Source organism: Undibacterium sp. MH2W (assembly GCF_049340215.1).
Taxonomy (GTDB): domain Bacteria; phylum Pseudomonadota; class Gammaproteobacteria; order Burkholderiales; family Burkholderiaceae_D; genus Undibacterium.
The window spans coordinates 115344-173014 of the sequence record NZ_JBMPPA010000002.1; the positions used below are offsets into that span (position 1 = coordinate 115344).

The following is a 57671-nucleotide window of genomic DNA, read 5'->3' on the forward strand; positions in this document are numbered from 1 at the left end:
GAAAAACGCCTTCGACGGCGCTGCAGATGCGGAAGTAACAAGCGCTTTTGAATTGTCCGCAGCCCAGTTGAGCGACCTGGCAGTGACATTGGAGAAGAAATTTGGCCGCAAACTGCACCCAACAGTCAAAGTAGATCCTGCTTTGATCGGTGGTGTGCGCATCGTGGTTGGTGATCAGGTGCTTGACACGTCGGTTCGCGCTAAGCTGCAAAAAATGCACGTAGCCCTGACCGCGTAAGAACGTAATAAATATTAGGAGTTAGTATGCAACTCAACCCATCTGAAATCAGCGAGTTGATCAAGAGCCGGATTCAAGGCCTTGGCGACACAGCTGAGATTCGTAATCAAGGTACGGTTATCTCCGTTACCGACGGTATCTGCCGCATCCACGGTCTGTCTGACGCGATGCAAGGTGAGATGCTGGAATTCCCAGGCAATACATTCGGTCTGGCATTGAACTTGGAACGTGATTCCGTTGGCGCCGTTATTCTCGGTGACTACGAGCACATCTCCGAAGGCGATACAGTGAAATGTACTGGTCGTATTTTGGAAGTGCCTATCGGTCCTGAACTGCGCGGTCGTGTTGTTAATGCGCTGGGTCAGCCAATCGACGGCAAAGGTCCGATCAATGCAAAATTGACTGCACCAATCGAAAAAATCGCACCAGGCGTTATTGCTCGTCAATCCGTTTCTGAACCACTGCAAACAGGTATTAAGTCCATCGACGCGATGGTACCAGTTGGTCGTGGTCAGCGTGAATTGATCATTGGCGACCGTCAAACTGGTAAAACAGCGGTAGCGATTGACGCGGTGATCAGCCAAAAAGGCCAAAACGTGACATGTATCTATGTTGCGATCGGTCAAAAAGCATCTTCCGTTAAAAACGTTGTGCGTGCTCTCGAAGCCCACGGCGCTATGGAATACACGATCGTTGTTGCTGCAACTGCTGCTGAATCTGCAGCGATGCAATACGTATCCGCCTACTCCGGTTGCGCGATGGGTGAATACTTCCGTGACCGCGGCGAAGACGCATTGATCATCTATGATGATTTGTCTAAACAAGCTGTGGCTTACCGTCAGGTTTCCCTGTTGCTGCGCCGCCCACCAGGCCGTGAAGCTTACCCAGGTGACGTATTCTATTTGCACTCCCGTTTGCTGGAACGTGCAGCGCGCGTGAACCCAGACTACGTTGAAGCATTCACCAAAGGTGAAGTCAAAGGTAAAACAGGTTCTCTGACAGCATTGCCTATCATTGAAACACAAGCTGGTGACGTTTCCGCATTCGTTCCGACCAACGTTATTTCGATTACTGACGGTCAGATCTTCTTGGAAACATCCCTGTTCAACGCAGGTATCCGTCCAGCGATTAACGCTGGTATCTCGGTATCTCGTGTTGGTGGTGCAGCGCAGACTAAAGTCATCAAAAACTTGTCCGGTGGTATTCGTACCGACTTGGCGCAGTATCGTGAATTGGCAGCGTTTGCTCAGTTCGCATCTGACCTCGACGAAGCAACCCGCAAGCAGTTGGATCGTGGTGCCCGTGTAACTGAGTTGCTCAAGCAAGCACAGTACGCACCATTGCCAATCTCCTTGATGGCGGTCACATTGTTCTCCGTGAACAAAGGTTACCTGGATGATGTGCCTGTGAAGCAAGTCTTGTCGTTTGAAGCTGGCGTACACAACTTCATGAAAACAAGCCACGCTGCATTGTTGCAAAAGATCGAAGAAACCAAGCAACTGGACAAAGATGGTGAAGCTGCCATGGCTGCCGCAATTGCTGATTTCAAAAAATCCGGCGCCTATTAATTTACTGTAGCTAGAAGGAGTCAATACTCATGGCTGCAGGCAAAGAGATACGTGGCAAGATTAAAAGCGTAGAAAATACGAAGAAAATCACGAAAGCGATGGAAATGGTCGCTGCGTCCAAAATGCGTAAAGCGCAGGACCGGATGCGTGCGGCTCGTCCGTACAGTGAAAAGATTCGTAACATCGCTGCTAACTTGTCACAAGCCAACCCAGAGTACACGCATCCTTTCATGGTTCAACAAGATCACGCTAAAAAAGTTGGCGTGATCGTTGTGACAACAGACAAAGGTTTGTGCGGTGGCCTCAACACCAACGTGTTGCGTTTGGTCACCAACAAATTGCGTGAACTCGAAGGTAAGGGTTCAAAAGTAGAAGCGGTCGCAATTGGTAATAAAGGTTTAGGTTTCCTGAATCGCATCGGCGCCGAAGTTGTTTCCCACGCTGTTCAGCTGGGCGACGCTCCGCACCTCGATCGATTGATTGGCCCAGTTAAAGTATTGCTGGATGCCTATCAGGAAGGCAAACTCGACGCGGTTTACTTGAGTTATACCAAGTTTATTAACACCATGAAACAAGAACCGGTGATGGAGCAGTTGTTGCCTCTGACATCGGACCGTTTGGCCGTAGACAAGTCCTCCCATTCGTGGGATTACATCTATGAACCAGATGCGAACACGGTGATTGATGAATTGCTGATCCGTTATGTTGAAGCGCTGATCTATCAAGCAGTTGCAGAAAACATGGCGTCTGAACAGTCGGCCCGTATGGTGGCGATGAAATCAGCAAGTGATAACGCAGGTAACGTAATTGGTGAGTTGAAACTGGTTTATAACAAAACCCGTCAGGCTGCCATTACCAAAGAGCTCTCCGAGATCGTCGCCGGCGCGGCAGCGGTCTAAACTGAATTTAAATATTAAGAAGGAACGAACATGGCTAATGGCAAAATCGTTCAGTGTATCGGCGCTGTGGTGGACGTTGAATTCCCACGTGACGCGATGCCTAAGATTTACGATGCCTTGAAAATGGAAGGCTCCGAGTTGACTCTGGAAGTTCAGCAGCAGTTGGGTGACGGCATTGTCCGTACGATTGCGCTGGGTACTTCTGACGGTCTGCGTCGTGGCATGGTGATCAGCAACACAGGTCATCCAATCATGGTACCAACCGGCAAAGCTACGCTGGGTCGCATTATGGACGTACTGGGTAACCCAATCGATGAATGCGGTCCTGTCAGCCACGAGCAGACAGCATCGATTCACCGTAAGGCACCAGCTTACGACGAACTCTCACCATCCCAAGAATTGCTGGAAACTGGTATCAAGGTGATTGATCTGGTTTGCCCATTCGCTAAGGGTGGTAAAGTGGGTCTGTTCGGTGGTGCGGGTGTTGGTAAAACCGTGAACATGATGGAATTGATTAACAACATCGCTAAAGCACACAGCGGCTTGTCCGTGTTTGCTGGTGTTGGTGAGCGTACTCGTGAAGGTAATGACTTCTATCACGAAATGGCTGACGCAAAAGTGGTTGATCTGGAAAATCCAGAAAACTCCAAAGTTGCGATGGTGTACGGTCAGATGAATGAACCACCAGGTAACCGTCTGCGCGTTGCGTTGACTGGTTTGACAATCGCTGAAGGTTTCCGTGACGAAGGTAAAGACGTTCTGTTCTTCGTGGATAACATCTACCGTTACACACTGGCCGGTACTGAAGTTTCTGCGTTGTTGGGTCGTATGCCTTCCGCTGTGGGTTACCAACCGACACTGGCTGAAGAAATGGGCCGTCTGCAAGAGCGTATTACATCCACAAAAACTGGTTCGATCACATCGATCCAAGCCGTGTATGTTCCAGCCGATGACTTGACTGATCCATCTCCAGCGACAACATTCGCCCACTTGGATTCGACCGTTGTTCTGTCCCGTGATATCGCTTCTCTGGGTATCTACCCAGCGGTTGATCCACTGGATTCGACATCTCGTCAGCTGGATCCACAAGTGGTGGGTCAAGAGCACTATGAAACAGCACGCGCTGTTCAAGGTACGCTGCAGCGCTACAAAGAATTGCGTGACATTATCGCGATTCTGGGTATGGACGAATTGGCTCCTGAAGACAAATTGATCGTTGCACGTGCACGTAAAATGCAACGTTTCTTGTCTCAGCCTTTCCACGTTGCTGAAGTATTTACCGGCGCACCAGGTAAATACGTTTCGCTGAAAGACACGATCAAGGGCTTCAAAATGATCGCTTCCGGCGAACTCGATCACTTGCCAGAACAAGCGTTCTACATGGTAGGTACTATCGACGAAGCAATCGAAAAAGCGAAAAAACTGGCTGCTTAATTATTGAGCACTAGCGCTGCGGTGGAAACGCCGCAGCAAGAGCTTTTTCAAGCGAACACAAAGGGTCCAACATGGCACACACTATTCACGTTGACGTAGTTTCAGCAGAAGAATTGATTTTTTCTGGTGAAGCTGAATTCGTCGCGTTGCCGGGTGAGGCTGGTGAATTGGGTATTTATCCAAAACATACTCCATTGATTACCCGTATCAAACCGGGTGCAGTGCGCATTAAAGTAACTGGTCAAGCTGAAGACGTTTTCGTTTTCGTGGCTGGCGGTTTGCTTGAAGTGCAACCAGACGGAGTGACAGTTTTGGCCGATACCGCGATTCGTGGTCACGACCTGGACGAAGCTAAAGCAACAGAAGCTAAGAAATTGGCGGAACAAGCTTTGGCAAATCGCGATTCCAAGATCGACTACGCGCAAGCGCAAAGCGAATTGGCCTCTGCGATCGCCCAATTGGCAGCGATTAGCAAATTGCGTCAAAAGCGTTAATTCGTTCACGTCACTGACGCGACGAAAGCAGTACAATAAAAAGGCAGCTTTGGCTGCCTTTTTGTTTTCAAGGACAAATAACGATGCCTTCACCCGTTTTCACGCACCCCGCTGTGCCGCAAGACCCAATGAACTCAACAAACTCAACAAACACAACAAACACAACAGCATCACTAATGATGCAATTGCTGGGCGAATGCAAAACCATCGCTGTTGTGGGTCTTTCTCCTAAAACGCATCGCGCGAGTTATAGTGTGGCCGCCTATATGCAAAACGCAGGCTATCGCATTATCCCTGTCAACCCACGTGAGGTAGGCAAGACGCTCCTCGGAGAACATTGCTACGCCAGTCTCACAGAAGCGGCCGCCCATCACCGCATCGACATCGTCGACTGCTTTAGGAACGCAGAAGATATGCTCCCTATTGCGCAGGAGGCCGCCACCATTGCACCTCGCTGCCTGTGGATGCAATCGGGCATTATCAACACAGAAGCAGCGCGTATCGCCGCGGACGCTGGTATTGTTGTTGTGATGGATCGTTGCTTAAAAATTGAACACCAGCACTCTTTTGTTTCATGACGTCACCCTGAGGAAAGCCGCACACAATGACCATCGCTGAACAATTCCACCTGCCCACTCACTTTCAACTTCAAGAGGCTGACGCAGGACGTCGATTAATTGGCGCAAACAGTGGCAACCGCGCAGACGATAAACTCGCAGACAAAGCAAAAACAGCCGAGTTAGCGGAAAAAATCTCTGCATTGCAGGATGTCTTTGCTGCCAATCACGATCCAAAGTTGTTGGTTATTTTACAGGGAATGGATACCGCAGGAAAAGACGGCACCGTCAAAAGTGTGTTCGGACAATTACATCCGCTGGCGGCACGCACCGTCGCATTTAAGTCTCCAAGCCAAGCAGAGAAAGACCATGATTTTCTATGGCGCGTCCATCAACAGGTCCCAGCGAAGGGCGAGATTGTGATTTTTAATCGCAGTCACTACGAAGACGTTCTCATCAGTAAAGTCCACGGCTGGATCGATGACGCTGAATGTGAGCGTCGGTATGCCCATATCCGAGATTTTGAGCGTATGTTGGTCGAGACCGGGACGATCGTCTTGAAGTTCTTTTTGCATATTTCCAAGGATGAACAAAAAGAGCGCCTGGAAGAGCGCCTAGCTGATCCTGATAAACATTGGAAATTTGACATGCAAGACATCGCTGAGCGCGAACATTGGGACGCATACCAACGTGCTTACGAAAAAGCGCTCAGTGCCACCGATACCCCAAATGCACCGTGGTATGTCATTCCCGCCAATTCAAAAACACACCGCAACCTTGCCATTGCAAATATTGTGTACGAACGACTGGCGAGTCTAGATCTAAAATTTCCACCGGGCAATCTTGACTACGCCAAGCTTGTCGTGAAATAAATCACCCCATACCTGCTACCCGTGTCCGCCCAACGAGAGGTATCCCAAAAAGAGACGTATCGCTCGTTGGGAGCGGGTTTGGAGTCAAACTACGTGCAAAGAGGTGATCAGAGACGGCAGATGATTGCTGACATCTCAACGACATACTGAACTGCAAAATTTTTACTTATGCACATAGTGTCAAGTAGATTTTTCTTATGAAAAAAAGATTTTTTATTAATAGAAATATTAATATCTAATAAAATCAAGCGCTTAGGTGTTTACTCTACAGTGGAAATTTAAATTGAAGAGGTAAACCTCAAATTGAATAATTCTATCCACAAAGTTATCCACAGTTTTTTCAAAGAAATTTGCCATTGAAAAGACAACTTGCGCAAGATCAGATGCTGTTCGGCGTAGCTTAAGCGATAATGTCGGCTGTTCAGGACGAGCGATGATGTTGCGTTATCGCTCGTCTCATCCAGGATCCAAGTACGGCACGTTCACGCATCTCGCATCGCGGCAAGCAGGTATTGCCGTGAGACCATTTTTAACGGCCTTATTTCCGTTTTTTGAAAGCCACCATGAGCCATAATTTTTCGCCATTGAAGAACGACACGTTTATCAAAGCCTTGTTACGTGAAGAAACCGATTACACACCGCTGTGGCTCATGCGCCAAGCAGGGCGTTATTTGCCGGAATACCGTGCAACGCGTAAAGGTGCAGGCTCGTTCATGAGTTTGGCGAAAAATCCTGCTTTTGCGACAGAAGTAACCTTGCAACCCATTGATCGCTATGCGTTAGATGCCGCGATTTTATTCTCGGACATCCTGACCGTTCCGGATGCCATGGGATTGGGTCTGTACTTTGAAGAGGGTGAAGGTCCTAAGTTTGAGCGTCCTCTGAAAGAAGAAAAAGACATTCTTGCCTTAAAAGTCCCAGAAGCGGGCAGTCTTCAATATGTGTTTGATGCCGTGACCCAGATCCGTACCGCACTGGACGGTCGCGTTCCTTTGATCGGTTTTTCTGGCAGCCCTTGGACATTAGCCTGCTACATGGTCGAAGGACAAGGGTCAAAAGAGTTTCATAAAGTCAAAACCTTACTCTACAAGCGCCCAGACCTGATGCACCACATTTTGCGCGTCAATGCGGATGCGGTCGCAGACTATCTCAATGCGCAGATTGATGCCGGTGCGCAGGCGGTGATGATTTTTGACAGCTGGGGCGGTGCGTTGGCTGACGCGGCTTATCAAGAATTTTCTCTGTCTTATATGCAGGATATCGTTGCCAAACTCCAAAAAGAAAAAGACGGCAAGCGTATTCCTGCCATCGTTTTCACCAAAGGTGGTGGCTTGTGGCTAGAGAAAATCGCAGCAATTGGTGCGGACGCGGTTGGACTTGACTGGACTGTCAACCTCGGTCAGGCGCGCGCGCGAGTAGGCCATCAAGTTGCGCTCCAGGGCAACCTTGATCCCGCTATTTTGTTTGCCGAGCCAGATCAGATCCGTCAGCAAGTGATTCAGACGCTCGATGCCTACGGCACGCCAACGGCAGGGCATGGCCATGTATTTAACCTTGGGCATGGAATTTCCCAATTTACGCCACCTGAATCAGTGAGCGTGCTGGTTGATACCGTCCATGAGTATAGCCGCCGTCAGCGACAACAAGGATAACGCCGCCTGCCCCATATCGCTCGTCGGGGGAAGGCGCGCGATTTTGGGGCGTGTTGCGTGTTTCCGACGTACGTCAAAGTGCGTCGATGGCAAGAAAATTGCACAACAATTCTACTGATAAAACGACAATCAACGGAAAGCCGCGTCCCTCCATCATGTTGCTGTGCAAAAGCGAGTGTTTATGAGGCTTGGCAGGCTAAAATCAGTGGAGAATGAGGCCAGTAGTGGCTAAATTATTTATACTTCTGAACATCACTTCCCTACTTATGCACAAAATCAGGGCATGATCAAAAACCTAAAAAAATATATTTTTTCTTCGTTGCGTATATTTTTAAGTGATTGATTTTAAAGGAAAAAAAATTTAGCGCGTAAACCTTCAATCACCCTGAAACCCGCGTAAACAGTAGCGAAAACCAATGTCAATAGTGCCTTCTCCACAAAGTTATCCACAGAAGATGTGGAAAACCTAAAAACACCTTATAAAATCAATGCTTAGCCTTCTTTTGTTGGGAAAAAACTAGCCTGTGAACGAGCTATTCCTCCGCGTCGCTCTCGACACCCCGCTTGACACCTTGTTTGATTATCGCTTTGCGGATCAGACCGGCACCGTATCGCCCCAGCCGGGTCAATTAGTCGTGGTGCCTTTTGGGCGTCAGGAGTTAGTGGGGGTCGTGGTTGAGGTGTGCGATACCACGGCCGTTCCTGTGGATAAAATCAAAGATGTCATCGCGATCAGAAGCGAGTTATCCCCCTTATTGCCTGAGTGGATGGCCTTAGCGCAGTTTGCCGCCGAGTATTATCAACGACCGCTTGGTGAGGTGGCATTGCCTGCCTTACCTAAAAATCTGAAGGCGATCAAAACGATCTCCTTGCAGCGCGGCCTTAAAAAGCTCGACAAGCTGGGTGAACAAAAAGACGCGCAACCCACCGCCGAGCCGGTACTCAATCATGAGCAGCAAGCGGCAGTAGATGCCATCGTTTCTGGTCGCGGTTATGCCCCCCATCTTTTGTTTGGGGTTACCGGCAGTGGTAAAACCGAGGTCTATTTACAATCGGTGGCGCGCGTATTGGCGCAACAACCCGATGCGCAGGTATTGATTCTTGTCCCAGAAATCAACCTCACGCCGCAATTTGAAGCGCACATTCGCTCGCGCTTTCCGGGTCTCATGTTATCCACATTACATAGTGGCATGGCAGAAGGAGAGCGTCTATTGCACTGGTTAGCAGCCCATCAAGGGCGGGCGCGGATCATTCTCGGAACGCGTCTCGCCATGTTGGCATCGATACCATTTTTGCAATTAATTATCGTTGATGAAGAGCATGATCCTTCTTATAAGCAACAAGAAGGCTTGCGTTATTCTGCCCGCGATTTGGCTATTTGGCGCGCACGCCAACGTCAGATTCCGGTTGTTTTGGGCTCTGCAACCCCCTCACTCGAAAGCTGGCATGGCGCGCAAAGTGGGCGTTATCGGCTGTCGGTTTTACGTGAACGCGCGGTAAAAAACGCCGTGTTGCCGGTTGTTAAGATCATTAATCTGGAGCGTGAAAAACCCAGCGATGGACTTACGCCTAGACTCATTGCCGCAATCAAGCTACGTCTTGAGAAAGGTGAGCAATCACTTCTCTTTTTAAATCGTCGTGGATATGCCCCTGTACTGGCATGTGATGCGTGCGGTTGGATCAGTCAATGCACACGTTGCACCGCCAATCTCGTTTTACATAAAGGGGACCACCGACTTCGTTGCCATCATTGCGGTTTGGAACAACGCATCCCTCGTTCTTGCCCTACCTGCGGCAACATTGATCTGCAGCCTTTGGGTCGTGGCACCCAACGGATGGAAGAAAGTTTGGCCGCCATTTTCCCGGACGCCAAGGTGTTCCGCATCGATGCGGATTCCACGCGCTTGAAGGGAAGTGCCGCCGCTGCCTTTGAGCGGGTACATGAAGGGGATGTGGATATCTTAATCGGGACGCAGATGGTTGCCAAAGGGCATGATTTTAAACGCCTGACGTTAGTCGCTGCCCTGAACCCAGATGCGGCCCTGTTCTCGCAGGATTACCGTGCGAGCGAGCGTTTGTTTGCGCAACTGATGCAAGTCGCCGGTCGTGCTGGGCGGACCGCACAAAAAGAAGGGGGCAATATGTCAGAGGTCTTGATTCAGACCCGCTACCCAGATCACCCGCTGTACCACGCGCTGATGGCGCATCACTATGAAGCGTTTGCGCAAGATTTGTTGCTTGAAAGACAGCAAGCACAATTGCCGCCTTTTATGTATCAAGCATTACTGCGTGCCGAAGCCCGAGAATTGCAGCAAGCGATTGATTTTCTACACCAAGCGGCGGCATTGCCAACGCACGTCGGCATCACCATGAACGACCCGATTCCCATGACCATGACGCGGGTGGCGAATGTCGATCGCGCACAATTGCTGGTCGAGTCGGCATCTCGGCCGGCTTTGCAAGCATTTGTCAGAGAGTGGATCGCTCAGTTACGAGCGATGAAAAGCCGTGTGAAATGGTCGGTTGAAATCGACCCTGTGGATATCTAATGACCTATCCACACGCCACCACCACACCTGTCCCTTTATCGCGATAATAGTTCCATTATTCTCGAACTATGGTAAAGTAAACGAATGAACGATAACGACATCATCAAAGCACTGAGTGCCTTAGCCCATCCGGTTCGCTTGAAAGTATTCCGCTCTTTAGTGGTTGCGGGCGCTGCAGGTGTGACGCCAGGCGTGATGCAGGAAGCGTTGGACATTCCAGCCACAACCCTGTCATTTCATCTCAAAGAATTGACGAACGCAGGTCTGGTCAATATCGAGCGCTCTAGCCGCAACTTGGTCTATCGCGCGGCATACGATCAAATGAACGCGTTGATCACGCACTTAACAGACAATTGCTGCCAAGGCGCCTCGTGCGAGGTGTCCAGCAGTGCTGACACATGCCAATGCTGACCGCGATGTTACGGGATTTTTTGAACACACATCGTTTCGACACATCATCGGCCGACTGCGAGCGATTCAATGACAATTAACGTACTCATTCTCTGTACCCATAACTCCGCCCGCAGTGTTCTTGCGGAAGGGATGCTCAATCATCTCGCCCAACAACACCACAAAGACATCAAAGCCTTCAGCGCGGGCAGTACCCCAAGTGGACGCGTGAACCCATTCGCCCTCGAAGTCTTAGCGGAAGCCGGCGTTGATACCAGTACCATGTACAGTAAAAGCTGGGACGCATTTACCGTAGCTGGGGCTCCTTGCATGGATATCGTCATTACCGTTTGCGATAGTGCGGCATCCGAACAGTGCCCGTACTGGCCAGGAAGTCCCGTGAAAGTGCATTGGGGATATCCAGACCCCTCCAATGCGCCTCCTGCTGATAAAAAAGCGGCGTTTGAATTGACACGTCAGGCCATGGCTGATCAGATGTTGCAATTACTACATCTACCATTGGCCACCATGTCCCATGACGAGCGTCAGGCAGCGCTATTACGTCTAGTCAAGAGTGAGACATGACACCACTTCTTCTGAAAAAGTGCAGTGGGGAGTTGCTCGGTACGGCGATGCTGCTAGCGATCGTCATTGGTTCTGGCATCATGGGCGAAGGTTTGGCAGCCGGAAACGTTGCGGTTGCATTACTAGCCAATACCGCAGCAACAGTCTGTGGGCTTTATATCTTGATTGAGATCGTTGGTCCACTCAGCGGGGCGCACTTTAATCCGGTCGTTTCTGCGGTGATGGTGATCCGTGGTGCACTCGATAAACAAGATTTGCTCGCCTACATCTTTGCCCAGCTCGCTGGCGCCGTCCTCGGTGCGTGGCTTGCCCACGCCATGTTTGACATCAGCCTGTTTCAATTATCGACAAAAGTGCGTAGCGGCACGGGACAATGGATTGCTGAGGTGGTGGCTACAGCCGGATTATTACTGGTCATTCTCAGAGCACCTTCAGAGAAAGTGGCGGCGATGGTTGCCGCCTACATTGGCTGTGCCTATTGGTTTACCGCCTCCACTTCCTTCGCTAACCCCGCCGCAACGTTGGGTCGGATGTTGAGCGATACATTTGCTGGTATTGCCCCAGCAAGCGTGCCTGCGTTCGTCTTAGCCCAATGTGTTGGGGCTGCGGTCGGCTTATTGATCAGTCGCTTGTTTGATCGCTGTTCTGTATCAAATACCTGACGACTGTGTCACTCAGCGTGAGAGACTTCCTTTGTAATAGAGGTCTTTCACCACGGCACGGGGGTCTCCATGACACACCACTTTTTCGTCGCAGTCTTGACCTATCTCATCGCCACAGCGAGCCCCGGGCCTAGTGTGATGGCGCTGATGGCGGTTGCCATGCAACAAGGTCGGCGTGATGCATTGGCCGTCGCATGCGGCATCATTTCTGGATCAGTGTGGTGGGGTAGTTTGGCAATGCTTGGCTTTGCGGGCGTATTACAGACCTATGCGCAGCTTCTTGTTGTATTGAAATTTCTTGGTGCAGCGTATCTGTTTTGGCTGGCATTCAATGCCTTGCGCAAGGTCGTTATGCATCCATCGGGATCGAGGGCCTTGCCGGTGCAGTCGGGAAGCTTTGCTCGCCTTTATCTGCGCGGATTAAAGCTGCATCTCAGTAATCCCAAATCGATCTTTACGTGGCTGGCAATCGCTTCTTTGTCCGCCCAAAGTGCGCCCACGTGGCGTGATCAACTGCAACTACTTCTTACCTGTGCGGTGATCTGCTCCGGCGTATTCTTTACGTATGCGGTGGTTTTTTCGACCACATCAGCACAACGATACTATCTCCGCTGCGAACGCTTTCTGCACATGGCATTAACGATGACGTTTGGCGTTGCGGCAGTCAAGTTACTGACTGCCGATCACTAAGGCGCTGATGCTTGGTCAAACATGTTCAGTCGATAATGCGCATCTTAAACTGCCGTCCCTTGATATTGGTGCGGCTGAGTTTATCAACCGTTTGACGCGCGACTTGTCGGTCGATCGCGACATAGGTAGAGAACTCAGAGACGTTGATTTTGCCGACCTGCTCTTTGCGGAGACCGATATCTGCGGTTAATGCCCCAAGTAGATCACCGGGACGCAGTTTGTCTTTCTTTCCACCAAAGATGCAGACGGTCATCATCGGCGCTTCTAGGGTTTGTTCAGGGGCCGCTTCTAGGGCATTGATGTCGGCCCATGTCACATCTTCACCTTGGTATTCGGCAATCAGTTTGACCCATTTTTTTTCATTGGGCGTCGCCAGACTCAATGCCAGACCCTTTTCTCCAGCACGCCCGGTACGACCGATGCGGTGGATATGGACCTCCGTGTCTTTGGACACGTCGACGTTAATCACTGCTCCCAATGTCTGAATATCTAAACCCCGGGCGGCGACGTCCGTGGCGACCAGCACCGAACAGCTTTGGTTTGCAAAACGGATCAGCACTTCGTCGCGGTCGCGCTGTTCGAGATCACCGTGCAGTGCCAAAGCACTGATCCCTTGTGCTTGCAGTTCTTCGGTTAATTCGCGGCAATGGATTTTTGTATTGCAGAATGCAATCGTCGATACAGGCTGATAATGATGTAAGAGACGCGCAACGGCTTCGTTACGTTCCTCTGGTGTCACCAGATAAAACAATTGCTCAATGTGGTTGGCGGCATGCTGAGATTCGACCTTGATCTCGACTGGATCGCGTAATAGTTGTTCACTTGCCTTACGGATATTGTCCGGATACGTCGCCGAAAATAACAGTGTTTGGCGACGGGGTGAGCAGGCTTCGACAATGCTGTAAATATCATCGTAAAACCCCATGTCGACCATGCGATCGGCTTCATCAAGGACCAAGGTTTGCACGCTATTGAGCTTAATCGTGCCGCGACTAATATGGTCGATCAGACGCCCCGGCGTTCCGACCACAATATGTGCGCCGTGTTCGAGTGAGGCAATCTGCGGTCGCATGGCTGTTCCGCCGCACAGCGTCAGAATTTTGACATTTTCAATGGCCCGTGCAAGACGGCGGAGTTCATTGGCGACTTGGTCTGCTAATTCTCGGGTAGGGCAAATCACCAGTCCTTGAACCGCGAAGTAGGTCGGATTGAGTTTGGCCAAGATGCCCAATCCGAACGCAGCGGTCTTGCCACTCCCTGTTTTTGCTTGCGCAATCAGATCGCGTTGCTGAAGCACGACGGGAAGGCTTTCTGCCTGAATCGGTGTCATGGTCTTGTAGCCCAAGCTATCAAGATTAGCGAGGATCGCTGCAGACAAGGGGAGAGAATTAAAGGCAACGGCGTCGGACATGGGTGTCATTTCAAAATACGGATGGATAGGTGTGCTGTCGTGCTATGTGGCACCACGCAAAAAGGGGAGCTCGCATGGTGTTGGTGACTCTTTTGCTTTGCGATGCGTCGGTCGACCCACATAAAGTACGTAAAGAGCGTGGAAACCGGACAAAGGCGTCAGTTTTATCCTGCCATTGTAGGGCATGAAGTGGAAGCCCGTGAGAATTTACGTTAATTTACAGGAAATTGTTGATTAAAAGTAACTTGTAGGTGGTATTCTTGCGAGAAAGAAATGATGTTTTCGAGCAACGGGCAAGGTTGGGATAGCGCATTATTTGCGTTGCAGTAACATTTGATTACATGTTCATTTGGATAATATGCAGAACTCAGGAGAAACTTTGGCAAAATTGCATATGTCAGAAAAAAGCGACAACCACTCTTATACCAACTTGTTATTGAATTCGTGCAAACTCTGAGAAAAATCCTGCGTTTTTGGCTGCGGCAAGGCGTCTATCAACGGTTGTTCGTGCCCCTGTTTTTGCTCATCCTGGCGGCCGCAGGATTACGCTACCATTTACTCATTGACGCAGAGACAAGAGAAGCGCGCGAACGCCAGCAAAGTGCATTGCTCCAGGTAAAGCATTACCTGCAGAGTGACCTCACGGACTTGAACGTGCAAGGGGATGCAAGGAGCATCAGCCGCTTATTAGAACAAACACTGCGTGACTCTTCCGACGTTGCCCGTATTGTCTGGTCGACGTCTCAACAAAAAATTGAGCGTTCCCAACCGACCGTTGCATTAACCGCCCCCACTTGGCTGGGACGGAAATTGGCACTCAATGCAGAAAGCATGACGCTAGATATCCCGTTGGAAGACGGTGAGAACGCCCACGTCCAAATCGATGGCAACACGATACCGTCACTGAATCGGATTTGGCGCAAACTCTCTCAGCAATTGGTGATATCGATATTTTTGCTGACATGTATTTGTTTGCTGCTTGGATTAATCCTTCGGAACAATGCCCGTACGCTCACGCTGCTAGCTGATGCCAATCATCGTTTTCAGCATGGCGAATATTCGGTGCGTATGCGCCGTACAGGCACTGCTGAAGGGCGTGCGTTAAGTGCTACTTTTAATAGCATGGCCGCTGAAGTTGAACAGTTAGTGATCAGCTTACGAAAAAGTCAGGGCGAGCAGAGCGAACAACTGCATTTTACTTGGCAGTTGTTGACCGCTTTACCCATTCCTATTTTCTTTAAAGATCGCAAAGACTTTTGCAGGGGTGTGAATGTTGCTTGGACGGAGATGTTTGGTATCAGCGCGCAGGAAGCTGTTGGGCGTCCCATGGAAGAACTGCTACCATTGATGGCACACATTAGTAGTCACCTCGCATTCCAGGAAAGCCAGCAACTGATCGAAAAAGTGGAGCTAGAGTTGACGATCCCTACTGCGGATCGCGATCTTGACGTGATTTACTACGAAGCACCCTACACAACGAAGGACGGAAAGCTCTCCGGTACGATTGGTGCCTTTGTTGACATCAGTGAGCGCAAGCAAGTTCAGGCGGATTTGATTACGGAAAAAGAACGGGTTGAAACGACGCTTGACTCCATCGGCGACGCGGTGATCAGTACCGATATCCACGGCCAGATCCTGACATTGAACCGTGTTGCGCAACAACTGACTGGATGGGAGCGCAACGAGGCATTGCACGTGCCACTCACACAAGTGTTTGAACTCACCGATCCCGATGCACATGCCTCGTTGACGATGTTCTTACAAAAAATCCAGCGTCAGAGCAGCACAATGCAGGCAAATAACCAAGCACTGCGTTGCCGCGATGGACGTCAACTGGATATCAATTTCACGGCTGCCCCGATTCGTCATACGGACGGCACCCACAGTGGTTGCGTCCTGATTTTCAGGGATCTCAGCGAGCAGCGGCAGCTGTTACGGCAAATTTCTTGGCAAGCTGGTCATGACTTATTGACCGGTCTCGCTAACCGCAACGCGCTCAATGCCCATTTTCAGCAAGCGATTCAGGCCGCCCGAGAGCAGAACACTTATCTGGCTGTGTGTCTATTGGATCTCGATCACTTCCAAAGTATTAACGAACAATACGGACAAGAATTTGCCGACAAGCTGCTACAGCGCGTCGCACGTCGGCTAGAACGAAGTGTGGGCGAGGGCAACCCGGTTGCACGCCTTGGTGGCGATGAGTTTGTGGTGCTCTTGCAGAACCAGACAGATTTGGCGGAGGTCGACAAAAATCTCGTGTTGTTGCTCGCAGAGCTGGCGCAACCGTATCAGGTCGAACAGCGCCAGACCAGCATGTCGGCGAGTATCGGCGTGGCCATTTACCCGCGCGATGATCACAGCCCGGATGCGCTGCTACGCTTTGCCGATCAGGCGATGTACCAAGCGAAGATCAGTGGGCGCAATAAATACCACCTCTTTGACGCCCAACGTGATCAGGAAGTGCGTACCCGCCACAACCAACGCGCTCGTATTCGTGAGGCGTTACATCACAACGAATTTGTTCTCTACTTCCAACCAAAAGTGAACATGCGCGAAGGTCAAGTCATTGGTATGGAAGCGCTAATACGCTGGAATCATCCTGAGCGCGGTATTCTGGGACCGATGGAATTTCTGCCGTTGATCGAACAAAGTAATCTCATTATCGAAGTCGGTGAGTGGGTAATGCGACAAGCCTTAGAACATATGCGCGAATGGCGCGAGGCGGGGCATCAATGGGTCGTGAGCGTGAATATCGCTGCGCGGCATTTTCAGGCGGATGGTTTTCTGACGACGGTCTGCGACATCCTGGCCGCTTACCCCGAGTTACCGCCTCATAGCCTGGAAATTGAAATCCTTGAATCTGCTGCCATCCAAGATATTCAATCGGTGCATGAATTGATGGTCGCTGCGCAAAAATTAGGTGTTCGTTTTGCACTGGATGATTTTGGTACAGGATATTCTTCCTTGTCTTACCTTAAACGCTTACCGGCAAATATTCTGAAGATCGACCAGAGTTTCGTGCGGGATATGCTCGATGATCAAGATGACCTGGCATTGATCGGCGCGATTATTGGTCTGGCGCGTGCGTTTAAGCGTGAAGTCATTGCTGAAGGCGTAGAAACAACCAGCCATGGCGTTGCGCTCATGCGGCTTGGTTGTGATTTTGCGCAAGGCTATGGCATCGCACGTCCGATGCCAGCAGACCAAGTGGTTGCATGGGCAAACGACTACGTCGCGCCGAGCGCATGGCGCGAAGCGCTACATCACGGATAGTTGTACCCGACCTCGTTATTGATGTTGAGGCGTTTCCGCTAAAAGACGCACATCGTTTGCCATCATCAATGAGGCATTTTGCAATCCGGCGGAGATGGCTGGGGCAATGCTCCGATAGTCGCTATCCTTTAAGGGCACGGAAATGCGACGCTGCTGACGCCTTAAAGGATGCTTGTTGGCATCCGCAATGACCCACACCACGTCCATACTAACTTCACTTGCTAAGGTCGTCCGCAAATCTCTGACGTCGATACTGATCCGGTAGCGCGTTGTTGACATGTTTCCTTGCGGATGTTCACTGACCCATGCGTGTGGCAACTGGGCTTGCAGATTTGCTTGCAAGGCCTGCCGCATTTGCTCGTCGATTGGGGCGATCCAGCGTTGATCATCCCGAACCAGTGCTTCCGTTGCCGTTTGTTGTACCACGAGTTGCGGACGGTTGATCGCCTCTGGGATACGGACGTTATCGATCTGTACGTCATAGGCGGCATGTGCTGCGACCTCCGCTGTGGAGATTGGCGCAGCAAAACTCAGTTGATAAAAGTGTTCTTTGGCGGGGCTGGCGCAGCCTGACAAGGTCGCAGCCGTCGATGCCAGGGTCACTAACCAGAGCGACGTCACACCCCTTTTTAAGGGTAGACACGATAACAGCGGAGATAACATAGCTCTCATTATGGTTTCACTTTCTCTTTACCAAAGACCAGCGCATCTGGATGCCGTTCTAGGGTATCTGCCAATGTTGCCAGTGCGCGTGCTGATTGAGCGACTTGCTTGAGCGCATCGCGCAAATCCTGTTGAACCGGCGCATCCTCAGACAAGACGGCATTCGCACTGGCCAGCGTCGCGCGTGCTTCTTTTAGCGTTGAACTCAGTTCTGGTGTGACCTCCGTATCGAGGTGACGGCTAAGCTTTTCGGTGCTCTCCAGTGTCTTATTGAGTTTCGTTAATGCTGTGAGCAATTCTCCGGATAATTGATCAAACGGAATCTGATCAATTTTTTTCGTGATCCGGCTCACGGTATCTTGAATGTCGGATAAGCCACCGTTGTTACTTGGAATAACGGGATAAACACCTTTCCAGTTGATCGTTGCTGGCGCACTGTCAGGGAAAAAATCGAGCGCCACATACAACTGGCCTGTGAGTAAGTTACCTGAGCGAAGCTGTGCCCGCATTCCTTTAGCCACTAAACGATCCAACAGTAGACGTTCTTTGCGCGCCGTGTCGTCATCCGGTGCTTGTGCGCCGTTTCTAAGTTGAGAGTGCAAGCGGTCCGGATAAATACTCACCTCTACCGGAAAGCGCGGAACGTCTTCGCTAAAGTCGACACCAATCGATATCACCTCACCAATGACGATTCCATGTAAATCAACGGGAGCACCTTTCGACAGGCCGCGTAACGAGTCTTTAAAATACATCAGGAAAGACCGCACGCGGGTATCCGGTGAGCGCATCGCTTGTTCACGGTTTTCAAACAAGGTAAATGCCGTGCCATTGTCAGCAGGCTTTTGTCCAGGCATCGCGTCTTCTGTATCCTGAAACGCCAGACCACCATCAATCAATGAAGTCAATGACTCTGTACTAACCTTGACCCCATTGGCATCCAACGACATCTCGACGCCACTGGCGTGCCAGAAGCGGGTTTGTGGATTGACGTATTGATCGTAAGGCGCATCAATGAAGACCCGTAAGGTAATGCCTTGACCGTCTTTATCGAGACTATATTGCGTCACGTGGCCCGCATTGATGTGTCTAAAGAAGACTGGCGAACCATAATTGATCGAGCCGATTTGCTTGCCGTGCAGAACAAACTCGTGCCCAATAGAATCGCGGGTTACCAGCGGGGGATTTTCGAGGCCGGTAAATTGATCCGTCGTTGAGGTCGCAACACCCACATCGACACTGATGTAAGCACCAGAGAGCAGGGTGTTTAAACCGGACACCGAGCCGCCCGAAATACGTGGTCGTACGACATAAAATCGGGTATCAGAGGCAAGAATATCCGCGGCGCTTTTGATTAACTGCGCAGTGACGATCACGTTTTTTCGGTCTGCTGATAGGCTGATCGCCTTTACTTGTCCGATATCGACGTCCTTGTAGCGTAATTTCGTTTTCCCTACTTCGAGTCCTTCCGCAGACTTGAAGTTGATGGTAATGACGGGACCTTGGCTGGTGATTGTATGGATAACCAGCCAAAGGCCGATGAGTGCGGCAATTACCGGAACAATCCATACGACGGACGGTAGGCGTTTGCGTGAACGCACGGTCAAGCTCGGAATACTGGCGGCATGTGGCGCGTGGACTGGTGCGGTCGGCGCGGCCGGCGAAGATTCTGGTCCCTCTGGGGACGGTGGTACGTGATCATTCATTGGTCTCTATTGCATCCCAAATTAAACGCGAATCAAAATTTAATGCTGATAGCATGGTCAACACCACGACCGTCGCAAAGGCAAATGCGCCTTCGCCCGGATACACCGACGCCAGGCTTTGAAACTGTACCAAGGCGACCAAGACAGTGACAACATAAATGTCCAACATCGACCATCTACCCACGGTTTCAACGATGCGGAATAATTGGGTCCGTTGTAACGGATGTGATGTACTTCGACGCCAGCTTGTCCACAACAAAAAACTCATTGAAAACAACTTCAGCAGTGGCACCATCACACTGGCAAAAAACACCAACAAGCCAAGAGGCCAAGACCCTGCTGCAAACAACAAGACGACACCACTCATGATGGTATCGTCTTCCGGACCGAAAATCGTCTCGGTATGCATGACGGGCAACAAGTTGGCGGGGATGTACAAAATCGAAGCCGCAATCAAAAATGCCACAGACCGATGAAACGCGGCTTGATCGCGGACCCGGAGCGTGGCGCCACAGACCTGACATCGGGTATCAGGATGGTGAATGTGGCAGAGTGATTCACAGATCTGACAAGTAATGAGACCTGCGGCGTTGCCTGTGAGTGGCCTCACTGCGCTGGTGGCACTCGTGGCGCTGGTGCCTTGAATGGCGGCGTTGTGTGAAGGCTGCAAGGACGTTTGCTCAGAGATGGGCATGTGATTTTCTTTCCTGTGACCACATCCAGACATGGCGGGGTGTGAGCATGCTGCCCATGATTGCTGAGACCACAATCAATCCAGCACAAGACCAGAATGCGGGTCCGACAATGATATCTGCCAGATCTTTGAGTTTAACCAGTGACACCAACAGCCCCAGCATAAATACCTCGACCATGCTCCAAGGGCGTAATTTTTGCAAAACGATCATAGGGAGGCTGGTCGTCTGGGGATGTTTTCCCCATTTGATGTTCAGGAGAATATAGAGTTCAATCCCAATCTGTAATGCGGGCGCGGCGATCGTCGTGAGGATGACTAATAAACATAAAACGGGCATATCCCGATCCCACATCGCCAATGCGGCACCAAAGAGGCTGGTCTCACGGGTGTTTTGTTGCAAATGCAGCGCCATGAGCGGAAACGTGTTCATGATCGAAAACAGCACCGCTGTCGTGATGGCAAGCGCCAATGTTTGGTCGAGGGTCGATCTGTTATGGTGAAACAATTTCGCCCCACACCGAGGACAGCACGCTGCCTCGCCCACTTTCAGCGATACTTCCCTGCAAAGCAAGTCGCATTCGTGGCAGACAACGAACTTGACGTCAGACATTGAAAAAATCCATTTTCCGCTGCAAAAAAGTCCAACATTTTCCGTGTTGATATTAAAGCATATTGTCGTTCGCCGTGGTCATCAATGTGGCTGGATCAAAAAAAACGGCTTGTCTTGTGACAAGCCGTTGATCAAGCCGTTGATCAATACGTTGCGGTCGTGGTGCGATGCCGCTTATTTTGCTGGATATTTGATAGACAACTCTTTTAACACGTTGTCGGCATGATCCACCTCTTTCATGACCCACAACATATACCGGATATCGACATGGATCGCACGGGTAATGGCGCTATCGAAATACCAGTCCTTGGTGATCGATTCATAGGTTGAATCAAAATTTAATCCCACCAATTCGCCATTTTTGTTTAACACCGCCGAGCCGGAGTTACCTCCTGTCGTATCGGCACTCGACAAAAAGTCGACTGGCACCGTCCCCAGAACAGGATCTTTAAAACTGCCGTACCGTTTTTCGTTGATGGCAGCGAGTAAATTGTCTGGTGCGATAAAAGGCTCTTTTCCCGTATGTTTTTCGACGATTCCCTCGACCGTTGTGAAGGGACCTTTCGTTACGCCGTCACGTGGGCTGTACGGTGAAACGGTGCCATAGGTAACGCGCAGTGTCGAGTTCGCATCTGCATAAACAGGCTTACCTTGCGCATTTTTCCAAGCAATAACAGCTTGCATATACTGCGGAATGACCCGTTCCAGATTGCCGTTGACCTCTTTGCGTCGTTCTTCGAGAGACATCCCGATATCATGCAGACGGATCGCTAATTTGATCATGGCATCGTCGGATGTTTGGAAGGCAGCGGGGTCTTTTTTCATCCAAGCAAGACGTTGGGCTGTTTTGCTCAGCTCGCTTTGCTGGTACAAACCAACGACCGTATCGGGCGAAGGTAATAAGGCATCCAACCCCGCTGGATGTGTTGCGGGGTCAAGTTTGCTGTAACGTTGCAGTGCGGCGGCGTAGCGGGCCTGATCGACACTGGTCATGAACGATTGTTCGAGGCGGTTTAAACGCGCTGCGATAAATGGCACATCCCGCTGTTGATAGCCGGCTTCACGCTCTGCATCTGGCTTCGTCGATTCAAGCGCCAGACGATATAAGGTGCGAGCACTTTTCAATAAGTCACTATCGTTCGCCACCGCCCATGCGAACTCTTCTTCTGTCAATGCCATGTCACTGGCGATGACGGTATCAAGCTCTTTTAAAAAGTCTTTGTCTGGATTGTTTTGGCTAAACCAGCTGCGGAACTCTGCATCTTGTTCGTCTTTGATGGCTGCAATGTCTTTACGATGAAATCCCTCGACCAAGCCTTCTGTTTTCTTCAAACCGTTATTGATGCTTTTCACGACACTGGCATAACGCACTTGGGCATCGGGGTCGCCTTCGGTGGCGGCGTTAATCGTTGCGACATCCGCTTTCGCTTCGGTGACACGCTTTGGATAACTGACATCCCGCGCAAAACGAATTTCTTCAGGCAATTTATAGCGACTCGTGCGCCCTGGATAGCCCGCAAGTAAAATCGGATCGCCATTTTTTAAGCCTGCCGCAGACACGACTAAAAAGTCTTTGGACTTGTAAGGGACATTCTCAGGAGAAGGGTCGGCAGGACGTCCGTCTTTACCGACATATGCTCTTAAAAAGGCGAAATCACCGGTGTGACGGGGCCATTCAAAATTATCAACTTCGCCACCGTAATTACCAATTTTGTCAGATGGCGCGTAGACCAGACGGACATCACGGATCATTAACTGGCGAATGCGGTAGTACTCAAGGCCACGATGAAAACTCGGTACCGAGCAACGGTAGGCTTTGTCCTGTTCGCACTCAGCAATGAGCGCTTTGATTTTATTTTCGACGAGTGCATGACGTTCTTTGCCACTCATGGTGGGAGCGATGCCCTGCAGAACTTGCGCGGTCACGTTATCTACTTTGTCGGTGATGTACATTTTTGCATCCGCACCGGCCGGCAATTCTTCGGCCATCGAAGTCGCCAAAAAGCCGTTGCTAATGTAATTTTTTTCAGCGCTTGAGTTCCGTTGGATGGCGCCATACGCACAATGGTGGTTCGTGACCACTAATCCTGTCTCTGACACGAACGACGCAGAACAACCACCGAGCGATAAGATGGCGCTCATGGGATGTTTTGAGAGATCGGCCAGTTTCTCGGCTGGCAGCGCGATGCCGATACGTTTTAATTCAGATTTTAATTGTGGCAATTGATACGGTTGCCACTGACCTTCATCAGCGAAAGCCTGTGCAGTCGGGACGAGTGTTAGCCCCGCCACGAGTAAAGAAAAGAGAGGCGATAGAGGGACGATTTTCAAGCTGTGCTCCGTAATTCGATTTTATTTTTATGGTACGACGAGGGGTGTCAGGGGACGATGGAGGTCGTCGATGGGCTTGTTATGGCGTTTGTTGATTCACGGATCAGACGAGCCAAGGCAAGGCACCTGACAGTCACTTCATCCACAACCGACGGATAGGCCGTCGGTTGTTTTGGGGACGATGATGCTTGCTGTTTATTCAGCGAGCATCTCGCGTTTCACGCGACGGGAGATTTCCCAATCGAGTTCTTTGTTGCGTTTTTTTTCTAAGCTGTCGATGTGGCGAAGTTTTTTGCCTTCGACAAACTCACCGGACAAAATCAAACGTGGCTTGGTCGCCGCAGAGATCAAACCATTGGTCGCCCATTCAGAACGGGGCAGGGTAGAACCCGCGAAAATCCCGTAGTCTTTACCACAGCTAATGCCTTTTTCACCGACGATGGATTCACCCGCTTTGATGTATTTCGCTGCATAAACACTCGCAGCACTTGCGATCCAACGTCCAGCGTGAATTTCACCAAACAGACTGCTGATTTCACCTTTTGCGCGGATACTGCCCCAGGCACTGATGTCACCTTGGCTGCCAATCGCGCCAGCGGAGACATTGCCTTGGCTGATGATTTCACCCGCAAACAAGCTGCCTTCGACTTCGATATTGGTCTCGCTGAACACTTCGCCTTGGCAATTGCAATCGCCGGCGACATGAATGGCGCTGGCTGCTAAGTGACCACCAACGAATTGCACTTCAGTCGCTTCGAGGTCATCGTCCAATTGCAGATTGCCGTGGCAATCCAAATCGGAACAAGACAGATAGCCCAGACCTTGGATATCGCCAAAGCCACCAAATACGTCGTGATGCGCTTGACGTGCCAGAATGGCTGGGTGCACCAAGGCATCCATGAAACTGCTGCCGTCTTTTGCTGGTTTGCGCTGATCGATTTCCAGTACACGCAACATCCATTCGGCGCTGCAGCCGGTCTTGACCAAAAATTCAACGTCGATATTTCCGCCGACATCGAGCGTGTGGCCGACGTATAAGGACTGCACTTGAATGTCGCCAGTGACGGTCAGCTTGCCGAGACAGAACACTTCTTCGGCGATCAGGTCGCCATCAATCAACAAATCACCACCAACGATCAATTGCGTTGTGATCGTCACATCACCTTGAATGTGCACGTCGCCCGTGCTGGCGAACTGTTTACGTTTCAGTGTTTTGGCTTGGAACGGATCAGGAGCAGGAATAGCAGGCAGGATCACTGCAGGCTTGGCGGCGCGTTTCGTCATGATGGACCTTAAAAGGTGAGGGTAAATGTCATTCGGTACTGCAATTGATCGCCATTATCCCAGAGTTACGTCTGAGAAAACGCCTATGAGCGGATTTTTGATGTGTTTTCATGGGTATCGTTATGTACAAGTTTGTTAAGCCACATCAAGTTGTGTATCAAACAGATTGCTAACGTAATGAATTGTAACTATAATAGGAATCGTTCTCATTTGCATTATGGTGTAATTTCAGGTCGTCACCTCGTTGTTCTTTGCATTTTCTTATCCCAATGACACTCATCACAACCCCTGTCGCACGCCGTAAGGCAACGTCTTTATCATCGACTCATTCTCTGTTTTCCACGCTCGCCGTGGCGGCAACGCTTGGTTTATTGACCGCTTGCGGGGGAGGTGGTGGATCATCCAGCGCGGGTGGTACCTCTGGTTCCGATTCTGGAATGAGTGCGGCGGCGCAGGTCGGTCAAAAGATTTTTGCTGACGTGAGTTTGTCCGCATCGGGGAACATGTCTTGCGCCACATGCCATGATCCTGCCAATGCGCATGCACAAACCAATAACCTGAGTGTCCAGCTCGGTGGCCCGCATCTCGATGTGCCAGGCACCCGTGCTGTACCTTCTTTACGTTACCTCGATAAAACACCTGCCTTTGGCTTTGGTGATGATGGTAAGCCGGTCGGTGGCTTTACGCGCGATGGCAAAGCTTCAACGCTTGCAACACAAGCCGAGACGCCGTTATTAGCACCCCATGAGATGGCCAACAATGGTCGCGCGGATGTCGTCGCCAAGTTGCAACGCGCCAGCTATGTCAATGCATTTAAACAAGCATTCGGTGCAGATATTTTCAACGATACCGATAAGGCATTCGAACGTGCCTTGTTCGCTTTGCAGCAATATCAGCTAGAAGACAGCGATTTTCACCCTTACGATTCCAAATACGATCGTTTCTTGGCAGGCCAAGCGACCCTGTCCGATAGCGAGTTGCGTGGTCTTGCCCTCTTCAACAATCCAACTAAGGGTAACTGTGCCGCCTGCCATATCAGCACCAAAGGAAAAGATGGTTCTGCACCCCTCTTTACGGACTTTACCTTCGACAATCTCGGGGTTCCTCGCAACACGCTGATCCCCGCTACCGCCAAGGCCGATTATTTTGATATGGGCGTATGCGGTCCAGACCGAACCGATCTGGCTAAACGTACAGAATTTTGCGGTGCCTTCAAAGTGCCTACCCTGCGCAACGTGGCAACCCGCAAGGTATTTTTCCACAATGGCAAATACAACAATCTGCGAGACGTGGTGAGCTTCTACGTACGCCGCGACACCAATCCAGAAGAATGGTATCCGCTTGCTGCCGACGGCAGTGTATTGAAATTCAACGATTTGCCTGCCGCTTACGTCGGTAATGTCAATGTCAAAGAAGTGCCGTACAACCGCCAGCGTGGCATGGCCCCAGCGCTGACACCTGCTGAGATCGATGATGTGATTAGTTTCTTGTCGACCTTAACGGATGGCTATAAACCATAAGGCCATCATCCAGCACAACATATCCATCGAGAGAGAAATCATCATGAAAAAAAAGATCCTTGCCCAGAGCTTATGTGCTGCCCTCATCGCAGCAGTGTTCACCGCGCCAGCACACGCTGATGAAGCGGCCTTGTTACAACGCATCGAAAAACTGGCGGCTGAATTAGAAGCAATGAAGGCAGAGTTGGCTGCAAACAAACAAAAAACCGAAAGCGTCGCCAAAACACAGCAACAACTAAGCGCCACTGTCGCTGAAAATACGGCGGCGATCTCGACTGCCACTGCGCAGCCTGCTACGGACGCGCGCGCCGTGGCGATGTCAGAGAGCGGTTCGGCATCGGGTCCACAAACAACGATCAGTAGCTACGGGGAAATCAACTATACCCGTCCACGCCAAGCCAATAGCCAAGCACAAACCGACGTAGCACGTGCCGTGATCGGTCTGACACATCGCTTTGATGAAAAAACCAAAATGGTGGCTGAGTTTGAATGGGAACACGCAGTCACCTCAAAAGATGATCAAGGTGAAAGCGAAGTTGAACAGTTATATGTTGAGCATGAACTCCGCGAAGGCCTGAGTGCAAAAGCGGGTCTCTTTTTAATGCCAGTCGGTTTGCTCAACACCAACCATGAGCCAACGGCGTACTATGGCGTGCATCGCAATTTTGTCGAGACAGCCATTATTCCGAGTACCTGGCGTGAGGCCGGTTTTGGTTTGACTGGTACGCACGACAACGGTCTGACGTGGGATCTTGGACTGACAACTGGCTTTGATATCAATAAATGGGACGGCACCAGCACGGATGGCGCCGAATCCCCGCTGGGCAGTATCCATCAGGAAGGCCAATTGGCGAAATCCCGTGATTTGAGTATGCATGCCGCCGTCAACTGGCGCGGTGTACCGGGCTTGCTGGTCGGCGGTTCCGTCTTTACCGGTAAAGCAGGACAAGGTACCAAAGACAGTGTCGCTAACGATAGCCGCGTGACGCTTTGGGATATGCATGCCCGTTACAACCCAGGCAAGCTGGACGTGAGTGCGCTTTATACCCGTGGCACCATCACTGGCGTGGGGGCATTGAATCAAACCTTGGCAGGTCAAATTACGCCAGTGCCGTCATCGTTCTACGGCTGGTATGTACAGAGTGCGTATCAAGTTTGGAAAACAGACCATTACAGCCTGACACCATTCGTTCGCTTTGAACGCTTTAACACCGCGCAGTCCTACACAGACATGCCGCAAGGTCTGGGATTGACACCTGCCGCTGACCAAAAAGTCAGCACCATTGGCGCGAATTTCCGTATTGGTGAAGGCGTTGTGCTGAAAGCCGATTACCAGAAGTTCCAGCAGGACAGTAGCCTTGATCGTTATAATCTGGGTGTTGGTTACGCTTTCTGATCATGTCTATGAAATCACTTGCTCCACTCTCTTTAACTGCATTGATGACCGTCAGTAGCAGCGCATTGGCAACGCAGTACCTGACCGTGGAGCAGGCGCAACAAAGTATTTTTCCTGACGCCAACCACTTCGCGCCCTTGCCACTGCAACTCAATGCAGAGCAAATGAAGCAAGTTGAAAAACTGGCTGGCGTCCCCGCTCGTTCTGTGGCGTGGCGCACAGTGGCGGCCTACAAGGACAACGCCTTACTGGGGTATGTGGTCTTGGACGATGTGATCGGCAAATTTGAGTTGATCTCCTATGCCGTTGGCCTCATGCCCGACGCCACCGTCAAGCAAGTAGAAATTTTGACCTATCGCGAAAGCCATGGATTTGAAATTCGGAACGCCAACTGGCGGCGTCAGTTTGTAGGTAAAACCGCGAATGCCGGTCTGATGGTGGGCGATGGTATTGCGAATATCAGTGGCGCTACCTTGTCTTGTACCCACGTGACGGACGGTGTCCGACGGATTGCTGCGATCGCTCAAGTGACCTTGAAAAAATGAAACGTCGTGCGCAGCCATGGCTCGGCACCTTGGTTGATGTGAGCATTCTGGACGAGATGCCAGAAGCCACGCTACAGGCCGCATTTCAGGCCGCGTTTGCTGTCATTCGGGAGGTGCATGAGGCAATGAGCTTTCATGCATCAACGAGCGATATCAGCCGTTTCAACCACGCTGCGCCGGGAGACACCCTGCGCATGCATCCTCATACCATTCAGGTACTCACCGCAGCGCAAACCCTCTCGCAACTGACAGAAGGTGTCTTTGATATCCGGACTGGCAGTTGTCTGGCGGCGGGTGCATTTTTACCGCACCCTGATCACGCTACCATCCCCACCTACGAAGCGGGGCAACAAGCCTACTTGCTGCGCCAAGATGGCTTGGTTCAAAAATTACGCGATGATTGGCTCGATGTCGGTGGTATCGCCAAAGGATATGCCGTTGACCAAGCGATTGCCGCGTTGCAAGAGGTAGGGATACGCAACGCCTGCGTCAATGCGGGTGGTGATTTGCGGGTGTTGGGGCGGCATGAAATCGCCATCCGCGACCCGCAACAACCGACCCGTATGGCACACACAGTCGTACTGGAAGATCAGGCATTGGCGACCTCAGCGATGTATTTTTCTCGCAAAGAAATAGATGGGACAGTGCAGAGCGCGCTCTTTGATGGCCGTACGGGTGTCTCGTTAAACAGCACAAAAAGCTACTCGGTGATGGCATCCTGTTGTATGCTGGCGGACGGTCTGACGAAGTTTGTCGCAGCAACGCAAGAGAGCAACCATCCTTGCTTTGATGCCTGTGATGCGCAGGCCTTTATTGTCTCATCGCTTTAGTACCCGCTTTTCCAATCGCTTTTCCGCCAGCGTATGCCTATCCCGAAACACCGCCCTCGACACACTCTTCATCCGCATCAGGCGGTCTCGCCGCGTCTGCAATTTAAACTCGAGCGGTGGCATAAACGGAGCATTTATCTCCTTATAGGTGCTTTATTTTTCAGCGGTCTTGCTTGGATCATTGCGCGTTTTACACTGCGTGCGGTGAGGGAGTTTGGTGAAACCATTCATCCACTTGAACATTGGTCAATGCAATTACATGGTGCGTTGATTGTGCCATCCGCGTTTTTGATTGGCAGCCTGCTGTTCCAACATATGCGACGTGCCCACCATGCCGGTCGAAACCGCAAAAGTGGTTGGACGATGGTCATGAGTCTGGCGTGGTTAGCCTTGACGGGTTATGGTTTGTATTATTTTGCCAGTGAAACGGCGCGGCCTTGGTGGTCGGCCGCGCACTGGATCGTTGGATGCGCTTTGCCTGCCCTCTTATTACTGCATATTTATCTGGGGCGTTTAAGCGTCAGACTGGGGCGCGCGTCATCTACGATGCCCCTACCACCTGCTTAATTCAAGGTGGCGTTCAGACGCCCCGCTTCTGCGAGTTCGCGGATTTTTCTGATGGTATCGATATCGGCTTGTTGATACGCAGAACGACGGTAGTCGTTATACATTTTCTCTTGCTCATCTTCTTCTGCACTGGCGGTATTCTCATAGATAAACCGCACGAATAAATGCTCTGGCGCTGGTTCTTCGATAATCATCTTGAGTGACGATGGTGGAATCTCACCCTGCGCAGGCACATCGTAGTGAACATGTTCTTGATGCGCAAAGTGAACGGTATCGGTCACAGACAAGTTGCCATAACGTAAAGTGCGCGTCATACGGACTTCAGAACGATCGACAATACTTGCTTCGTCGAGGTGCGGCACAAACAGCTTCGGACTTTCCGCACGCAACACCAGACCGTGCCATAGTTGCTCACGGGTCAAAAAGTCCGCCATCGGATTAAGAATGTCGTTAATTTCAATTAAATGTTCAAATTTCATGGTGTCGCTTTCAACGTGTTTTTTGCTACCGCAATGCCGACAGTTTACTCTTGTTGCTTAGGATGGTGGTAAATACGGTCCGGCTGCCCGCCTTTGGCATCAATAGACGGCTACAATAGCGTCAACTTTGTTTTTCAAGCGCCTATGTCCCACGGTCTCAATGCCCCCCAACGTGCTGCAGTGAATTATATGGATGGCCCCTGCCTGGTATTGGCGGGCGCTGGATCCGGTAAAACGCGGGTCATTACCCAAAAAATCGTGAATTTGATTGAGCTGCATGGCTACGAGCCCAAGCATATCGCCGCACTGACATTCACGAATAAAGCAGCCCTCGAAATGCAAGAGCGGATTGCCAAGCTATTAGCTGAGCCACGCCAAGCAAAGCAATTGACCGTTTCTACTTTCCATTCGCTTGGCGTCAAAATTTTGCGTCAAGAAGCCCAAGCGCTCGGGTTGAAAGACCGATTTTCGATCATGGACAGCGACGATTGCTTTTCCTTAGTGCAAGATTTAGCAATCACGACCGACAAGCAATTGATTCGTCGTATCCAGACAGCAATGTCCCTCTGGAAAAATGCCTTGGTCGATCCAGAACAAGCGATTCAACAAGCGCAAGATGAAGAAGAAGCCACCGCAGCGCGTATTTATCGTAGCTACGTCGCCACCTTATCTGCCTATCAGGCAGTGGATTTTGACGATTTGATCCGACTACCGGTGGAGTTGTTCCGCAACAATGAACAGGTACGTGACAAGTGGCAGCGGCGTTTGCGTTACTTATTGGTCGATGAGTATCAAGATACCAATACCTGCCAATACGAGCTGGTGAAGCTATTGGTGAGTGGCATCGGCAAAAAACCGATGTTCACGGCGGTGGGAGACGACGACCAAGCGATCTACGCGTGGCGTGGCGCGACGATTGAAAATCTCAAAACCTTGCAAGTCGATTTTCCGAATTTAGAGATCATCAAGCTGGAGCAAAATTACCGCTCCAGTACCCGCATTCTGCAAGCGGCCAATGCGGTGATTGGAAATAATCCTAAATTGTTCGAAAAATCCTTGTGGTCTGAACACGGCTTGGGTGATCCCGTCAAAGTGCTAGGCATGCAGGATGACGAGCAGGAGGCGGAACAGGTGGCGATCATGATTTCAGCCCACCGCTTTGAACGTCGCGCCAAATACTCGGACTATGCCATCTTGTATCGCGGCAACCATCAGGCGCGCGTGATCGAACAAGCATTACGCAAAGAGCGTATTCCTTACACGATTTCAGGTGGACAGAGTTTTTTTGACCGAGCCGAAATCAAAGACATCATTGCCTACTTGCGTTTGATTGCCAACGAAGACGATGATCCCGCGTTCATTCGCGCGATCACGACGCCAAAGCGAGGTGTCGGACAAGCCACGCTGGAGGTGCTCGGCGCGTTTGCGGGACAGTGGCAATGCTCGCTCTTTGCCGCCGTCTTCAAAGGTGGGATCGAGGCCAAGTTGACTGAACGCCAACTCCGTCCTTTACGTGAATTTGCTACTTTCATTAATCAGGTCGAGGCCCACGCCCACCGCGAAGGGCATGCGGCAGAGTTGTTGGATGATCTGATGAAAGAGATTAACTACGAAGCGTATTTATACGACAACTTTGACGACCGCGCTGCGCAAAGCAAATGGCAAAACGTGCTCGACTTCACGCAATGGCTGAAAACCAAAGGCAGCGGCGGCAAAGATGGTACAGATGATCACCGCAGCCTGCTCGATCTCACGCAGATGGTGGCGCTGATGACCATGATGGAAGGCAAGGACGAAGAGCCCGACGCCGTTCGGATGTCCACCCTGCATGCGTCTAAGGGGCTAGAGTACCCGCACGTATTTCTGGTCGGTGTCGAAGAAGGGATTCTGCCGCATAAAGGCGATCCAGATGCCCCGATTGAAACCTTGGCAGCCCGTATCGAAGAAGAACGTCGTTTAATGTACGTTGGCATCACCCGCGCCCAGCGCAGCCTGCACATTACCTGGTGCAAAAAGCGAAAAAGGGCTGGCGCACCCGTACATTGTGATGTGTCACGTTTCATCAAAGAAATGAAACTCGACGAAGGTGATGCTGTTCCAACCGAAGCTGAGGCAATTACACCAAAAGAGCGATTAGCAAATTTGAAAGCATTATTGACAAAAACTGCCCCACATCCGACAATCGACTGAACGACAATAGGTCAGTTGGATGATCTCAACATCACGAAGGGGATGTCGATGTACCGCTGGTTTTTGGGTCTGCTTGCTTGGATCATGCTCGTCGCTACGCCGGTTGCGCTGGCGGAGGGGAGCTGCACGCGTGTATTAATTTCTGCGGATCCCGCTTACCCACCGTTGCATTGGTACGACGGCAAACAATTCCGTGGTGCCAGCATGGAGCTGACAACCAAAGCCCTCACCAATCTCGGTATCCCCTTTGAAGTCCGGTATCTAGGTCCCTGGAAGCGGGTGCTGGCGGCAGCCGAGCACGGAACGGTGGATATGGTGACGACCCTCAAAGACACCCCAGAGCGCCGACTTTTTCTGACCTACAGCACCCCCGTTTTGAGTAACCCTGTCGCGGTTTTTGTTCGTGCTGAGGAAGCCTTTCCGTTTAATACCAAAGAAGACCTGATCGGTCGCCGGGGCGGCATCGCCCGAGGGAATCGCTTTGGGCAGCCTTTCGATCAGTTTATGGATGAACAACTACAGATCGAAACGGCACAAGACATGGAAACTAGCTTCCGTATGTTGTTAGGCCGTCGCTTTGACTATGTGGTGACGGGCTATTATCCGGCACTCTCTGAGTTACAAACTTCCCATTTAGACAGCAAAATCATCGCGCTGCACCCTTTTGTCATTGAAACGCCCAATGCGGTTGGCTTTGTCAGTAAAAGCCCCTGCATCAAATATTTGAAAGTATTTAATGATGAAATCGAGAAAATGCGGAAGAATGGCGATATTGAGCGCGCACTCAGAAACGCCAACTTAGAATGGCGGCAATATCCTGTGGTGAACAAACCCTGATAGTCCGTTTCTTTGTTGTAACCGCCGCGATGGTCATTACCTTACGCATCGATCAACTTACCCGCTTTCATCACGCATTCACCCATGTCCCCATTGTCCTTTGTTCGCCCCGTCCTTCAAACGGCTTCGGTCGTTCTGTTGAGTTTCTTATTTTCTGGTGGCGTCTCCGCCAAAACGCCAGCTGAAAAGCCCGCTAAGGGCATTTTGTGGGAGGTGAAATCGGCGACGAACACCGCGTATCTGTTTGGGTCGATTCACTTAGCCAAAGCCAGTTTTTACCCTTTACCTGACCGGGTACAAAAAGCCTATCAGCAAGCAGACACGCTCGCTGTTGAAATTGACAGCTCCGATCGCAATGCGATGGTAAAAGCGATGCCATTGCTGACGTATGCCGCACCAGATAAGTTGCAAAATCATTTACAACCTGCCACCTGGGCGGCGTTGAAAGCCTATGTCGGGCCTGCTGCTGAGCGTTTTCAGATCTTAAAACCAGCCATGGTCGCGACCGGTGTGATGGTCGGATCTTTTGCAAAAGCTGGGTACGATCCTGCGTTTGGTGTGGATGTCCATTTTATTACTCGCGCCAAGCAGGATAAAAAACAAGTCGTTGAGCTAGAAAGCATGGAATTTCAATCGACGATTCTCGGTGGATTGAGTGATGAAGAAGGCGATGCCATGTTGCGCCAGATGATCGATAGCCTGAAAAACGGCGACGCTCTCCGTGAAACAAACCAGCTTGTCGCCGCGTGGAAGACGGGCGATGCCGACAAAGTGGTTGCGCTACTGCGGCAAGAGTCAGAGAAAGACCCAGGCTCCAAAAAAGTCATGGAACGCCTCCTCGACGAGCGCAATCCTGCGATGGCAGATAAAATCACAGAACTGATGGCGTCCGGCAAGCATGTGATCGTGGTGGTGGGCGCTGGACATATTTCCGGACCGAACAGCATTGCCGATCTATTGAAGAAGCAAGGCCTGCAGGTACGTCAGATCAAGTATTAACCGACGGCTGATGCAGCAGAATCCGTCGCCTAACGCGTAGTCAATGAGAACACAATGAAAGTACCTGAATTTCCTGCCGACGAAGTCGCTGGCGCACTGCCACTCGCGGAGCACTTGATGCGAGACCATCCTTGGATCTCGCTGGATCAAGTCAATGACGTTGAAGCATGGCTGGATTTACATGACCGGGAGCTGCAACAACTGGTCGGCAAACATCCACAAGCGGGGTATGGCGTCTGTTTTAACCTGCTCCATGGCGGCGAAATCTATCTGCATACCAACAGCGATGGCGATATTTTGCTCGATGTGACGCCAGAAGCCGCATGGATACAGCCTGTTCTCACCGCCGTGACCCGCACGGCACCACCACGCGGCCAAATTTGGTTGGTCCGTGGCGATGCGCTGATCCCACTGATTCTGGGATTAAACAGCCTCATCGCCAGTAGCCGTTTGGTGCTGCAACATGCCTTCAGAATACAGAAGTAAGGCTTCTCTTAACTGACCACTCCATTGCGATCAATCCGGACAACCCGTGGTCCGTTGTCCTGTTTGACGTTGACCGCCGCTTCGCCTGATCCATTCACTTTAATACTTGCGGTATGCAACAGCAGATCGCTCGCATGGAGGTCGCCAGAGCCGTTGACCTTGGCGACCAAGCTATTTGCCGTGCCGGATAATGAAGCGGTGCCTGGACCATTCATGACAAGGTCGATTTTGTCGCCAGCTGAAATGGTGGCGTTCAGGTCGCCTGATCCCGACAGCTCTGCTTTCAGATTCTGATCGATATGCATGCTGATATTGGCAGGCCCCTGATTTTTCAGGACGACAGACTTGGCGTGTAAATCATTTGTCTCGACATCGCCAGACCCGTTGATATTCATCGTGAGGAGTTGCACCTCGCCTGCCAGTCGCACGTCACCGGGGCCAAACAACTGTAAATCTGCTTGCGCCACATTTAAGCCTTTGACATCTAAGTCTCCTGACCCTGATGCCTCGACTTTGAACTCTTTTATGGCACCCATCAATGTCGTGTTACCCGAACCGCGAAGCTGAAGATTCACTTTGGTATCGTGCAGTGATCTTGCTTCAAAACTGCCACTGCCATTGAGTCGGAGAGAAAGCGACTCTGAGATCGCATCGAGGTTCATATCACCAGAACCATTTGATTCGATATTTGCCCGACCAATCGCCAGGTTGCTGAGATTGACGTCGCCACTGCCTGAGGATGCGACGGACAGAGATTGAATTTTACCGCTGGCTTTCAGATCGCCAGAGCTATTGGATTTGAGGTCAAAGCTGTCTGCATTGAGACCGCGTAGGTCCACATCACCGCTTCCGGCGTTTTCTAAACGCTGCAAATGCGCTGCCGTGATATTGATCGTGCCTGGGTTGTTTTTCCAAGAAAAACTATAGGTCTTGCTTTTATTCCGGATGATCAGTCGCTGATTTTCCACCACGGTTTCAACCTGTGGTACCAGCTTCTCATCGCCCGAAATTTCAATGTCGTCCTTATCCCCAGCGGTGACCACCACCTGAAAAAAACTATCGTTTTCTATCGCTGTAAACGGAGTGACGGGACGCTTCTCCGTGACCGTTTTTCCACTGGCAACAATTTTGCCGTCAGCACCCGTCTCAAGGTGCACTTCACATCCAGTCAGTGCGACCAGACCCAAACCGAGGCAGAAGCAAACGAGATTTTTTTTCATGATAATTGCTTGCGTAATGTTAAGTGATACACAAGTGTAGTCGGTAATCCGAGGTGTTTGCCTGCTGTTTGCGACAGAATGCAAAAATCGATGTCCGGAGAGTAAAAATGCATGATGAACGTTGCAAAATTGCATTTTGCTATTACACTGCACAAGGTATTCCGATGATGAACGTGTTGATGTCGTCCCGGATGTCAACGAACACTGAAAATTGCTTATGCCCACACGTCGCCACGTATTGAAAAAAAGTCTGCTTCTGACTGCCGCTGGTTTATTCAGCACCACCCGCATCGTGTCTGTCGCCAACGCCGCCGAAGAAAAATCGTCGCAGTTGCAACCACCACCTGATCTCTTTGATTCGCAAGCACTTGATATTGATTTCTGGGTCAAACCTCGGACCTTAGACATCATCCGCCCCGCCTCCAAGGAGCGTAGTACTTTGTTGTACTGGAAAGACGGTGAAATCATTGATTCCGCCTACCAAGAACTGTGCCATATTTTGCGCGACGTGAACGGCAAAAAGACCGTCGCGATGGATCCCAAATTGCTTGAAACCCTGTGGGCGACGCAAGCGTATGTCCAACGTTTCGGCATGACCCGTCCGTTAGAAATCCTCTCTGGCTATCGAACCCCAGAGTCTAATCGCCACTTGATCGAACAGGGCGTCCCTGCCGCCCGCCGCTCCTTGCATATGGATGGTAAAGCCGCCGATATCCGCATTCCCCAGTTACACGAAGAGGTGTTGGGTGAGCTGATTAGCAGCTTCAGGCAGGGTGGCGTGGGATTCTATTACCGTCAAACAGCGAACGGTGGCTGGATTCATACCGACACTGGGTTACAACGGAGTTGGAAAGGGTGAGGTTCCAGTCCGCCGCTTTTGAATAGATTGGGGTACTCATTCCAACCTTAAGTTCAAGCGAGCCTGCGATCACAACTTCCATCGCAAGCGCTACTTCAACATCGCCCTCAAACTAAGCCTCAACCTCAACCTTAACCTCAACTGCTACTACAACCATACCCACAACCCCGTCGCTCCCGCGCAGGCGGGAGCCCAGTGGCGCGGTAGCGCCTTGTAGGTGGTGAATTAGTTGTTGTGGTGGTTTGTACTGAGATAAAAATCCACTCGCAGTAGGAAAGCGCATTCGCGCACTGGATCCCCCGCTTTCGCGGAGGATGACGGGTGGGACGGCGGAGGATGACGAAGGGGGGCGGAGAATGACGAGAGGGGGGCGGAGAATGACGAGAGGGGGGCGGAGAATGACGAGAGGCGAGCGGAGAATGACGGTTGGGGGCGGAGGATGATGGGCGGAGAGGGCGCTGGATAACGAGCGTTTTAACCGTACCCTCCACCCCGTCGCTCCCGCGCAGGCGGGAGCCCAGTGGCGCGGTAGCGCCTTGTAGGTGGTGAATTAGTTGCAGTGGTTTGTACTGAGATAAAAATCCTCTCGCAGTAGGAAAGCGCATTCGCGCACTGGATCCCCCGCTTTCGCGGAGGATGACGAAGGTGGGGGCGGAGGGTGATGGGTGCTTTAACCGCACCCTCCACCCCGTCGCTCCCGCGCAGGCGGGAGGCACGAAGGTAGTGCGGAGGATGACGGGTTGGGGGATAGTTTACGGTTTTGCCGCCGGTGCGCTTGCTTTTGCCTCGTCGTAGGCGATGAACACGCTCATTTTTGCTGGATCGATATAGCGACGGAACGCGGCGTTGACCTGTTCAAGTGTCAGTGCTTTGATTTTGTCGTCCATGGCTTGCGACCACGCCCAGCTGCGGTGGAGGTACAAATTGCTGTTCCAGCCGCCTGCGACGCTGCCATCGTTGGTACGGGATTGCATGCGTTGTTGTAATAAGCCAGATTTCGCCTTCGCTAATTCTTCGGCGGTAAAGCCTTCTTTTAACGCACGGGCTAATTCTTCCTTAATCGCTACCTCGACACGGGCGATGTTTTGCGGTGCTGCGGTGCCGCTGATACTGAAACTACCGACAGGGTCGATATCGCCGGCTGTGAGTGACGAGCCGATGCCATACGACAGGCCTTCTTTTTGACGGACACGTTCCATCAACCGCGAGTTAAGGCCTGCGCCACCACCAAAGATGTAATTGGCAACGCGTAGGGCGGGGAATGCCTCGTCATCTTCGCGCAGGGACAAGGTCATCGCGCTGGCGTAGACACCGTTTGCTTTGTCGGGTGTGTTGAACACTTTACGTACAGGAGCTGGATCAGCACGTTGATTCACCAGACGCGTATAAGGTGCCTTGCTTTCCCATTGACCGAAGGCGCTAGCGATGGCAGCTTTGGTTGCATCGACGTCCATGTCGCCGACGATGGAGACTTCGCCTTTCGAGGCGCCGTAAAAATCACGGTGGAAAGCTCTGATATCGTCGAGTGTGACGGTGCGGATGTCATTGAGCGCCTGATCGAGCGTCTTGGCTGCGCGGTAGTCGCCTGCTGGATAGCTGTTGAAATACAAGGCCATTTCACGACCGACAATTGCGCCAGGTTCATTACGGGACGCTTCCATACCGACCAATGATTGATCGCGTAACTGGGCGAATTCGTTGTTTGGATAGTTGGCTTCACGGATGACGTGCGCGACTAATGCCAATGAGGCAGCGAGGTTTTCTTTGGTTGTTTGGTAGGAGAATAAGCCACCGCTCATTTTCAGTTTGGACATTTGATCATCGATCTCAGCGCGGCTGTATTTGCTGGTGCCGGCAGCCAATAAGCTGCTCGCAAGGCCGCTGACGGTGCTCTTGCCGAACAAACTCTTTTCATCACCCCAATGTAAAGAGATGGAGACGTTGACAGTCTCGCCGCGATTTTTCTTTGGCAGCAGCGCCACTTGCAAATGGCCGATGTGGCTAATTTGTGTCCGTTTATCCAAATTGGCTGGGGAGGGATCAAATGCCTCGCCTGTCAGTGTATTGGCTTTTGGCGTGAAATTTTTCATGACGTCAGCCATGGCTGGTGCCGGAGGCACTTCGGCGCGTTGTGGGGCATCTTCTGGTACGAACATACCCACCGTACGGTTGTCGCGGACCATATAGTGTTTGACTGCGGCGGCGACTTGATCCGACGTCATTTTATCGGCGTCGTCACGGTCTTTGAATAAATAACGCCAATCACCCATAGCGATGTACTCGGACATGCTGATGCCAATTGACTCGTGGTTATTGAGTAGATGTTCGAAGTTATTGGCGTTATCGCGTTTCACACGATCGATTTCTTCTTTGGTCGGGGGATTGTTTTTGAAATCTTCAATACCTGCGATCAGGGCCTCTTTCGCTGCTTCAATTGATTCCCCTTTTTTGACCGCTGCGCCAATCACGACGAGGCCTGGTTCAACACGACCCACCTCAGTCGAAAAGACTTGAACTACTTTCCCTGTTTCGACCAACTGTTTATGCAAGCGACCATGGGGTGCGTTAGTGAGGATATCGCTGGCGAAACCGATGGCGTCGCGATCAGTATGAAGATTGGCAGGGACTTTATAGGCAATCATCACCAACTGAATATCCCCCGCACGACGAACCATAAAGCTGCGTTCGCCATCTTGGGTTGGTTCGACCGTCCAGAATTGCGGTAGGGTGCGTTTCGGTTTAGGAATTTTGCCAAACGCATTGCTGATCCACTGCAACACTTTTGTCTGATCAAATTTACCAGCCACCATCAACACAGCATTATCTGGCTGGTAGTACTGATGATAAAACGCTTGGAGGTTTTCAATTTTGACGTTTTCGATATCGCTACGGTTACCAATGGTGGCATTGCCATAGTTATGCCAGTCGTAAGCAATGCTTTGCAAACGTTTCATGAGAACGCTGCCGGGCGAGTTTTCGCCACGCTCATACTCGTTGCGGACCACGGTCATTTCGGTGTCGAGATCTTTGCGTGCGACGTTGGAATTCACCATCCGGTCGGCTTCCATTTCCAATGCCCACTGCAGATTGCTGTCATCGGCTTGGAATAATTCGTAGTAGTTGGTGCGGTCGAGCGACGTGGTGCCGTTCATGCGCATACCACGTTTGTTAAATTCTTCCGTAATCTTCTGATGCTTCGGTGTGCCTTTGAACATCATGTGTTCTAGCAAATGCGCCATCCCTGTTTCGCCATAATTTTCATGGCGAGAGCCGACCAAATACGTCACATTGACTGTCACGGTTGGTTTGCTTGTGTCAGGCATGAGGAGGACACGCAGGCCATTGGGGAGGCGATATTCGGTGATTCCTTCAACGCTGGTGACTTGCGTCATGCCTTTCGGGAGCGTCTCTGAGAATGCGGCTGGCGCGGTAAAGAGGAGTGCTCCGCCGATAACTAACGCACGTAACACTGGCTTGAGCGAGACGGCACATGCTTTACTGCGAACAGAAGATGATGACATAGTGATCCTAGCGTTTCTGAAACAATTAAAAAAATACTGCGGGGAGTATATATTTTCCCCCTTGATTTTACATTGATAAATGATGCATTTTCACCGATACCCGGGGGAGTATTTGAAAGCCGTTACAATTTACTGACCATGAAACTTTGGCTACCGCTCCAGCTTTCGCCTGGTGCTAAGGTGATCGGCCGCATAATGGTTGCTGCTTCCACGCATAACATGCGCAGATAGCCATCGTCTTCCATGTCGCTGAGTTTGACCGCACCAGCCGGTCCTGGGTTCCATATCACCGCATCGGCAAAGCCGGTTGTGTTGATATGGAGATGTTGATGCGCTTGTTGAAGGCATAACTGGTCCGGCACGTTGGCATAAATACGGTCGGTTTCATCCGTGATCTGAAGCAATTCGGCACTTTCATGACAGCGATCTGTGCCTGTGAGGCTGTCGCGATAATACGTGCCTTGCAAGCCACGTAAGCGGGCTTGATGCACATTGTCGACCGCCAGATACGTGTGTAATGCAGAGGTGAAATGGAAGCTGGTGTCACCAGTGTTACTGATCGACAGCGCAATCTGAAGGAGATTATCGACGACGCTGACCGCTAATTCAGCGGTGAACACATACGGCCAAATGGTGAGTCGAGCGATATTTTCTTTTAAGCGAAACACCGCCTGTGCTGCGCCATCGTCGGTGTGCCCTTGTTGAACCAGACTCCAAGGTGCGGTGCGTGCAAAGCCATGCTTGGGGAGGGTTCCTAGACCTGCAAACTGTGGAAAAATAACCGGAACACCACCGCGAATGGCGACGCCCTCACGGAATTCAGTGCGCTTGCTTAAAAACAGCTGTTCCGTGCCTTGTGCCGGTATCCACGAGCACACATGGGCGCCTTGATGGCAAATACGTACCGTCGCTCCGTCGCGTGCTGTCAGAGTCAGAAAATCCATGAAATCGCATCCCATTCACTTCAGTTAAAGGAAGCTTATTCTATGTCAGCTGGAATACCTTGTTTGTGATTTTTTGCCATGTTTTTGCGGCAGACGCTAATGCATCGTTGGGATGCGTCTGCCGTTTTTCGTTAAGGAAATGATCTCCCCCATTTGCTTGGAGGGGGACAAGAATGCAATGGCACACACCGTGCCATGATTGATGTACCGATTACTGACGCAGTGCGGCCTTGATCATGTCTGCCGCTTTTTCACCAATCATCATCGTTGGCGCGTTGGTGTTGCCCCCAATGAGTGTCGGCATGATGGACGCATCCACGACTCTGATGCCTTCAAGACCGATGACCTTGAGGGTCGGATCGACCACCGCCATCGCATCCACGCCCATTTTGCACGTACCCACCGGATGATAGACCGTGTCGGCGGTAGCGCGAATGACCGCCCGAATTTCATCGTCGGTATGGACATTGGCCGTTTGGTAATCACTGGTGCGGGCGTTGGCTAAAGCAGGGGCATCCATTAGTTGGCGCGTCAGCTTGAAGCCTTTCACCATGCTGTCGAGGTCATCGGGATGCTCCAGGAAGCGGGGATTAATCAATGGTGATTCCAGTGGATCGGGGCTAGCGAGTGTGAGTTCACCGGTACTCTTTGGTCGTAAAAGGCACATATGGCAAGAATAGCCGTGGCCCAAATGCAGCTTGCGGGCATGATCTTCCAGCATCGCCAGCACAAAATGCAATTGAATGTCTGGTGCGACCATGCTTGGATCTGTTTTTAAGAATCCCCCGCCTTCCGCGCCATTGGACGAGAGTAAGCCACGGCGCTCGGTTTGATAACGGCGGAACTCGCGCAGCATCCGAACACTGCCACCAGCGCTGATGCCGAGCAGATCCAAGCTCTTGGCGCGGTACTTAAAGACAAAGTCAGGATGATCTTGTAAATTCTGTCCGACACCTGGCAGATGATGAACGACAGGGATGCCCATTGCTTGTAACGCCGTCGCGTCGCCCACACCCGAGAGCATCAATAACTGTGGACTTTGAAAAGCGCCCGCTGCCAGCAACACTTCTTTGTTTGCGCGGAGTGTTTTGAGCTGTCCGTTTTGGCGTAGTTGTACCCCAACGGCACGCTTACCTTCAAAAATAATTTTGGTGACATGGCACCCTGTTTCGACGCGCAAATTCGCGCGTTGCCCGATGTGTGGTCGCAGATAGCCGCGAGCCGCGGTCCAGCGTTCGCCTTCATGCTGCGTCACTTGATAGATGCCGATCCCTTCTTGTTCTGGACCATTAAAATCAGGATTGATTGGAAATCCCGCTTGCTTCCCTGCCTCGACATACAATTGTTGAAATGGATTGTCGCTGCGTAATTCACTTACCCGCAGTGGGCCAGATTGACCATGGAACTGACCGCCATGCGTTTCATTGTTTTCAGAATGTTTAAAATAGGGCAGTACATCGTCATACGACCATCCGGTGTTGCCTAAAGCGGCCCAGTGATCGTAGTCAGAACGGTGACCGCGGATATACACCATGGCATTCAGGCCTGACGAACCACCCAGCATTTTCCCGCGTGGCTGATAGCCGCGTCGACCATTCAACCCTGGCTGAGGCACCGTTTCAAAGGCCCAATTGTTGATCTTGGTCGGTAGCATTGCGACCACACCAATGGGCGTGTTGACCACCCAGCTGTCACCACCGCCACCCGCTTCTAAGACGGTGACATGGATAGTTGGATCTTCTGTGAGGCGTCCGGCGACAGCGCATCCTCCCGCGCCTCCGCCGACCACGATGTAGTCGCTGATGTCGTTCATGTTGTCTCCATGTTGATTGACGATGGTCATTCGTTGATCGTCATGTGTTATCAACGCTTCTCGATGCCATCTTATTATTTGCTGCACTGCAGTGTTGCTGCTTCTCGTAGAACCCTGTACGTTAATGCTCTGCATTGCATGAAGCGACGACAGGAGTGCAATGATATTAGTACGCCCGTTCGCATAAAGTAAGGACATTTGCTGCCATGTTGTACCCGTTACACAAACGCAGTACGTGGACGCGCTAGATCGCCCCGTATAAAGTGAAAATCGAATGACCCATTCCAATGCTGACGCGATGGCGCCGGTGTTATCGGTGCAAGATGCCATTTTTCCAGCGTATCCTTTTAGCGGATTGCTGGCGATTGCTCGTGAGCAACAGTGGAATCTGACAGATCTGTTCCCGGCCTTCACTAAAGAAAACAGCGATTGTGCCGAAGGGCGGGAGCTCGTCTGCGACGCCGTTACCCCCAATTCACGGATCAACTATCTTCAAGCACGCGAAGGATGGCTGCGCGCCCGCCAGATGGGAGGCGATGAACTGTGTTTGTGGTCGGGGGCGCGTAAATCGTTACCGCAACTGGGACAAATGGCACTGGGGATGGCTGCACAACCGACCTTGATGGACGCATTGCAGTTTGGTCTCGAATTTCAACTCATTGCTGGGTCCATGGTGCACCTACAGTTTGAAAGCGGGACACCGTATTCCGCACTGGTTGCGCATTCTTTGTTTGACGATGCGGAGCTTCACGATTTTTTGTCGATCGATCACTTACTGACCGCGGTCAATGCCGCGCATCAGTTGGCGGGGCCATCGTTTCATTTGGTTCAAGTGCAGTTGCGATTGCATTTGCCACTGAAGCGACCGCTGTTTGAACAGATGTTTGGTTGCCCGGTGCTGATGGGGGCAGATAGCAACCGTGTGATGCTGTCGAATGAGGTGCTGGCGCTGCCATTGTCTGCACCTGATGCCGCTCAGGTGCAATCGGCGCAGCGCGCCTGTGAGCAAGAACTTGCTGCCGTTGGTGCATTGGGACGACAAAGTTTATTGCGTATGTTGATTGCCCAGCAATGTGAATTTCGTACGGTCGATGAAATGGCCGCCGCATTACGGATGAGCCCACGTTCGTTGCAGCGATTGTTAGCCCGCGAGGGAACATCGTACTTCCAGATTACAGAAGGCGTGCGGATTGACCGCGCCAAACGTCTGCTGCAGTCCGCACACAGCCTCGACGACATTGCTGCCCAACTCGGCTATTCAGACGCTCGCAGTTTTCGTCGCGCCTTTAAACGCTGGACCCATTGCAGTCCCGCGGAGTATCGTGATCAACTCATTCAACGACCAAGGGCATAGGACGTCAATCTTTCTTTGTTAATGTGCTGCGTGGTTCATTGCATGGATGGGTAAATGAAACCAGAAGGTTGTACCTTTATCGGGGCAGCTATCGAAGAAGATCTCGCCACGCATTTTTTCAATGAGTGTTTTCGTGATCGACAGTCCTAGACCTGTGCCGCCCTGTCTGCGCGTGTTGGTGCTATCGGCTTGCGTAAAGGGTTCAAATAAATGGGTCTGAAACTCGAAGGGAATTCCTGTGCCATGGTCGCACACGGCAATCCGGTAGACCTCATCGGCCTGCGATAAGCGGACGATCACTCGCTCTCCCTCCGGCGAAAATTTCGCGGCATTGGAGAGTAAATTTGCCATCACTTGCATCAGGCGATCGGCATCGCCGAGACACCACGCTTGGTGCAGTGCAGGGGCGATCTCTGCTACCAATGAAACGCCCAGATGGCTCGCATAGGTGCTATTGACCTCGATGGCGTGATGGACCAGTGGCACCAAATCAATAGGCTCCGATTTGATCTCCATTTTGCCATTGGCCAATTTATCCATATCGAGAATATCGTTGACCAAACTGATGAGACGTTTACTGTTGGAGTTCGCAATGCGCACCAACTGTTGTGCTTCGCTGGATAAGGGACCGGCGACACCGGATTCGAGCAAGCCTAACGATCCGCGAATCGAAGTCAAGGGCGTCCGAAGTTCATGGCTAACGACAGAAATAAATTCGGTTTTGAGCTGATGCATCCGTAAGCGATCACTGATGTCGAGCGTAAACGCCACCCACTCTTGTCGAGAATTTTCGAGGTGGTTAACACCCACCAGCACTGGAATTTGGTGACCATCAGCGTGCTTGAGCATGATTTCAAAGGCAGCCGTGGCACCGTTGTTCATCAATTCGTTATAGGCTTGAATGCATGTATATTGATCGGCTTCTGACATGAGATGGCGCCAGAAAAAATGTTCGTTCAATATCTCTTCACGCGAATAACCACATAATTGACAGAACACGTGGTTCACATCGACCAAGTGCTTTTGTTGATTGCCGTGGATGATGCCAATGAGGCTTGAATTCATGAGCCGTTGCAATCGACTTTCGCTATCACGTAGGGCGTCGAGCATCTGACGTTGTTCTGTGATGTCTTCAATCATCCATACCGTACCTTGGTGGTAGGTTTCTGCAGACAAGGCGCGCCCCGCAACGCGAGCGATGAATGGTTCACCATCGGCACGGTATAACTGCCATTCCAACTCGATTAATTCGTCAGCGATTAATTTAGGGATGATGGCTTTGCGAAACGCTTCTTGGTCTGCCATATGGCGGTATAAAAATGCCGTTTTTACGCCGATCATCGATTGTGCATTATGGAAATGGCACAATTCAGCCAGCGCCTGATTGGCCCTGACGATGACATCATCGCAGACAAACATGATTCCAACAGGCGCATTGGCGATGAGAATTTCTAATTCTTTTGCTAATTTTTTATAACGATTTTTGCTGGCGCTGAGTAATTCTTGATTTTGCAGTAGTTCTTCTTCGATCTGTTTGCGCTCGGTAATGTCAATGTGTGTTCCCATCATTCGAACGGCACGGTCATTGGCGTCCCACTCGACGACTGCACCCATCGACATCACCCATCGCCATTGACCAAATTTATTTTTTTGTCGGAATTCGGCGTGATAATCCACCGCACCCCGTGAGGCAAAATGTGCTTGGTACGCTTTTCTTAGACCAGCAACATCATCGGGATGGACACCTTCGGCCCAAAAGTAGTCCCAGAAATGGGCGGGATCCGGAAAATCGTCGGCGTTATAGCCGAGCATTTGCATGTATTCTTGGCTAAACGTTCCCGCACCAGATTGGATATTGATATCGTACAAACCTTGGTTGGAGGCTTTCATCACTAGCCGCATTTGTTGTTGCGCGGCGAGTAATTGTTGTTCTGTTTGTTTGCGTTCGGTGTTGTCACTGATAAAACCATGCCACAACACACTGCCGTCAGGCATGCGCTCTGGGGTCGCATCGCCCACGAGCCAGCGTTCTGTACCGTCGTTACGAATAATGCGGTATTCGTGGTGCCAGATCGTCAGCTCGGCCGCCGACTCGCGAATACCGCTAATTAATCTGACCAAGTCATCGGGGTGAATCTTGCGGTACAAAATCGTCGCATCATTGAGCAATGCTTCCGGGCTGACTTCAAAAATCTCGCGCGCGCCCTCGCTCACAAACGGAAAAAGAAAATGCTGCTCGGAATAGCGTTGAAACTGAAAAAAAATACCGGGAAGACAGCGCGAGAAATTATTGAGTAAGGCGTGACTCTTTTCGAGTTCCTCTAACGACGGAGCTGGGGAGGGCGAGGTGTCGCCCGTCATCATGGCCGGATGTTCACGCATAAGTTGACTCGTCGCCCTAGTTGGTCGGCGGGGCGGTGATGCCACTGCCATTCGCAGACATGCGCGGTGCGGTCTGGAATGGGACAGTGTCTGGTCGCCATGCCCCAATTCATGAAAGCTACACTGAACGATTACTGACGTTGTGAGACGATCTGATTAAAGAAATCATACACACCTTGCTCGCTCATGCGGCGTGCGTTGGACAGCTCACCGCCTTTCGATGCGTACAGCACCGAGTTGTCAGGCTTTAAAACGACGGCGGCCGGAATCCCTTTTTTAATCGGATTGCCATAACTCGCTGCCAGATCGAGATTTTTGTCAAATTGGCCGACATTCACTTTCACCACCACAAACTTGCTGGCAATCAAGGGTGCGCTTTGGCCTTGCATGGACTTATTTAATTCCAAGCAATCCTTGCACCAGTTCGCGCCAAAGATGACGAGAACATCTTTGTTGCCGGTTTTGGCTTCAGATAACGCTTTGGTGATCATCGCCTGCGCATCGGCGCTTTCGTCATACGGATGCATTAAATCAGCGTGTGCAGTGCTGATACCAAGAGTCAAAGCGAGGCCGGCGAGTAAATGAAGAATTTTTTTCATGATGGAAAACAAAAGATAGTAATACTGAAATAGTGACCTAATTTTTACGCTTTGTCATTGCCATTGTCGTTCTTATTAAGGGTGCTATTCGTCTTGTGCCAGTGTTTTGTCGCTGTGGCGTTGCTGGCAGGAACCGTATCGGATGCGGTCTGGATGATTGAAAGATGGCTGTTAGATCAAATAACTGATTATTTGTACAGTAAAAATCAGAAAATCAGCTAAAATAGGGAGACCTAGGCTGTATTTTGAACCGGCAGCGTTGCATCCGCATGACATTCGTCATCAAAAGCCACACGCGCTGCCCCTTTGTTTTTGCGTATTGATTCTTGACCATGGCAACCACTCTGGCCCGACGTATTGCTCATTTGGATATGGATGCGTTTTATGCGTCCGTTGAGCTGTTGAAATATCCAGAGTTGCGTGGACAACCTGTGCTGATTGGCGGCGGTGCGTCGCATCAGCCCGTGGTGCAGGCGGACGGTACCCGCATTTTTTCTCGGTTAAAAGACTACGTGGGGCGCGGCGTCGCCACCACTTCCACCTATGAGGCCCGCGCGCTGGGCGTCCATTCCGCCATGGGCATCATGAAAGCCGCAAAAATAGCGCCCGAGATGTATTTACTGCCTACCGATTTTGATTCTTACCGACATTTTTCCGCGACATTCAAAGAAGCCGTCGCCCAGATTGCGCCGCAGATTGAAAATCGCGGCATCGATGAAATTTACATCGATTTGACGGACCATCCTGAAGAAACACATCGTCTTGCACAACGCTTAAAAAATGCGGTCTTTGAATCCACGGGCTTGAGATGCTCTATTTGTATCGCACCGAATAAGTTGTTGGCAAAAATTGGTTCTGATTTGGATAAACCAGATGGGCTGACGATTCTCTCAATGGACGATGTTGAAACGCGCATTTGGCCGTTGTCTGTCAAAAAGGTAAATGGTATTGGTCCCAAGTCGGCAGAGCGTCTTGCTTTGCTGGGGATTCTTACCGTGGGTGAATTAGCAGCGGCCAACCCTGGACTGTTGCAGGATCATTTTGGCGCTAACTATGCAAACTGGCTTTATAACGCGGCGCGTGGCATCGATCACCGTGACGTAGTGACCTATTCAGAGCCCAAAGTGATTAGCCGCGAAGTGACCTTTGAACGTGATTTGCATGCTGTGACCGATCGCGAGACGCTGACAGGTATTTTCACGAACTTGTGTACGCGGCTGGCTGATGATTTGAAAAGAAAAGGATACCGCTGTGAAACCGTTGGCATCAAGATTCGGTATCAAGATTTTCGTATTTCGACGCGTGACATGACCTTATCGGCAGCCACAGCCGATCATGCTGTGATCCGCAAAGCCGCTGGTGAATGTCTGCGCCGCATTCCGCTTGAACATAAGTTCCGGTTACTAGGAGTCAGGGCTGGAACGTTGATCAAAGAAAGTGACGCTCGTCGACAGTGGCGAGGAACGCAGGGCGTTTTATTTACTGATTGGTGATGACGGTGGGGCGGGGAGATTGTTCCCGACTGACATGACTGGCCTTATGTGGCTTGTGCATGTTATCGATCGCCACTCATTGCCACTCATTGCGACTCATTGCTACTGGCCGCATGAGGAAGCTGCCCGAAATATTGATTTTCGAATTGCTTGAGTTTGACGCTTGTGAGGCCGGCATTAAACGCCTTTTGCAATCGCAAGCCTTTGGCGTTGCGTTGAAAGCAGATGTGCATCGTAAAGTTAGTCAGTTCTTTCGGATGAAAAACGATATTGTATTTTTCCTTGTCCAGGCTGTTATCACTGATGAGTAACTGGCGTAGGACATTTTTATCAATCACGATGACATCCACGCGACCAGCGAGTAATTTTCTAACATTGCTGATGTCGGACGGTGCGGCATCTGTGGTGAGTACATGTTGTTTGACAAGGCGATCAAATCCCTCACCGTTGGCGTACTCATGCACGATACCGATGTTGTAACCCTTTAGATCCGTTAACGTCGCCCAATCGAAACGCTTATTTTTTAGATAAGCAAAACCGATCGTACTATTGCCTAGAGTGTTAGAAAAATAGCAGGTTTTTTCCCGCTCCTTAAGATAGAAAGCAGGAAAATAGCCAGCAAAATCTTCACCTTCCAAGCCCGCCTGCACAGCGCGACTCCAGGGAAAATAAGAAATGCTGACAGGAAGTTGGCTTTCTTTCGCACCGGCCTTGACGACGGCAGATACGAGACCTTCTTCTGGCAATGTGTGACTGACATAGGGCGACCATTCAAGCGAGGCCAGATGGAGTTTGTCGCGCTCAGCCGACGAAGCAGGTGCGCTGGTAGCAACAACCAACATCATCAACAACATGAAACAGAAAGCGCGCATTGTTTTGAAAAATAAAAGTGGGTGACAGAGTTTAGCGCATGTATTTGTTTCTGAGTTTTTCTAGTAAGCCGGATTGTTGTACTTTGTTGAACGCTCCACGAATTTTTTGTATCAACGCGGGATCACTTTGTTTATTCATTGCAAAGTAATAGCTATTTTTATCATCTAATAGCCACACCGGTTGTAGCTCTGCGGGATCTCTTTGCAGACTTTTCATCAAAAATGCGGCACCCCAATCTTGGGAAACAATGAGATCTGTGCGACCTAATAATAATTTTTTTACATTGGAATCAGACGTGGGGGCGAAATCGACGTGGGATTCGGCGATACCCGAGACAGTGAGATATTCTTTTGTCGCCGCCATTTCTCTCACGAGTCCCACTTTGTATTGGGTGCTGTCGGCGATGGATTTGAGTTGAATATCGCGCCGGCTTTTGAGTTTATATAAGTAAATCTGCCGGGAACTGATGGGGCCTATCCACTCAAACAACTCCTCGCGTTCTGGCGTTCGTGTCGTTGAATAGAGCAAAGTATTGGGTTGGGTCAGTGTTGTCTGATAAGCACGTGCCCAAGGCATGAGAGAAATGGTTGTCTGGATATTGGCTTTTTTCAGCACAGCTTGAATGACTTCTGTCGCGTAGCCAGTGACAACGCCATTGATTTCATAGTTAAGCGGGGGAAGATTTTCAGTAACGACAGTCAATTCCGTTGCCAACGTGACCATTGGAAGAACACAGATGCCAATCAACACGATGCAACGTTGTAGCGAACAATGAAAAAGATCAAAACGCATAGACAAGTAGGACAGTCTGGTGACACACCGAATGTGTCGGCAACGCCATCGATAAATAACAAAAAAAGCGTGATATGAAGCGCAATGTGCTTCACTCAGCCAGCCTCATGCGATAAGCCCTGATGCGCACATGTCCTGATATTAATGCATTTTGCCTCTTTTTAGCGTATTCATCCGATCTTTCCTTTTTTCCCAAAAAAAATGCCTCTCGTCTTTCGAACGAGAGGCTGGCTTACTGCGAAGGGATGCCGTTCAACGACACCCTAGAGGGCGAGGATTATTTAAAATCACCCCCAAACACGCGTGTTAGTTTTTCATAAGAGATGTATTTTTGTAACGCTGCTTTGATGTCTGCACCAGTGACCGCAGCGATCTTTTTATCGAGATCCGCATCACGCTGCATCGTCAGACCCAAGAATAAATTTGCTGCCAGTTCTTGGGCGAGCAGACTGTCTTGGCTGCGTTGGAGCTGACGTTCTTGCAAGTAGCTTTTTTTACCATCCTCTAATTCTGCGGCAGTGAAGCCTTCTTTGACTGCGCGATTAATTTCTTCGCGCATGCCTGTTTCCAGTTTTTCACGATTTTGTGGTGCGTAAATCGCGTAAGCAGAGAAACTACCAAAGTTATCCAGATAGGATGCAGAATACCCCGAACCACCACCGTAGCTGATGCCGTCTTTCTGACGAATACGGTTGAAGATACGCGAGTTGACGTTACCACCGAGCAGATAATTCGCCATCACCAGCGCAGGGTAATCGGCATGTTGTTCACCCGTTGGCAAGTTCATGCTGGCAAAGAAAAACGCATTCGCTTTATCGGGCGTTTGGATGCGGAGATCTTTGGCGGGTGTTTCGTTGTACACGCGATTGAGACGTTGGAAAGCTTGTTCGGATTTCCATGCACTAAAGGTGGATTCCAATTGGCTCTTCAATGCGGCAGAATCAAACTCACCGACAACAGCGATCTGCGCCTGATCGTTCTGATGAATACCGTAAAACGATGTCCAGAAAGCTTGTACGTCTGCCAGCTTCGCGCCTTTCAAGGCTGCGATTTTTTCTGAGATGGTATGGTAGTAGCGTGGGTCATCCGCTGGCCAATGATTATTCGCACTGCGAACGGCATCGACCGCTAATGCTTGCGGATCTTTGCTTGATTCTTCTAACTGTGCAAGTTGTGCATTGACTAACTGCGCAAACTCGTCTGCATTGAAGGCGGGATGACGTAAGGCGTCACTCACCAGTCCGACTACCTTGGGCAAGTTGTCTCGTACGGTTTCAACGCTGATATTGACGCTACCGACACCACCTGAAATTTGTACTTTCGCTTTGAGCTTGTCGAGCTCTTCAGTGAAGGCTTGATGGCTCAGTTTTTCAGTGCCGCGGTTGAGCATCGCTGCTGTTAATTCAGGAATGACGCCTTTGTTTTTGAGGCTTTGCGCGTCTCCCATATACAGATTCATCGCCATCACGACCGTATTACCGCGGGTTGTTTTTGGCAACAATGCGTACTTCATGCCATTGCTAAGAATGCCTTTTTCAGTACGCTTATCGATGTTGGCAGGAGAACTATCAAAGACTTCGCCTTGTGCGATTGCGGCGCTCGGCTTAAAGGTTTTTAATTCTGCGACTACGTCTGCCTTGGCAGGTGCTGGAGCGCGATCCGGTTTAGCATCAGGAATAAAGCTGCCTGTGGTGCGATTGCTCGTTTTAAGCCACGTAGTGGCGACGCGCTGTACATCTGCGACCGTGAGTGCATTGACGCGATCACGGAATAACAACATCAACCGCCAGTCACCCGAAGCAATATTGTCCGACAGTGCAACCGCAAATTTTTCAGGATCGTTAAAGACCTGCGCCAAATCCGAATTCAGTTTTGCTTTGGCGCGTGCTAATTCTTCTTCCGTCACTGGTTTTTGTGCAAAGCCTTCGATCGTGCTGACCATGATTTTTTTAGCTTCAGCTGTGTCTTGATCCCCACGGAGGTTAGCGCCGATTAACAAAAATCCAGGTTCATCGAGATTAGCAGCGTAAGGGAATACGTCAACGGTTTTCTTCGCTTCGACCAAGGCTTTATAGAGACGACCATTAGGACTGTCGGCCAAAATCAGTGCCAGCGCTTCTGTTGCTGGGTAGTCTGCATTGGCCGCAGGCATGGTGTGATACATCGCAACTACAGCAGGGGATTCACCGACGCGACGCACCGTGACGTCGCGTTCGCCGTCTTGTGCCGGATCGAGGGTATAGGTTGGCTCAAGCACGCGCTTTGGTCGGGGGATTTTGCCGAATTGTTGTGCCACTAATTTCAGCACTTGATTGCTATCAAATGCACCGGCGACCGTGAGTGTGGCATTGTCTGGCTGATAGTATTTACGCCAGAATGCTTGTAAGTGCGGAATATTGACATTCTCCACGTCCGTCCGTGCACCGATGGTGTCTTTACCGTAGTTGTGCCATTGGTAGGAACTCGCAATGACGCGCTGCATCAACATGCCGATGGCAGAGTTTTCATTTTTTTCCATCTCGTTTCTGACAACAGAAAATTCTGTTTTCAGGTCATCGCCGGAGATTCTGGAATTGACCATGCGGTCTGCTTCCATGGACAAGGCCCATGTCAGCGTCGCAGGATTGGCGGCGAAAGTTTCATAGTAATTCGTGCGGTCATATGAGGTAGTGCCATTGAATTGCACGCCGCGTTGTGACATTTCTTCCCATAAGCGCGGATGTTCTTTACTGCCTTTGAACATCAGATGCTCTAACAGATGCGCCATTCCGGTTTCGCCGTAATTTTCGTAGCGGGATCCCACGCGATAAGTGATGTTGACGGTGGTGCTTGGTTTACTGGCATCGGGCACTAACAAGACGCGCAATCCATTCGGCAGCAGATATTCATTGATGCCTTCGACCGTGCGCACAAACTGCACTCCAGCGGGAAGGATGGCCTGTTTTTCAACAGCGGGTTGTGTGGCCGCGATCGCAGGCACATGCATCAAGCCGCCAAAAGCCATCGCCAAGGACGCACTCAATAGAGAAAATGAAAAACGCGAAGACATCATAGAACCCTTTCAGAAACGAAGATGTAGGAAAAAGATCTTTCCTTGAGCTGAGGACTGCCAATGGACGCAGCAAGTACACGTGCACGTACCAAACGCAAACCAGAGAAAATAGAAAAATATAAATTATTAATTAACAATAATTCAAATGAGTGTAGCAGAGGCAAATAAAAGATGTCGACGCAAATATATTAAGATCGAACGAGAAAGAACGTCGAATACGTGTTCACCACGGGATTCATGGCATGCGAAAAGTGGATGGGGGAAGTGTGGGGCGACGACATCTTGCCCAAGAGAAGTGGTGCGACCGACAGGAATCGAACCTGTATTGCGAGCTTCGGAAACTCGTATCCTATCCGTTGGAAGACGGTCGCGTTGTACTTACTTCAGAGGTTCGCAATTGTATATGTTTAACAGCGTTTTTGCATTGCGTGCATTGCAATATTTTTGTGAAATCCTGAATAAATCGCTGTTTTCGTGGCCTTCAGCGAGAAAAGGTAGGTTTCTGATCAGAAAAACGAGCTTTCCGTCATTCAAAGGAAAAACAAAACAGACCCAGGGCTGAGCCGGATGGCAAAGAAATCTTCCCGTTCCCACTTTTGCCGTACCGCACAACAACATTTACTGATGCAAATCAGACAAACGCCGCTTTTGATAGCAAACGGCGAACTTTTGGTTCTATAATCAAAAACTTTAGTGTCAGTTGATTTAGATCACTGGCAAGCAACCGGGATGACCATTTCATTTGCAAAGAGGAAACCATGAGTGATGCGCACGACGAACACGAATCAGTGATTAAGACACCTAAACAACTCATCGCTGCAGTTCTCGCGGGTTTTTTGGTTCCTATCATTGGCATACTATTACTGGTGCAATTTGTATCCAATGATAAAAAAGTCAGTGCTGGTTCCTCTGCCTTATCAGCAGAAGCGGTTGCAGCGCGTATTCAACCGGTTGCCGACCAAGGCTTTACTTTTAAGGATGCAAGCGGTCCTAAGCAATTGCAGTCGGGTGAAGCCGTCTACAAAATGGTGTGCTCGGCATGCCATGCGACTGGTGCAGCGGGTTCACCAAAGTTTGGTGACAATGGCGCATGGGGCCCACGTCTTGCTCAAGGTTACGATACCTTGGTTCAGCATGCGGTTGCGGGTATTCGTGCCATGCCAGCCAAAGGCGGCAATCCTGATCTAGACGACGTTGAAGTCGCACGTGCTGTTGTGCACATGGCCAATGGCAGTGGTGCACAATTTAAAGAACCAGAAGTGAAAGCACCGGCAGCACCTGCTGATGCGCCAGCGAAATAAACGAACCTAACAAGAATCTGGGTAACATTGACTTGATACACCGCGTGATGTTGATGTGTTGATTGACCAGATAGGCAAAAAAAGCCGCTCATTCGTGATGAATGAGCGGCTTTTTTTATGTCAGATGCCTTTCGCCCGCCTTTTAGACGCTCTGTCGCTTCACTTTAGATGCTACGAGGCATGACCTTGTTTTCTATGACGTGTTTCCAATGATCTAAACATGGACCCCTATCAATTCCTTTTAAGAAATTAACTTAAAGATAATTTCAGTATTAAAAAATCATTTTTTTGACGGACTAAGGCAGCTTCAAAGCAACACCAAGAATTTTTATTTGTAATAAATAGTATATTTTTTGTCTCGCACATTGTTGGTGCGAAAAAGGTCCTGAAAGGAAGAAAGGCCTCCGCCTGATCTGAATGGCAACGGGGCAGAAAATAATAAAAATGCCCCAATTTCGCTCTATTTTGCGTTTTATATCGCTTCTAGCAAGCACACGCGAATTTTATTAAAAAACGACGCCGATATTGCTTTGCACCAAAATTGATCGCTTTGATAGGTGCCAACAACAAGAAAAAACATATTTGAAACATTGCTGTTACTAAACTTTTAAAAGTGTCTCTTTTTTGCATGTTCGGCGACGGGCATCAGATTGACACAGTGCATACCAAAATGGTCTGATGAATTACAACTATCTTTTCACAATTTTACTTAAATGACGCAAGTCGCTTCCCGATTGTGTGTCTTGGACCACAGTTTGACGTGTAAACGTTGTGGAAAAACAGTTAACAAATTTTTGAACATATGCTTACAAAAACATTCGTGCAAAACGACGCAAGCATACCCATCTTTGGAGGAAGTATCATGGTAGAAAAAATACTCGCCCGATCCGTTCGACTGATGTTTGTCGGTGGATTCGCGGTCAGCGCACTGGCGCAAACAGCCTATGCGCAACAAGCACCCGCAGCGGATGCCCCGTTGCAACAAGTCGTTGTGACAGGCTCCATGATGAAACGTGTTGATGCAGAAACTGCTGAAGCCGTGACCATCATCAAGTCAGAGACTCTCAAGGACATGGGCGTGACCAGTGTTGAACAGGCACTGGCATTGGTGACATCCAATAACTCGACGGTTACCACAGCAGTGGCTGTTGGTAGCTTCAGTGGCGGCGTTTCTGAGGCAAGCTTGCGCGGTCTCGGTGCGACAAAAACACTCGTATTGTTAGATGGTCAACGTCTTGCCAACAACGTCGCGAGTGGCGCCGGGGTCGACTTGAACACGATCCCGTTCACTGCGATCGATCATATTGAAGTGTTACGAGAGGGCGCTTCTTCTTTGTACGGTTCTGATGCGATTGCAGGTGTCATCAACTTCATTACCAAAAAAGATTTGCAAGGCGGTGAGGTGAACGTCGGTGGCACCATTCCTCAGGGTTCTGGTGGTAAGTCTGGTACCTTCGATTTGGCATGGGGTAAGGGTAACCTGTCCGAAGATGGCTATAACATCATGATGACGCTCAATCACACAGAGCAGAGCGAACTCACAGCATCCCAGCGTTCTTTTGCTAGCACAGGTTACAACCCAGGCTTAGGCTTGACGAACGTGAACGGCGTGACAGGTACAGCACCAGGTTCCTATTTCGATAGCAACAATAATTTGTGGCAAGTCGGCTATCCAAGCTGCGGCAATAATAAAAACGTTCTCGCATTAAATGGTAGCTGCCAGTTCTTATACTCTGCCGCCGTGGATTTGATTCCAAAGTCGAATTCCACCTCGGGCTTACTGCAATTGACCAAAACACTGCCGGGTAACAATACATTGACGGCACAGTACTTCTATAGCCGGTTTGAATTGACCACGTGGGGTGGACCACAGACCTACAGCTTTAACGTCAATCCAACCAATGCGTACTTCCCAACCGCCGCGAACTCAACCTGCGTAGGAACGTGCTCCACAACAACGCCTGTTTTGACAGGCCCTATCTTGGCGGGTTGGACGGATTTGAATAATAATCGTTACCAGGGTACGACGAATACCGAGCAACGTTTGCTGATTACACTCTCTGGTGACAACGCTGGGTGGGATTACTCGACTTCGTTGGATTGGAGCCAAAACAAAGGCATTCAACAGGTCTATGGTGGCTACGCTAACTACGCAAAAATTTCGCAAAACAATACCCTCAGTGATTTGATCAACCCGTTTGGCCCCCAGTCGGCTGCCGGTCAAGCATTAATCAACAGTGCCTATACCAGCGGTGATCTGTCCTCTGGAACATTGACGCTGACAAGCTTTAACGGTCATGCAAGCCATTCCTTAGGTGACGCTTTTAACGCAGGTCGTCAGGCACAGTTTGCGGTTGGTTTTGATTTCCGTAGCGAAAAAATCAGTGAAAACCCAACCCAACTGGCGACAGATTTGTACACAGCCACTTACTATCCACCAACCACGGTTGTGGGTAGCCGTAATTCCAAATCCTTATTTGCTGAAGTGAACGTTCCAGTGAGCAAGAAGTTGGATTTCACGGTGTCTGAGCGTTTCGACCAGTTCAGTGACTTTGGCTCCACCAACAACGCTAAGCTGTCTTTCGCGTACCAACCAACAGATATCCTGAAAATCCGTGGCTCTGCCTCGACAGGTTTCCGTGCACCAACACTGGTGGAAGAATATTCACCAAATACGCTGGGCGCAGCCGCAGGTAACATGACTGGCCCAGGTTGCCCTGCAGGTGGCACGAATCCGATTTTCACGAATACCGTGTGTAACTCACAAGGGATGGCGTTGACAGGTGGTAATCAAAAACTGAAACCAGAAACATCGAAAAACTTTGGTCTCGGCTTTATCATTGAACCAATCAAAAATCTGGATATCACGGTCGACTACTACAAGATCATGGTACAGAACGAGATCCAGACGTTGCCTGATACAGTGATCTACAACGACCCAGTGACCTACGCGAACAACTACAAGTTGAATAGCTCTGGTTCCTTGACACCAGCACCATTGGCTAATATCCAATGTCCAACGCCATCTGCGGCAACATGTGGTTATGTGATCCAAACCAA

General features: G+C 50.5%; 45 protein-coding genes and 1 tRNA gene (2 of these 46 cut by a window edge). 28 read left to right on the forward strand and 18 right to left on the reverse strand.

Annotated elements, in window-relative coordinates; genetic code table 11:
• From ACO0K2_RS04935 to ACO0K2_RS04995, 13 genes are all read left to right on the forward strand, one after another.
• A protein-coding gene (locus ACO0K2_RS04935) for a F0F1 ATP synthase subunit delta (RefSeq protein WP_423016367.1) crosses the window boundary here: on the forward strand, positions 1-238 show its 3' end. 296 nt of this gene lie to the left of the window's left edge; the window shows 238 of its 534 coding nt (coding positions 297-534); the start codon falls outside the window, past its left edge; it ends in the stop codon at positions 236-238.
• A 26-nt stretch (positions 239-264) separates the two neighbouring features.
• On the forward strand, positions 265-1806 hold the full coding sequence (atpA, locus tag ACO0K2_RS04940; RefSeq protein ID WP_423016369.1) for a F0F1 ATP synthase subunit alpha: 1542 nt from the start codon (positions 265-267) through the stop codon (positions 1804-1806).
• A 29-nt stretch (positions 1807-1835) separates the two neighbouring features.
• Positions 1836-2705 carry a F0F1 ATP synthase subunit gamma gene (atpG, locus tag ACO0K2_RS04945; RefSeq protein ID WP_423016370.1) on the forward strand — a complete coding sequence of 290 codons (870 nt, stop codon included), beginning with the start codon at positions 1836-1838 and terminating at the stop codon, positions 2703-2705.
• Between the two features lie 30 nt (positions 2706-2735).
• Positions 2736-4139 carry a F0F1 ATP synthase subunit beta gene (atpD, locus tag ACO0K2_RS04950; RefSeq protein WP_423016372.1) on the forward strand — a complete coding sequence of 468 codons (1404 nt, stop codon included), beginning with the start codon at positions 2736-2738 and terminating at the stop codon, positions 4137-4139.
• A gap of 71 nt (positions 4140-4210) precedes the next feature.
• Entirely contained in the window at positions 4211-4633 is a 423-nt protein-coding gene (locus ACO0K2_RS04955; RefSeq protein WP_423016374.1) for a F0F1 ATP synthase subunit epsilon, read from the forward strand.
• A gap of 83 nt (positions 4634-4716) precedes the next feature.
• Entirely contained in the window at positions 4717-5211 is a 495-nt protein-coding gene (locus ACO0K2_RS04960; RefSeq protein WP_423016376.1) for a CoA-binding protein, read from the forward strand.
• Positions 5212-5237: 26 nt separating this feature from the next.
• Positions 5238-6062: a PPK2 family polyphosphate kinase gene (locus ACO0K2_RS04965; RefSeq protein ID WP_423016378.1), complete on the forward strand. Its 825-nt coding sequence runs from the start codon at positions 5238-5240 to the stop codon at positions 6060-6062.
• 563 nt (positions 6063-6625) lie between these two features.
• On the forward strand, positions 6626-7714 hold the full coding sequence (gene hemE / locus ACO0K2_RS04970; RefSeq protein ID WP_423016380.1) for a uroporphyrinogen decarboxylase: 1089 nt from the start codon (positions 6626-6628) through the stop codon (positions 7712-7714).
• A gap of 524 nt (positions 7715-8238) precedes the next feature.
• Positions 8239-10263 (forward strand): primosomal protein N', encoded by a 2025-nt coding sequence (locus ACO0K2_RS04975; RefSeq protein ID WP_423016382.1) that lies wholly within the window; start codon positions 8239-8241, stop codon positions 10261-10263.
• Positions 10264-10347: 84 nt separating this feature from the next.
• Complete coding sequence (locus ACO0K2_RS04980; protein WP_423016384.1) at positions 10348-10674, forward strand: ArsR/SmtB family transcription factor; 327 nt, start codon at positions 10348-10350, stop codon at positions 10672-10674.
• Positions 10675-10743: 69 nt separating this feature from the next.
• Entirely contained in the window at positions 10744-11238 is a 495-nt protein-coding gene (locus ACO0K2_RS04985; protein WP_423016386.1) for an arsenate reductase ArsC, read from the forward strand.
• The gene (locus ACO0K2_RS04990) at positions 11235-11900 is read left to right on the forward strand and encodes an aquaporin (RefSeq protein WP_423016388.1); all 666 of its coding nucleotides are present in this window, start codon (positions 11235-11237) and stop codon (positions 11898-11900) included. The genes ACO0K2_RS04985 and ACO0K2_RS04990 overlap by 4 nt, the downstream gene beginning before the upstream one ends.
• Before the next feature lie 69 nt (positions 11901-11969).
• Positions 11970-12590, forward strand: coding sequence for a LysE family translocator (locus tag ACO0K2_RS04995; RefSeq protein ID WP_423016390.1), 621 nt, complete (start codon positions 11970-11972; stop codon positions 12588-12590).
• A gap of 25 nt (positions 12591-12615) precedes the next feature.
• On the opposite strand, the gene dbpA is transcribed toward ACO0K2_RS04995, so the two are convergent.
• The gene (dbpA, locus tag ACO0K2_RS05000) at positions 12616-14001 is read right to left on the reverse strand and encodes an ATP-dependent RNA helicase DbpA (RefSeq protein ID WP_423016392.1); all 1386 of its coding nucleotides are present in this window, start codon (positions 13999-14001) and stop codon (positions 12616-12618) included.
• Between the two features lie 444 nt (positions 14002-14445).
• On the opposite strand from dbpA, the gene ACO0K2_RS05005 reads away from it, so the two are divergent.
• Entirely contained in the window at positions 14446-17274 is a 2829-nt protein-coding gene (locus tag ACO0K2_RS05005) for a putative bifunctional diguanylate cyclase/phosphodiesterase (protein WP_423016394.1), read from the forward strand.
• Between the two features lie 15 nt (positions 17275-17289).
• Here the strand turns inward: ACO0K2_RS05005 and ACO0K2_RS05010 are convergent, their stop codons facing one another.
• The 6 genes from ACO0K2_RS05010 to ACO0K2_RS05035 all read right to left on the reverse strand — a co-directional run bounded on the left by ACO0K2_RS05010 (position 17290) and on the right by ACO0K2_RS05035 (position 24559).
• Positions 17290-17946 (reverse strand): PqiC family protein, encoded by a 657-nt coding sequence (locus ACO0K2_RS05010; RefSeq protein ID WP_423016396.1) that lies wholly within the window; start codon positions 17944-17946, stop codon positions 17290-17292.
• Positions 17946-19640, reverse strand: coding sequence for an intermembrane transport protein PqiB (locus ACO0K2_RS05015; RefSeq protein ID WP_423016398.1), 1695 nt, complete (start codon positions 19638-19640; stop codon positions 17946-17948). The genes ACO0K2_RS05010 and ACO0K2_RS05015 overlap by 1 nt, the downstream gene beginning before the upstream one ends.
• Positions 19633-20334, reverse strand: coding sequence for a paraquat-inducible protein A (locus ACO0K2_RS05020; protein WP_423016400.1), 702 nt, complete (start codon positions 20332-20334; stop codon positions 19633-19635). The genes ACO0K2_RS05015 and ACO0K2_RS05020 overlap by 8 nt, the downstream gene beginning before the upstream one ends.
• Positions 20321-20944, reverse strand: a complete 624-nt coding sequence (locus tag ACO0K2_RS05025; RefSeq protein ID WP_423016402.1) for a paraquat-inducible protein A — start codon at positions 20942-20944, stop codon at positions 20321-20323. The genes ACO0K2_RS05020 and ACO0K2_RS05025 overlap by 14 nt, the downstream gene beginning before the upstream one ends.
• Before the next feature lie 174 nt (positions 20945-21118).
• Positions 21119-23236: a S46 family peptidase gene (locus tag ACO0K2_RS05030; RefSeq protein WP_423017460.1), complete on the reverse strand. Its 2118-nt coding sequence runs from the start codon at positions 23234-23236 to the stop codon at positions 21119-21121.
• A 234-nt stretch (positions 23237-23470) separates the two neighbouring features.
• Positions 23471-24559: a hypothetical protein gene (locus ACO0K2_RS05035; protein ID WP_423016404.1), complete on the reverse strand. Its 1089-nt coding sequence runs from the start codon at positions 24557-24559 to the stop codon at positions 23471-23473.
• Between the two features lie 269 nt (positions 24560-24828).
• Here ACO0K2_RS05035 and ACO0K2_RS05040 point away from each other — a divergent pair, with 269 nt between their 5' ends.
• Genes ACO0K2_RS05040 through ACO0K2_RS05060 form a run of 5 tightly spaced genes read left to right on the forward strand, consistent with a single transcriptional unit; the run spans position 24829 to position 29417 of the window.
• A complete protein-coding gene (locus ACO0K2_RS05040) occupies positions 24829-26079 on the forward strand; it encodes a cytochrome-c peroxidase (RefSeq protein ID WP_423016405.1) in 1251 nt (416 codons plus the stop codon).
• A gap of 43 nt (positions 26080-26122) precedes the next feature.
• The gene (locus ACO0K2_RS05045) at positions 26123-27475 is read left to right on the forward strand and encodes a hypothetical protein (protein WP_423016406.1); all 1353 of its coding nucleotides are present in this window, start codon (positions 26123-26125) and stop codon (positions 27473-27475) included.
• Positions 27476-27483: 8 nt separating this feature from the next.
• A complete protein-coding gene (locus ACO0K2_RS05050) occupies positions 27484-28020 on the forward strand; it encodes an FMN-binding protein (protein ID WP_423016408.1) in 537 nt (178 codons plus the stop codon).
• A complete protein-coding gene (locus ACO0K2_RS05055; RefSeq protein ID WP_423016410.1) occupies positions 28017-28850 on the forward strand; it encodes an FAD:protein FMN transferase in 834 nt (277 codons plus the stop codon). The genes ACO0K2_RS05050 and ACO0K2_RS05055 overlap by 4 nt, the downstream gene beginning before the upstream one ends.
• Before the next feature lie 33 nt (positions 28851-28883).
• Positions 28884-29417 (forward strand): DUF4405 domain-containing protein, encoded by a 534-nt coding sequence (locus ACO0K2_RS05060; RefSeq protein WP_423016412.1) that lies wholly within the window; start codon positions 28884-28886, stop codon positions 29415-29417.
• Here ACO0K2_RS05060 and ACO0K2_RS05065 read toward each other — a convergent pair.
• Positions 29414-29896 (reverse strand): SRPBCC family protein, encoded by a 483-nt coding sequence (locus ACO0K2_RS05065; RefSeq protein ID WP_423016414.1) that lies wholly within the window; start codon positions 29894-29896, stop codon positions 29414-29416. The genes ACO0K2_RS05060 and ACO0K2_RS05065 overlap by 4 nt on opposite strands.
• 144 nt (positions 29897-30040) lie before the next feature.
• Here ACO0K2_RS05065 and ACO0K2_RS05070 point away from each other — a divergent pair, with 144 nt between their 5' ends.
• The 4 genes from ACO0K2_RS05070 (at position 30041) to ACO0K2_RS05085 (ending at position 34408) form a co-directional block, all read left to right on the forward strand.
• Positions 30041-32086: a UvrD-helicase domain-containing protein gene (locus ACO0K2_RS05070; RefSeq protein WP_423016416.1), complete on the forward strand. Its 2046-nt coding sequence runs from the start codon at positions 30041-30043 to the stop codon at positions 32084-32086.
• 48 nt (positions 32087-32134) lie between these two features.
• The gene (locus tag ACO0K2_RS05075) at positions 32135-32923 is read left to right on the forward strand and encodes a substrate-binding periplasmic protein (protein ID WP_423016418.1); all 789 of its coding nucleotides are present in this window, start codon (positions 32135-32137) and stop codon (positions 32921-32923) included.
• Between the two features lie 84 nt (positions 32924-33007).
• Positions 33008-33922, forward strand: coding sequence for a TraB/GumN family protein (locus ACO0K2_RS05080; protein ID WP_423016420.1), 915 nt, complete (start codon positions 33008-33010; stop codon positions 33920-33922).
• Positions 33923-33976: 54 nt separating this feature from the next.
• A complete protein-coding gene (locus tag ACO0K2_RS05085) occupies positions 33977-34408 on the forward strand; it encodes a hypothetical protein (RefSeq protein ID WP_423016422.1) in 432 nt (143 codons plus the stop codon).
• An 8-nt stretch (positions 34409-34416) separates the two neighbouring features.
• Here the strand turns inward: ACO0K2_RS05085 and ACO0K2_RS05090 are convergent, their stop codons facing one another.
• Positions 34417-35628, reverse strand: coding sequence for a GIN domain-containing protein (locus tag ACO0K2_RS05090; protein WP_423016424.1), 1212 nt, complete (start codon positions 35626-35628; stop codon positions 34417-34419).
• 217 nt (positions 35629-35845) lie between these two features.
• Between ACO0K2_RS05090 and ACO0K2_RS05095 the strand changes: the two genes are divergently transcribed.
• Positions 35846-36487, forward strand: coding sequence for a YcbK family protein (locus ACO0K2_RS05095; protein ID WP_423016426.1), 642 nt, complete (start codon positions 35846-35848; stop codon positions 36485-36487).
• A gap of 752 nt (positions 36488-37239) precedes the next feature.
• Here ACO0K2_RS05095 and ACO0K2_RS05100 read toward each other — a convergent pair.
• From ACO0K2_RS05100 to ACO0K2_RS05110, 3 genes are all read right to left on the reverse strand, one after another.
• Positions 37240-40008 (reverse strand): M16 family metallopeptidase, encoded by a 2769-nt coding sequence (locus ACO0K2_RS05100; RefSeq protein WP_423016428.1) that lies wholly within the window; start codon positions 40006-40008, stop codon positions 37240-37242.
• Positions 40009-40130: 122 nt separating this feature from the next.
• A complete protein-coding gene (locus ACO0K2_RS05105; RefSeq protein WP_423016430.1) occupies positions 40131-40952 on the reverse strand; it encodes a D-hexose-6-phosphate mutarotase in 822 nt (273 codons plus the stop codon).
• Positions 40953-41163: 211 nt separating this feature from the next.
• On the reverse strand, positions 41164-42765 hold the full coding sequence (locus ACO0K2_RS05110; RefSeq protein ID WP_423016432.1) for a GMC family oxidoreductase: 1602 nt from the start codon (positions 42763-42765) through the stop codon (positions 41164-41166).
• A 274-nt stretch (positions 42766-43039) separates the two neighbouring features.
• Here ACO0K2_RS05110 and ACO0K2_RS05115 point away from each other — a divergent pair, with 274 nt between their 5' ends.
• Positions 43040-44119: a helix-turn-helix domain-containing protein gene (locus ACO0K2_RS05115; RefSeq protein ID WP_423016434.1), complete on the forward strand. Its 1080-nt coding sequence runs from the start codon at positions 43040-43042 to the stop codon at positions 44117-44119.
• Between the two features lie 18 nt (positions 44120-44137).
• On the opposite strand, the gene ACO0K2_RS05120 is transcribed toward ACO0K2_RS05115, so the two are convergent.
• Positions 44138-46501 carry a PAS domain-containing sensor histidine kinase gene (locus ACO0K2_RS05120; protein WP_423016436.1) on the reverse strand — a complete coding sequence of 788 codons (2364 nt, stop codon included), beginning with the start codon at positions 46499-46501 and terminating at the stop codon, positions 44138-44140.
• A gap of 131 nt (positions 46502-46632) precedes the next feature.
• Complete coding sequence (locus tag ACO0K2_RS05125; protein ID WP_423016438.1) at positions 46633-47100, reverse strand: thioredoxin family protein; 468 nt, start codon at positions 47098-47100, stop codon at positions 46633-46635.
• Positions 47101-47432: 332 nt separating this feature from the next.
• Here ACO0K2_RS05125 and ACO0K2_RS05130 point away from each other — a divergent pair, with 332 nt between their 5' ends.
• On the forward strand, positions 47433-48593 hold the full coding sequence (locus tag ACO0K2_RS05130) for a DNA polymerase Y family protein (protein WP_423016440.1): 1161 nt from the start codon (positions 47433-47435) through the stop codon (positions 48591-48593).
• An 86-nt stretch (positions 48594-48679) separates the two neighbouring features.
• On the opposite strand, the gene ACO0K2_RS05135 is transcribed toward ACO0K2_RS05130, so the two are convergent.
• The 4 genes from ACO0K2_RS05135 to ACO0K2_RS05150 all read right to left on the reverse strand — a co-directional run bounded on the left by ACO0K2_RS05135 (position 48680) and on the right by ACO0K2_RS05150 (position 53681).
• Positions 48680-49447 (reverse strand): substrate-binding periplasmic protein, encoded by a 768-nt coding sequence (locus ACO0K2_RS05135; protein WP_423016442.1) that lies wholly within the window; start codon positions 49445-49447, stop codon positions 48680-48682.
• A gap of 49 nt (positions 49448-49496) precedes the next feature.
• Positions 49497-50216: a substrate-binding periplasmic protein gene (locus ACO0K2_RS05140; protein WP_423016444.1), complete on the reverse strand. Its 720-nt coding sequence runs from the start codon at positions 50214-50216 to the stop codon at positions 49497-49499.
• Between the two features lie 319 nt (positions 50217-50535).
• On the reverse strand, positions 50536-53310 hold the full coding sequence (locus tag ACO0K2_RS05145; protein ID WP_423016446.1) for a M16 family metallopeptidase: 2775 nt from the start codon (positions 53308-53310) through the stop codon (positions 50536-50538).
• Between the two features lie 296 nt (positions 53311-53606).
• Positions 53607-53681 (reverse strand) — tRNA-Arg (locus tag ACO0K2_RS05150).
• Between the two features lie 387 nt (positions 53682-54068).
• Between ACO0K2_RS05150 and ACO0K2_RS05155 the strand changes: the two genes are divergently transcribed.
• Both ACO0K2_RS05155 and ACO0K2_RS05160 read left to right on the forward strand, forming a co-directional pair.
• Positions 54069-54611, forward strand: coding sequence for a c-type cytochrome (locus ACO0K2_RS05155; protein WP_423016448.1), 543 nt, complete (start codon positions 54069-54071; stop codon positions 54609-54611).
• Between the two features lie 862 nt (positions 54612-55473).
• A protein-coding gene (locus tag ACO0K2_RS05160; protein WP_423016450.1) for a TonB-dependent receptor plug domain-containing protein crosses the window boundary here: on the forward strand, positions 55474-57671 show its 5' portion. The gene runs 511 nt beyond the window's last position; only the first 2198 of its 2709 coding nucleotides appear in the window; it begins with the start codon at positions 55474-55476; the stop codon falls past the right edge of the window.

Coding starts and splice junctions, on each gene's coding strand:
- atpA (WP_423016369.1), top strand. CDS start 265: ATGCAACTCAACCCATCTGAAATCAGCGAGTTGATCAAGAGCCGGATT.
- atpG (WP_423016370.1), top strand. CDS start 1,836: ATGGCTGCAGGCAAAGAGATACGTGGCAAGATTAAAAGCGTAGAAAAT.
- atpD (WP_423016372.1), top strand. CDS start 2,736: ATGGCTAATGGCAAAATCGTTCAGTGTATCGGCGCTGTGGTGGACGTT.
- ACO0K2_RS04955 (WP_423016374.1), top strand. CDS start 4,211: ATGGCACACACTATTCACGTTGACGTAGTTTCAGCAGAAGAATTGATT.
- ACO0K2_RS04960 (WP_423016376.1), top strand. CDS start 4,717: ATGCCTTCACCCGTTTTCACGCACCCCGCTGTGCCGCAAGACCCAATG.
- ACO0K2_RS04965 (WP_423016378.1), top strand. CDS start 5,238: ATGACCATCGCTGAACAATTCCACCTGCCCACTCACTTTCAACTTCAA.
- hemE (WP_423016380.1), top strand. CDS start 6,626: ATGAGCCATAATTTTTCGCCATTGAAGAACGACACGTTTATCAAAGCC.
- ACO0K2_RS04980 (WP_423016384.1), top strand. CDS start 10,348: ATGAACGATAACGACATCATCAAAGCACTGAGTGCCTTAGCCCATCCG.
- ACO0K2_RS04985 (WP_423016386.1), top strand. CDS start 10,744: ATGACAATTAACGTACTCATTCTCTGTACCCATAACTCCGCCCGCAGT.
- ACO0K2_RS04990 (WP_423016388.1), top strand. CDS start 11,235: ATGACACCACTTCTTCTGAAAAAGTGCAGTGGGGAGTTGCTCGGTACG.
- ACO0K2_RS04995 (WP_423016390.1), top strand. CDS start 11,970: ATGACACACCACTTTTTCGTCGCAGTCTTGACCTATCTCATCGCCACA.
- dbpA (WP_423016392.1), bottom strand. CDS start 14,001: ATGTCCGACGCCGTTGCCTTTAATTCTCTCCCCTTGTCTGCAGCGATC.
- ACO0K2_RS05010 (WP_423016396.1), bottom strand. CDS start 17,946: ATGAGAGCTATGTTATCTCCGCTGTTATCGTGTCTACCCTTAAAAAGG.
- ACO0K2_RS05015 (WP_423016398.1), bottom strand. CDS start 19,640: ATGAATGATCACGTACCACCGTCCCCAGAGGGACCAGAATCTTCGCCG.
- ACO0K2_RS05020 (WP_423016400.1), bottom strand. CDS start 20,334: ATGCCCATCTCTGAGCAAACGTCCTTGCAGCCTTCACACAACGCCGCC.
- ACO0K2_RS05025 (WP_423016402.1), bottom strand. CDS start 20,944: ATGTCTGACGTCAAGTTCGTTGTCTGCCACGAATGCGACTTGCTTTGC.
- ACO0K2_RS05035 (WP_423016404.1), bottom strand. CDS start 24,559: ATGACGAAACGCGCCGCCAAGCCTGCAGTGATCCTGCCTGCTATTCCT.
- ACO0K2_RS05040 (WP_423016405.1), top strand. CDS start 24,829: ATGACACTCATCACAACCCCTGTCGCACGCCGTAAGGCAACGTCTTTA.
- ACO0K2_RS05045 (WP_423016406.1), top strand. CDS start 26,123: ATGAAAAAAAAGATCCTTGCCCAGAGCTTATGTGCTGCCCTCATCGCA.
- ACO0K2_RS05050 (WP_423016408.1), top strand. CDS start 27,484: ATGAAATCACTTGCTCCACTCTCTTTAACTGCATTGATGACCGTCAGT.
- ACO0K2_RS05055 (WP_423016410.1), top strand. CDS start 28,017: ATGAAACGTCGTGCGCAGCCATGGCTCGGCACCTTGGTTGATGTGAGC.
- ACO0K2_RS05060 (WP_423016412.1), top strand. CDS start 28,884: ATGCCTATCCCGAAACACCGCCCTCGACACACTCTTCATCCGCATCAG.
- ACO0K2_RS05065 (WP_423016414.1), bottom strand. CDS start 29,896: ATGAAATTTGAACATTTAATTGAAATTAACGACATTCTTAATCCGATG.
- ACO0K2_RS05070 (WP_423016416.1), top strand. CDS start 30,041: ATGTCCCACGGTCTCAATGCCCCCCAACGTGCTGCAGTGAATTATATG.
- ACO0K2_RS05075 (WP_423016418.1), top strand. CDS start 32,135: ATGTACCGCTGGTTTTTGGGTCTGCTTGCTTGGATCATGCTCGTCGCT.
- ACO0K2_RS05080 (WP_423016420.1), top strand. CDS start 33,008: ATGTCCCCATTGTCCTTTGTTCGCCCCGTCCTTCAAACGGCTTCGGTC.
- ACO0K2_RS05085 (WP_423016422.1), top strand. CDS start 33,977: ATGAAAGTACCTGAATTTCCTGCCGACGAAGTCGCTGGCGCACTGCCA.
- ACO0K2_RS05090 (WP_423016424.1), bottom strand. CDS start 35,628: ATGAAAAAAAATCTCGTTTGCTTCTGCCTCGGTTTGGGTCTGGTCGCA.
- ACO0K2_RS05095 (WP_423016426.1), top strand. CDS start 35,846: ATGCCCACACGTCGCCACGTATTGAAAAAAAGTCTGCTTCTGACTGCC.
- ACO0K2_RS05100 (WP_423016428.1), bottom strand. CDS start 40,008: ATGTCATCATCTTCTGTTCGCAGTAAAGCATGTGCCGTCTCGCTCAAG.
- ACO0K2_RS05105 (WP_423016430.1), bottom strand. CDS start 40,952: ATGGATTTTCTGACTCTGACAGCACGCGACGGAGCGACGGTACGTATT.
- ACO0K2_RS05110 (WP_423016432.1), bottom strand. CDS start 42,765: ATGAACGACATCAGCGACTACATCGTGGTCGGCGGAGGCGCGGGAGGA.
- ACO0K2_RS05115 (WP_423016434.1), top strand. CDS start 43,040: ATGACCCATTCCAATGCTGACGCGATGGCGCCGGTGTTATCGGTGCAA.
- ACO0K2_RS05120 (WP_423016436.1), bottom strand. CDS start 46,501: ATGCGTGAACATCCGGCCATGATGACGGGCGACACCTCGCCCTCCCCA.
- ACO0K2_RS05125 (WP_423016438.1), bottom strand. CDS start 47,100: ATGAAAAAAATTCTTCATTTACTCGCCGGCCTCGCTTTGACTCTTGGT.
- ACO0K2_RS05130 (WP_423016440.1), top strand. CDS start 47,433: ATGGCAACCACTCTGGCCCGACGTATTGCTCATTTGGATATGGATGCG.
- ACO0K2_RS05135 (WP_423016442.1), bottom strand. CDS start 49,447: ATGTTGTTGATGATGTTGGTTGTTGCTACCAGCGCACCTGCTTCGTCG.
- ACO0K2_RS05145 (WP_423016446.1), bottom strand. CDS start 53,310: ATGATGTCTTCGCGTTTTTCATTTTCTCTATTGAGTGCGTCCTTGGCG.
- ACO0K2_RS05155 (WP_423016448.1), top strand. CDS start 54,069: ATGAGTGATGCGCACGACGAACACGAATCAGTGATTAAGACACCTAAA.